The sequence below is a fragment of the Viridibacterium curvum genome (genome assembly GCF_039544165.1).
Taxonomy (GTDB): domain Bacteria; phylum Pseudomonadota; class Gammaproteobacteria; order Burkholderiales; family Rhodocyclaceae; genus Viridibacterium; species Viridibacterium curvum.
The window spans coordinates 1-57,671 of record NZ_BAABLD010000011.1; the positions used below are offsets into that span (position 1 = coordinate 1).

Annotated in this window: 49 protein-coding genes (1 of these 49 running past the window's edge); 27 read left to right on the forward strand and 22 right to left on the reverse strand. The window is 60.5% G+C overall.

Annotated elements, in window-relative coordinates; genetic code table 11:
- Nucleotides 1–524: 524 nt before the first annotated feature.
- Nucleotides 525–1,247, reverse strand: coding sequence for a hemerythrin domain-containing protein (locus ABEA02_RS14520; protein ID WP_345533813.1), 723 nt, complete (start codon nt 1,245–1,247; stop codon nt 525–527).
- 546 nt (nt 1,248–1,793) lie between these two features.
- On the opposite strand from ABEA02_RS14520, the gene ettA reads away from it, so the two are divergent.
- A complete protein-coding gene (gene ettA, locus ABEA02_RS14525) occupies nt 1,794–3,458 on the forward strand; it encodes an energy-dependent translational throttle protein EttA (RefSeq protein ID WP_345533814.1) in 1,665 nt (554 codons plus the stop codon).
- A 44-nt stretch (nt 3,459–3,502) separates the two neighbouring features.
- Entirely contained in the window at nt 3,503–5,572 is a 2,070-nt protein-coding gene (locus ABEA02_RS14530; protein ID WP_345533815.1) for a P-loop ATPase, Sll1717 family, read from the forward strand.
- A gap of 230 nt (nt 5,573–5,802) precedes the next feature.
- Here ABEA02_RS14530 and ABEA02_RS14535 read toward each other — a convergent pair whose 3' ends face one another.
- Nucleotides 5,803–6,423, reverse strand: coding sequence for a hypothetical protein (locus ABEA02_RS14535; protein WP_345533816.1), 621 nt, complete (start codon nt 6,421–6,423; stop codon nt 5,803–5,805).
- A gap of 378 nt (nt 6,424–6,801) precedes the next feature.
- Between ABEA02_RS14535 and ABEA02_RS14540 the strand changes: the two genes are divergently transcribed.
- Nucleotides 6,802–7,791: a hypothetical protein gene (locus ABEA02_RS14540; RefSeq protein ID WP_345533817.1), complete on the forward strand. Its 990-nt coding sequence runs from the start codon at nt 6,802–6,804 to the stop codon at nt 7,789–7,791.
- Between the two features lie 159 nt (nt 7,792–7,950).
- Here the strand turns inward: ABEA02_RS14540 and ABEA02_RS14545 are convergent, their stop codons facing one another.
- Nucleotides 7,951–8,691, reverse strand: coding sequence for a hypothetical protein (locus ABEA02_RS14545; RefSeq protein WP_345533818.1), 741 nt, complete (start codon nt 8,689–8,691; stop codon nt 7,951–7,953).
- 224 nt (nt 8,692–8,915) lie between these two features.
- On the opposite strand from ABEA02_RS14545, the gene ABEA02_RS14550 reads away from it, so the two are divergent.
- The 6 genes from ABEA02_RS14550 to ABEA02_RS14575 all read left to right on the forward strand — a co-directional run bounded on the left by ABEA02_RS14550 (nt 8,916) and on the right by ABEA02_RS14575 (nt 14,754).
- Complete coding sequence (locus ABEA02_RS14550; RefSeq protein WP_345533819.1) at nt 8,916–10,436, forward strand: hypothetical protein; 1,521 nt, start codon at nt 8,916–8,918, stop codon at nt 10,434–10,436.
- Between the two features lie 74 nt (nt 10,437–10,510).
- Nucleotides 10,511–11,164 (forward strand): hypothetical protein, encoded by a 654-nt coding sequence (locus tag ABEA02_RS14555; RefSeq protein ID WP_345533820.1) that lies wholly within the window; start codon nt 10,511–10,513, stop codon nt 11,162–11,164.
- Between the two features lie 51 nt (nt 11,165–11,215).
- Nucleotides 11,216–12,262, forward strand: a complete 1,047-nt coding sequence (locus ABEA02_RS14560; RefSeq protein ID WP_345533821.1) for a hypothetical protein — start codon at nt 11,216–11,218, stop codon at nt 12,260–12,262.
- A 147-nt stretch (nt 12,263–12,409) separates the two neighbouring features.
- Nucleotides 12,410–13,471 carry a hypothetical protein gene (locus tag ABEA02_RS14565; protein ID WP_345533822.1) on the forward strand — a complete coding sequence of 354 codons (1,062 nt, stop codon included), beginning with the start codon at nt 12,410–12,412 and terminating at the stop codon, nt 13,469–13,471.
- A 225-nt stretch (nt 13,472–13,696) separates the two neighbouring features.
- On the forward strand, nt 13,697–14,356 hold the full coding sequence (locus ABEA02_RS14570; protein WP_345533823.1) for an N-acetylmuramoyl-L-alanine amidase family protein: 660 nt from the start codon (nt 13,697–13,699) through the stop codon (nt 14,354–14,356).
- 20 nt (nt 14,357–14,376) lie between these two features.
- On the forward strand, nt 14,377–14,754 hold the full coding sequence (locus ABEA02_RS14575; protein ID WP_345533824.1) for a lysozyme inhibitor LprI family protein: 378 nt from the start codon (nt 14,377–14,379) through the stop codon (nt 14,752–14,754).
- Between the two features lie 57 nt (nt 14,755–14,811).
- Here ABEA02_RS14575 and infA read toward each other — a convergent pair whose 3' ends face one another.
- From infA to ABEA02_RS14590, 3 genes are all read right to left on the reverse strand, one after another.
- Complete coding sequence (infA, locus tag ABEA02_RS14580; protein ID WP_345533825.1) at nt 14,812–15,078, reverse strand: translation initiation factor IF-1; 267 nt, start codon at nt 15,076–15,078, stop codon at nt 14,812–14,814.
- Between the two features lie 85 nt (nt 15,079–15,163).
- Nucleotides 15,164–15,367, reverse strand: coding sequence for a cold-shock protein (locus ABEA02_RS14585; protein ID WP_345533826.1), 204 nt, complete (start codon nt 15,365–15,367; stop codon nt 15,164–15,166).
- 475 nt (nt 15,368–15,842) lie between these two features.
- Nucleotides 15,843–16,796 carry an MBL fold metallo-hydrolase gene (locus ABEA02_RS14590; protein ID WP_345533827.1) on the reverse strand — a complete coding sequence of 318 codons (954 nt, stop codon included), beginning with the start codon at nt 16,794–16,796 and terminating at the stop codon, nt 15,843–15,845.
- A gap of 395 nt (nt 16,797–17,191) precedes the next feature.
- Between ABEA02_RS14590 and ABEA02_RS14595 the strand changes: the two genes are divergently transcribed.
- The 5 genes from ABEA02_RS14595 (at nt 17,192) to ABEA02_RS14615 (ending at nt 23,991) form a co-directional block, all read left to right on the forward strand.
- Complete coding sequence (locus tag ABEA02_RS14595; protein ID WP_345533828.1) at nt 17,192–17,977, forward strand: NPP1 family protein; 786 nt, start codon at nt 17,192–17,194, stop codon at nt 17,975–17,977.
- A 346-nt stretch (nt 17,978–18,323) separates the two neighbouring features.
- On the forward strand, nt 18,324–19,844 hold the full coding sequence (locus ABEA02_RS14600) for a hypothetical protein (protein ID WP_345533829.1): 1,521 nt from the start codon (nt 18,324–18,326) through the stop codon (nt 19,842–19,844).
- A gap of 246 nt (nt 19,845–20,090) precedes the next feature.
- A complete protein-coding gene (locus ABEA02_RS14605; protein ID WP_345533830.1) occupies nt 20,091–20,555 on the forward strand; it encodes a hypothetical protein in 465 nt (154 codons plus the stop codon).
- A gap of 64 nt (nt 20,556–20,619) precedes the next feature.
- Nucleotides 20,620–21,528: a hypothetical protein gene (locus ABEA02_RS14610; RefSeq protein WP_345533831.1), complete on the forward strand. Its 909-nt coding sequence runs from the start codon at nt 20,620–20,622 to the stop codon at nt 21,526–21,528.
- Nucleotides 21,529–21,909: 381 nt separating this feature from the next.
- Nucleotides 21,910–23,991 carry a DUF6055 domain-containing protein gene (locus tag ABEA02_RS14615; RefSeq protein ID WP_345533832.1) on the forward strand — a complete coding sequence of 694 codons (2,082 nt, stop codon included), beginning with the start codon at nt 21,910–21,912 and terminating at the stop codon, nt 23,989–23,991.
- Between the two features lie 178 nt (nt 23,992–24,169).
- On the opposite strand, the gene ABEA02_RS14620 is transcribed toward ABEA02_RS14615, so the two are convergent.
- A complete protein-coding gene (locus ABEA02_RS14620) occupies nt 24,170–24,619 on the reverse strand; it encodes a hypothetical protein (protein WP_345533833.1) in 450 nt (149 codons plus the stop codon).
- A gap of 103 nt (nt 24,620–24,722) precedes the next feature.
- A complete protein-coding gene (locus ABEA02_RS14625) occupies nt 24,723–26,255 on the reverse strand; it encodes a glycoside hydrolase family 44 protein (protein WP_345533834.1) in 1,533 nt (510 codons plus the stop codon).
- Between the two features lie 28 nt (nt 26,256–26,283).
- On the opposite strand from ABEA02_RS14625, the gene ABEA02_RS14630 reads away from it, so the two are divergent.
- Genes ABEA02_RS14630 through ABEA02_RS14645 form a run of 4 tightly spaced genes read left to right on the forward strand, consistent with a single transcriptional unit; the run spans nt 26,284 to nt 28,564 of the window.
- Nucleotides 26,284–26,592, forward strand: a complete 309-nt coding sequence (locus ABEA02_RS14630) for a hypothetical protein (RefSeq protein ID WP_345533835.1) — start codon at nt 26,284–26,286, stop codon at nt 26,590–26,592.
- Between the two features lie 24 nt (nt 26,593–26,616).
- Nucleotides 26,617–27,642 (forward strand): hypothetical protein, encoded by a 1,026-nt coding sequence (locus ABEA02_RS14635; protein WP_345533969.1) that lies wholly within the window; start codon nt 26,617–26,619, stop codon nt 27,640–27,642.
- Nucleotides 27,642–28,160: a hypothetical protein gene (locus ABEA02_RS14640; protein ID WP_345533836.1), complete on the forward strand. Its 519-nt coding sequence runs from the start codon at nt 27,642–27,644 to the stop codon at nt 28,158–28,160. The genes ABEA02_RS14635 and ABEA02_RS14640 overlap by 1 nt, the downstream gene beginning before the upstream one ends.
- Nucleotides 28,157–28,564, forward strand: coding sequence for a hypothetical protein (locus ABEA02_RS14645; protein ID WP_345533837.1), 408 nt, complete (start codon nt 28,157–28,159; stop codon nt 28,562–28,564). The genes ABEA02_RS14640 and ABEA02_RS14645 overlap by 4 nt, the downstream gene beginning before the upstream one ends.
- 690 nt (nt 28,565–29,254) lie before the next feature.
- On the opposite strand, the gene ABEA02_RS14650 is transcribed toward ABEA02_RS14645, so the two are convergent.
- Entirely contained in the window at nt 29,255–29,659 is a 405-nt protein-coding gene (locus tag ABEA02_RS14650; protein ID WP_345533838.1) for a hypothetical protein, read from the reverse strand.
- A gap of 860 nt (nt 29,660–30,519) precedes the next feature.
- Between ABEA02_RS14650 and ABEA02_RS14655 the strand changes: the two genes are divergently transcribed.
- From ABEA02_RS14655 to ABEA02_RS14665, 3 genes are all read left to right on the forward strand, one after another.
- Entirely contained in the window at nt 30,520–31,179 is a 660-nt protein-coding gene (locus tag ABEA02_RS14655; RefSeq protein ID WP_345533839.1) for an Lcl C-terminal domain-containing protein, read from the forward strand.
- A 312-nt stretch (nt 31,180–31,491) separates the two neighbouring features.
- Entirely contained in the window at nt 31,492–32,445 is a 954-nt protein-coding gene (locus tag ABEA02_RS14660) for an alpha/beta hydrolase fold domain-containing protein (protein WP_345533840.1), read from the forward strand.
- A gap of 139 nt (nt 32,446–32,584) precedes the next feature.
- On the forward strand, nt 32,585–33,586 hold the full coding sequence (locus tag ABEA02_RS14665) for a patatin-like phospholipase family protein (protein ID WP_345533841.1): 1,002 nt from the start codon (nt 32,585–32,587) through the stop codon (nt 33,584–33,586).
- Between the two features lie 37 nt (nt 33,587–33,623).
- Here ABEA02_RS14665 and fghA read toward each other — a convergent pair whose 3' ends face one another.
- The 3 genes from fghA to ABEA02_RS14680 all read right to left on the reverse strand — a co-directional run bounded on the left by fghA (nt 33,624) and on the right by ABEA02_RS14680 (nt 36,178).
- The gene (gene fghA, locus ABEA02_RS14670; protein ID WP_345533842.1) at nt 33,624–34,466 is read right to left on the reverse strand and encodes an S-formylglutathione hydrolase; all 843 of its coding nucleotides are present in this window, start codon (nt 34,464–34,466) and stop codon (nt 33,624–33,626) included.
- Between the two features lie 276 nt (nt 34,467–34,742).
- Nucleotides 34,743–35,852: an S-(hydroxymethyl)glutathione dehydrogenase/class III alcohol dehydrogenase gene (locus ABEA02_RS14675; RefSeq protein WP_345533843.1), complete on the reverse strand. Its 1,110-nt coding sequence runs from the start codon at nt 35,850–35,852 to the stop codon at nt 34,743–34,745.
- A gap of 56 nt (nt 35,853–35,908) precedes the next feature.
- Nucleotides 35,909–36,178 carry a metal/formaldehyde-sensitive transcriptional repressor gene (locus tag ABEA02_RS14680; RefSeq protein ID WP_345533844.1) on the reverse strand — a complete coding sequence of 90 codons (270 nt, stop codon included), beginning with the start codon at nt 36,176–36,178 and terminating at the stop codon, nt 35,909–35,911.
- Nucleotides 36,179–36,382: 204 nt separating this feature from the next.
- On the opposite strand from ABEA02_RS14680, the gene ABEA02_RS14685 reads away from it, so the two are divergent.
- Both ABEA02_RS14685 and ABEA02_RS14690 read left to right on the forward strand, forming a co-directional pair.
- On the forward strand, nt 36,383–38,953 hold the full coding sequence (locus ABEA02_RS14685; RefSeq protein WP_345533845.1) for a site-2 protease family protein: 2,571 nt from the start codon (nt 36,383–36,385) through the stop codon (nt 38,951–38,953).
- Between the two features lie 246 nt (nt 38,954–39,199).
- Nucleotides 39,200–39,994 (forward strand): PEP-CTERM sorting domain-containing protein, encoded by a 795-nt coding sequence (locus ABEA02_RS14690; RefSeq protein ID WP_345533846.1) that lies wholly within the window; start codon nt 39,200–39,202, stop codon nt 39,992–39,994.
- 220 nt (nt 39,995–40,214) lie between these two features.
- Here ABEA02_RS14690 and ABEA02_RS14695 read toward each other — a convergent pair whose 3' ends face one another.
- The 4 genes from ABEA02_RS14695 to ABEA02_RS14710 all read right to left on the reverse strand — a co-directional run bounded on the left by ABEA02_RS14695 (nt 40,215) and on the right by ABEA02_RS14710 (nt 46,627).
- Nucleotides 40,215–41,144, reverse strand: coding sequence for a hypothetical protein (locus ABEA02_RS14695; protein WP_345533847.1), 930 nt, complete (start codon nt 41,142–41,144; stop codon nt 40,215–40,217).
- Nucleotides 41,145–41,284: 140 nt separating this feature from the next.
- Nucleotides 41,285–42,493: an RtcB family protein gene (locus tag ABEA02_RS14700; protein WP_345533848.1), complete on the reverse strand. Its 1,209-nt coding sequence runs from the start codon at nt 42,491–42,493 to the stop codon at nt 41,285–41,287.
- 417 nt (nt 42,494–42,910) lie between these two features.
- Nucleotides 42,911–44,977, reverse strand: a complete 2,067-nt coding sequence (locus ABEA02_RS14705; protein ID WP_345533849.1) for a WD40/YVTN/BNR-like repeat-containing protein — start codon at nt 44,975–44,977, stop codon at nt 42,911–42,913.
- 189 nt (nt 44,978–45,166) lie between these two features.
- The gene (locus tag ABEA02_RS14710) at nt 45,167–46,627 is read right to left on the reverse strand and encodes a DUF4139 domain-containing protein (protein ID WP_345533850.1); all 1,461 of its coding nucleotides are present in this window, start codon (nt 46,625–46,627) and stop codon (nt 45,167–45,169) included.
- A 27-nt stretch (nt 46,628–46,654) separates the two neighbouring features.
- Between ABEA02_RS14710 and ABEA02_RS14715 the strand changes: the two genes are divergently transcribed.
- Complete coding sequence (locus ABEA02_RS14715; RefSeq protein WP_345533851.1) at nt 46,655–48,157, forward strand: sensor domain-containing phosphodiesterase; 1,503 nt, start codon at nt 46,655–46,657, stop codon at nt 48,155–48,157.
- Nucleotides 48,158–48,219: 62 nt separating this feature from the next.
- On the opposite strand, the gene ABEA02_RS14720 is transcribed toward ABEA02_RS14715, so the two are convergent.
- On the reverse strand, nt 48,220–48,369 hold the full coding sequence (locus ABEA02_RS14720) for a hypothetical protein (RefSeq protein WP_345533852.1): 150 nt from the start codon (nt 48,367–48,369) through the stop codon (nt 48,220–48,222).
- Nucleotides 48,370–48,740: 371 nt separating this feature from the next.
- Between ABEA02_RS14720 and ABEA02_RS14725 the strand changes: the two genes are divergently transcribed.
- A complete protein-coding gene (locus tag ABEA02_RS14725; RefSeq protein WP_345533853.1) occupies nt 48,741–50,360 on the forward strand; it encodes a pectinesterase family protein in 1,620 nt (539 codons plus the stop codon).
- A 9-nt stretch (nt 50,361–50,369) separates the two neighbouring features.
- Here the strand turns inward: ABEA02_RS14725 and hflX are convergent, their stop codons facing one another.
- Complete coding sequence (gene hflX / locus ABEA02_RS14730) at nt 50,370–51,689, reverse strand: GTPase HflX (RefSeq protein ID WP_345533854.1); 1,320 nt, start codon at nt 51,687–51,689, stop codon at nt 50,370–50,372.
- Between the two features lie 184 nt (nt 51,690–51,873).
- Between hflX and ABEA02_RS14735 the strand changes: the two genes are divergently transcribed.
- Both ABEA02_RS14735 and ABEA02_RS14740 read left to right on the forward strand, forming a co-directional pair.
- On the forward strand, nt 51,874–52,758 hold the full coding sequence (locus ABEA02_RS14735) for a GGDEF domain-containing protein (protein ID WP_345533855.1): 885 nt from the start codon (nt 51,874–51,876) through the stop codon (nt 52,756–52,758).
- A gap of 213 nt (nt 52,759–52,971) precedes the next feature.
- Nucleotides 52,972–53,517, forward strand: a complete 546-nt coding sequence (locus ABEA02_RS14740; protein ID WP_345533856.1) for a DUF3568 family protein — start codon at nt 52,972–52,974, stop codon at nt 53,515–53,517.
- 64 nt (nt 53,518–53,581) lie between these two features.
- On the opposite strand, the gene ABEA02_RS14745 is transcribed toward ABEA02_RS14740, so the two are convergent.
- The 4 genes from ABEA02_RS14745 to ABEA02_RS14760 form a co-directional block, all read right to left on the reverse strand.
- Nucleotides 53,582–56,269, reverse strand: coding sequence for a hypothetical protein (locus ABEA02_RS14745; RefSeq protein ID WP_345533857.1), 2,688 nt, complete (start codon nt 56,267–56,269; stop codon nt 53,582–53,584).
- A 231-nt stretch (nt 56,270–56,500) separates the two neighbouring features.
- Nucleotides 56,501–56,926 (reverse strand): YqaA family protein, encoded by a 426-nt coding sequence (locus tag ABEA02_RS14750; protein ID WP_345533858.1) that lies wholly within the window; start codon nt 56,924–56,926, stop codon nt 56,501–56,503.
- Between the two features lie 37 nt (nt 56,927–56,963).
- Nucleotides 56,964–57,500, reverse strand: coding sequence for a DUF3592 domain-containing protein (locus ABEA02_RS14755; RefSeq protein ID WP_345533859.1), 537 nt, complete (start codon nt 57,498–57,500; stop codon nt 56,964–56,966).
- A 156-nt stretch (nt 57,501–57,656) separates the two neighbouring features.
- Nucleotides 57,657–57,671, reverse strand: partial view of a methyl-accepting chemotaxis protein gene (locus ABEA02_RS14760; RefSeq protein WP_345533860.1) — the final stretch only. 2,385 nt of this gene lie beyond the right edge of the window; the window shows 15 of its 2,400 coding nt (coding positions 2,386–2,400); its start codon lies off the right edge, out of view; it ends in the stop codon at nt 57,657–57,659.

The following is a 57,671-nucleotide window of genomic DNA, read 5'->3' on the forward strand; positions in this document are numbered from 1 at the left end:
CCGCACGTCCCAGATCAGGCCGCCAACGCCTCACCACAGAAGCCTGAAAAGCAACCCGTTCTCGATAACTCGTCATTCCCGCGAAGGCGGGAATCCAGCGACGGTCAAGACACTGGGTTCCCGCCTTCGCGGGAACGACGACATGGACGTCTGGCGCCTGAAGGGTCGGCATGAAGGGCCGGCAAGAGGTTTCCGCACGTCCCAGATCAGGCCGCCAACGCCTCACCACAGAAGCCTGAAAAGCAACCCGTTCTCGATAACTCGTCATTCCCGCGAAGGCGGGAATCCAGCGACGGTTCAAGACACTGGGTTCCCGCCTGCGCGGGAACGACGACATGGACGTCTGGCGCCTGAAGGGTCGGCAAGAGGTTTCCACTCCCCCGATCAGGCACCCCGCCGTTCCCTCCAGCTTTATGCACGGCGCAGCCGCATGAAGCTCCCCTCTCCCGCAAGCGGGAGAGGGGTTGGGGGAGAGGGCATGGCGTAGAGGCTGGCCCGTCAGGGCCGGGAGAGGGGTCACCCCCTCAAGCAGCCACCACCACCCCACCACGCAGCGCCGCCTCCAGCTTGGCCCAGGCGCGCGGCGACAGCAGCGCACGGCATTCCGACAGCAAACCATCAAAGGCCTCGGCCGGCATGCCCGGTCGCACGGCACACAGAAAACCCGCACGCTCGCCCGCATTGGCCGCCTGCACCATCCAGGGCAGCATCAACGCTGCCTTCTCTGGCGGAATCGCACTGACCAGACGACGCTCGATGTCGAGAATCTCGTCATCGGCATAGTTCGCCCACAGCACCGCATTGTGATCGCGCTCTTCCATCGCCATGTGCTCCAGGTTCTCGGCCACGAACAGCGACAGCCGCGTGTACAGGTGGTACCCCAAAGCATCACGCGCATCGTCTGCCGCCTGCTCCAGCGCAGTCACTTCGGCATGCAGCGCGGCGATGGCCTGCTCATGCGCTACGTGCTCGCCCGCACCATGACGGGTCGAGCCCGGCTGACGCGCCTCCATCGCCACGTGGATGAACGCATTCTCGTGATGCAGATGCCCCGTCATCACCTCCAGCAGGGTGCGCACGGCAGTCAGCGTCTCGGCTGTCTCGCTGGCGTCCTGCCAGTCGCAGCTGCCCACGCCGTGCAGGGTGTGCTGCATCAGCAGACGCAGCCCCTTGTGCGGAAAGTTGTAGATGTTGAAACGCCCCGTCGCCGATTGCGTGGCGGCTATCTGTTGCGCATTGGTTTGCATGTTTGAACTCCCTTTCAGAACTGAAAATGATCACTGACATCACGATGAAGCTGCCTTTCCGCAGGCCGCCAGATGCCGCCCGCTGCAGTGATGCCAATGTAGGGAGTCGCCGCGCCACACACTCCTAAATCTTCGTTAAGCAAACCTTAAAGCAACCTTAAAGCCCTGTATGCAAAGGCCTTTTGCCCTTTGGTACGTACGGCAACCCGCTGAGGACCAAGCCACTGCCCTGCCCTCCAGCTTCATGCGCGGCACAGCCGCTCGCTGCTCCCCTCGCCCGTGTAGCGGGAGAGGGGCTGGGGGAGAGGGCATTACGAAGAGGGTGGCCCGTCAGGGCCGGGAGAAGGCAAATCCCCGCCCCCCTCGCAAGACCCGCCACGCAGCCACAAGGTATCCTTACGCCTTTCTCATCAACCCACAGGGAAGTTCCAGAAACCCTTCCGGCTAGGCGCGCCGACGCAGTTACCAAAACGCGCAGTACGTCTTGGTACGGCAAGGAGGCGCAACAACGATGGAAGCGATTCTGGGAAGCCCGCACGAGAACCCATGGCTCAATACGTAATGTCAATGCTGAAGGTGAACAAGATCGTTCCCCCGAAGCGTCAGATCATCAAGGACATCTCCCTCTCCTTCTTCCCCGGCGCCAAGATCGGCCTGCTGGGCCTCAACGGCTCCGGCAAGTCCACGGTCCTCAAGATCATGGCCGGCGTCGATAAGGAATACGACGGCGAAGTCCAGTGGCAGCCCAACATGAGCATTGGCTACCTCGCGCAAGAGCCCCAGCTCGACCCAAACAAGACCGTGCGCGAAGAAGTCGAATCCGCGCTCGGCGAAGTCATGGAAGCCAAGCAGAAGCTCGAGGAAGTCTATGCAGCGTATGCCGAGCCCGATGCCGACTTCGACAAGCTCGCCGAGCTGCAGGCCAAGTACGAGAACATCATCGCCACCAGCGGTGCCGACATCGAGACCCAACTCGAAATCGCCGCCGACGCCCTGCGCATCCCGCCGTGGGACGCCAAGATCGGCCCGCTCTCCGGCGGTGAAAAGCGCCGCGTCGCCCTGTGCAAGCTGCTGCTCAGCAAGCCCGACATGCTGCTGCTCGACGAGCCCACCAACCACCTCGACGCCGAATCGGTCGAATGGCTGGAGCAGTTCCTGGTGCGCTTCCCCGGCACCGTCGTCGCCGTCACCCACGACCGCTACTTCCTCGACAACGCCGCCGAATGGATTCTCGAACTCGACCGCGGCGAAGGCATCCCCTGGAAGGGCAACTACTCCGAATGGCTGGAGCAGAAGGAAGCCCGCCTCGCGCAGGAAGAGAAGCAGGAAAACGCCCACCGCAAGGCCATGAAGCAGGAACTCGAATGGGTGCGCCAAGGCGCCAAGGCGCGCCAGAGCAAGAGCAAGGCGCGTCTCGCCCGCTACGAAGAAATGTCCAGCGTCGAATACCAGAAGCGCAACGAAACGCAGGAAATCTTCATCCCCCCCGGCGAGCGCCTCGGCAACCAGGTCATCGAATTCAACGGCGTCAGCAAGGGCTTCGGTGATCGCCTGCTCATCGACAACCTCAGCTTCCAGATTCCCCCCGGCGCCATCGTCGGCGTCATCGGCCCCAACGGCGCCGGCAAGTCCACGCTGTTCCGCATGATCCAGGGCATGGAAAAACCGGACAGTGGCGAAATCATCACCGGCCCCACCGTCAAGATCGCCGCCGTGAATCAGACGCGCGAAGGCCTTGACGACAAGAAGACCGTCTTCGAAGCCATCGCCGAAGGCGCCGACATCCTCACGGTCGGCAAATTCGAAATGCCCAGCCGCGCCTACATCGGCCGCTTCAACTTCAAGGGCGGCGACCAGGCCAAGATCGTCGGCAACCTCTCCGGCGGTGAACGCGGCCGCCTGCACCTCGCCAAGACCCTGGTCGAAGGCGGCAACGTGCTGCTGCTCGACGAACCGTCAAACGACCTCGACGTCGAAACCCTGCGAGCCCTCGAAGACGCCCTGCTCGAATTCTCCGGCTGCGTGATGGTCACCTCACACGACCGCTGGTTCCTCGACCGCATCGCCACCCACATCCTTGCGTGTGAAGGCGACTCGCAATGGACGTTCTTTGCGGGCAACTACGCGGAGTATGAAGAGGACAAGAAGAAGAGGTTGGGTGAAGAGGCGGCCAAGCCTAAGCGGATTAGGTATAAGCCGATTTCGCGTTAAATTCACGACATCCGGTTCTACCAATATCAATCAAGTGTACAAACATGGCCAAAGCAAACATCCTCGGTGACATACGCGCTGAACATGACGGTGCGATGCTTGAAACGGTGTTTGTTGAAACACCTGATTACCGAACGCTTGTTGAAACTGACGACAAAATTGTCGTCGTTGGCAGACGCGGAACGGGCAAAAGCGCCCTCACAAACAAGCTTCATAGGCACTGGGAAAATCTCAACCAACATTCGGTGATTTTGATAGCGCCGAATGAGGAAGACGTAATTGGCATTCGGCCATCTATCGCCCAGCTAGGAGAGCAAGTTTCCCACACCCGCGCAGCAGTCAAAACCCTCTGGCAGTATGCGTTACTGATGGAAATTGTTCACAAATTTCATCAGAACTACAAATCCAGAAACTCAATCGCCTCTAGTGAATTACTTCATCGACACAACAGCGCATGGACTGGTGATAGTCCAATTTTTTTCAAACTTCGTACCAAGCTTAAGCTGCTCGAAAAGCAAGTTCCTGTTGCCGAAGAGCGCATCGCAGAACTGGCTCACTTTTTGGAAATTAAGGCGATACAGAAAGAAGTTAGTCGCATTAACAGCGAGTACCCAAGGAAGTTTTGCATTCTGATTGATCGGCTTGATGAGGGATACGAGCCAGATAAAGTCGGCGTAGGAATTGTTGACGGAGTGGTCTACGGGACGATGGATTTGATCCAAGGTCTATCCCCTAACATTCGATCCGTAGTTTTTCTACGCGACAACATCTACCGGGCCATCGAACATTGGGACCAAGACTTCTCAAGAAACATCGAAGGACAAGTGCTCCGACTGCACTGGGACTACCACTTACTCCTCAACTTGGTGGCAAGTCGCCTTCGAACCGTTCGCAAGCTAGACATAGACAACAATATTCGCGTTTGGAACAAGTGCACAGCCAATGGATTGAAAGAAAAATCTGGCTTTAGTAAATGCCTTCGGCTAACACTCTATCGCCCCCGTGACATTCTTGCGCTTTTAAACGAAGCATTCTTAAGTGCCTCTCGTCAAAACCGAGAGGAGATCGTCGATGAGGACATAGATGCAGCTGCAAAAGCGATATCTCGCCTTCGCTTGAGCGATCTCCACAAGGAATACTCTGCGGTATTCCCGGGCCTAGAGGTGGTAACACAAGCCTTCTCCGGAGGGACGTCTAGGATGTATGTGGAAGACGCTCTTTCAAGAATCGAAAATGTTCTTCAGTCTGAGATTTCGTCCTCACCTGCAGCTCAGCATCTAGAAATTCTAAAATCACCAACCGAAGTACTGCGCTCTTTATACAGCGTCGGCTTCGTCGGCCTACACGAAGACACGACAGGGAGCTACGTGTTCTGCCACGACGGCAAGCATCCAGACAAAGAGTTTGTCGCAGAAAAGCGGCTACTTATTCATCCTTGCTATGCCCCGGCCTTGAATCTTGCCGACCCAGAGTTCGAGCAAAATGAAGCTGAAGAAATATTTGATGAGTATGAAATAACAGTTTCCTCTCTCACGCCAGAGATAAGAAAAGCAAAGTTAGGTCAACAAATTGAAAAGCTTAAAAACATAGAAAGTGGCGACGAACACGCCGGCGCATTTGAGGAATGGTGCCTCGAGACGATTAGAATCGCATTTGCCAATAAGCTTAAAAACATTCAGCTTCATCCGAACAAGAACGCAACTCTACGACGAGACATAGTGGCTACAAACTACAAGGGCTCTGAACTCTGGGAACGCATTTACGATGACTACAAAAGCCGAAGCATAATCTTTGAAATAAAGAACTATGAAGACATCGGCGTATCCGAGTATCGACAAGTATTCGGCTACCTTGGCAGAGAGTATGGAAAACTTGCCTTCATAATTTGCCGAGATAGCGACCACCTCCTAAAAAAAGGGAAGGAAATGAATGCGTTTCTTGAATTTTACAAACACGAAAACAGTTCAATAATTATAAAAATAACAGCCAAGTTTTTAACGGACATACTGTCAAAGCTAAGAAATCCGCAAAAACATGATGCGGCCGACCATATGCTCAAAGGCTTGCTTGATTTGTACGTCCGGCAATACGCATCCGCTCAGCCATCAAAATAACGCGTAAGGTGGGCTCTGGGGTACTCGGTGGGTTGTCGCTTTGCTCCGAACCCACCCTACATTGCCCTCGTAGGGTGGGTTCGCGAAGCAACCCACCGTCACGGGTGGCACATGGTCGATGCCCGTTTGGCTTGCGGGCAGGGTGCATCGGGCGGGGCTGGGCGACGGGGTCAGGTCTTGCATTAACGCATTTCCTAGACCACGTCACATTGCCTCAGCCGCCGACATCATCACGGCACTCGCATCACCAATTCAACGCCTTCCCGCTTCATCACCTGCACCAGCTTCTGCCCCGGCAGATAGACCACCAACTGACTGTCTGAGCTCTCAACCAGAAAACCTTTCAGCTCAGGCAAGCCGTCTCGTTTGAACACAATGCAGCGATGTTTGAGCACGCCCGTCTCGCAGCCTTCGCTGTACTGAGTGAGTTGCGCGTTTGCGACCTTGTCGCCGGCCTCTTTGCCTAGTTGTGAAGGGAGATACAGCACCGTTCCGAACAGCAAGGGCACGTGCAGAATGAACAGACCCACCGCTGCGAAGTAGGAAGACGAGAGCCCCAGAACCAGCATCCAGCGTGGAAACCGTTTCATCCAGGCGCTTAGGGTCCGCTTGAGCACCTGGTCCTTCTCATTGAGCACTAGCATCACCATGATAAAGCAGGCTGACGCCAGGCACAGCCCCCAGAGCGCCAGCTTCCACCAGTAGGTCTTGAGATAGAGATACGCGTCGGCGATGGCGCCGATCATGACGTAGTAACCCGTCATCAGTACCCACTCGACGGGCTTGGGAAAGAGGTCGGCATCCAGCCCCCAGGCGGCGATGCGTGCCTCGTGGTAGCGGGAGCCCGCCACATGCAGGGCGAGGCCGCCGATGGTGATGAGAAAGGCGCTCCACTTGCAAAAGCGCCGGGGTCAGGTCTTGCATTAACGCATTTCGTATAAACGTCGCCACTGACCTGCAAAGTCTGCACTACAAGGCTGAATCAACCAACGCGTAAGGCGTGTTCGTGGGGCACGCGGCGGGTAGTCGCTACGCTCCGAATTCACCCTACGAGCTGGATCAGCATCATGACCTCACTGCAGTCGATCTGCATCAGGCCCTGCATTTCATCTGAGCGACAACCCGCTATGGGCAAGGCCGAATCAGATAATCCAGGGAACATCAGAAGAATCGGGTGGATGGAGTAGATGGACAACAGTGTTTTAAAGTGCCCGGAATGCCGGGGGCAGATGCGCTATATCGCCGGCGGCGGTGAGCGTCTTGAATGCCCGTATTGCAAAACGAAATGTCTGGTTTCGCCTTCCGGAGCCCTGGTGCGGCAGGAGGCCTTGAAGGAACTGGATTTTGCCGCCAGCCTCGCACCACCCAAGCCCAGGAGCGTCGCCTGTGGTGGTTGCGGCGCGAATATCGTGCTGCCGCTACAAGCCAGCTCTCTGCCTTGCCCCTATTGCCAGAACGTACTGGTCGCGCAGTCGGCCATGGCGAACAACGGAAGCGCCCCGTCGGCATTGATACCGCTGCAGGTTGATGCCGCTGAAGCACAGCATATGTTTCTCGAATGGCTCAAGAGCACGCCTGCTGATGTAGCGCAACGTCAGAAGGCAAAGCGACTCGCCCCTGTGTACTTTCCGTACTGGACTTTCGATGCCAGGGTCAGCGGTACATACTGCGTGCGGATTGAAAGGGAAGGAGAGAACGGGCGGACGGAAACGTCGACATGCACCGACTCGATCTCCAAACATTTTGATGACGTACTTGTGCCCGCCTCGGAATCGGTTCCCCATGCGTTGTTATATGGTCTTGAGCCCTGGCATCTGGACAAGCTCGAGCCCTACCGTGTCGAATTTGTCACGGGCGTTCCCATCGAAAACGCATCCTTGGATCTGTCTCGAGGGCGCCAGCTTCTTGAAGAGCGCATCAGGCAGAAGACTGAAGACGCCATCCGCAAGATTCCCGGTGTTGATGATGCAAAGATCACGTCGATGGACATCCAGCTCGACGACGTCAAGTTCAGACACATCCTGCTACCACTATGGGTTGGGTCTGTCGAGCGCGGCGACAAGGAGTATCCATTCGTTATCAACGGGCGTTCGGCAGAGGTCCGGGGTGAAGTCCCGATTGCGGCCCGCGACATCGTCTCGCTGATCGTAACCCTGCTGAAATACGCGCTGCTGATCTACCTGGGATTCAAAGTGCTCGGCTTTCTGCTTTTTCGCTGACTTTGAACTAAGGCGACGCTGCACAGGAAAAGGGGCGCTTCGTGCGCCCTTTGTTTCTTGTATTTCTGGCTTCTGGCTTCGGGGTCATGTCTTCGGGGGCAGGTCTTGCATTAACGCATTTCTCTAGGCCACGTCACATTGCCTCAGCCGCCGACATCATCACGGCACTCGCATCACCAATTCAACGCCTTCCCTCTTCATCACCTGCACCAGCTTCTGCCCCTGCAGATAGACCACCAACTGACTGTCTGAGCTCTCAACCAGAAAACCTTTCAGCTCAGGCAAGCCGTCTCGTTTGAACACAATGCAGCGATGTTTTAGCACGCCCGTCTCGCAGCCTTCGCTGTACTGAGTGAGTTGCGCGTTTGCGACCTTGTCGCCGGCCTCTTTGCCTAGTTGTGAAGGGAGATACAGCACCGTTCCGAACAGCAAGGGCACGTACAGAATGAACAGACCCACCGCTGCGAAGTAAGAAGTCGAAAGGCCTAGAGCCATCATCCAGTGTGGGCAGCGCTTCATCCAGCCGCCTACGGCTCGCTTCAGTAACTGGTCCTTCTGCTGAAGCCGGAGCATCACCATGACAAAACAGGCTATCGCCAGACACAGTGCCCAGAACGCCAACCTCCACCAGTAGGTCTTGAGGTAGAGATACGCGTCAGCGATGGCGCCGACCATGACGTAGTAGCCCGTCATCAGCACCCACTCGACGGGCTTGGGAAAGAGGTCGGCATCCAGCCCCCAGGCTGCGATGCGTGCCTCGTGATAGCGGGAGCCCGCTACATGCAGGGCCAGGCCGCCGATGGAGATGAGGAAGGCGCTCCACTTGAGCAAGGCGTCCCACGGGAACGAAGTCGCGGCTTCACTCCCTTGCAGGCTCTGCGCATCCACGGCACTCCCCATCGCCTCTGCTCCCTTCGCTCCAGCTGCGGGCCGGATTATTTGAATGGGATTCTATGCCCCCAAGCCTGCGCATTTCGCGACATTGTGCGCACCCGGGCAAACCTGCCCTTTTGGGCGCACACATTCCTGCAGGAAACTCGGACTCACGGTATCGCGTCTGCGTTAGGCTTCGGAAAAATGGCCCCGAAGCGGGCCGATAGCTCAATCACGTCGGGGGAAACGCCATGGGTTTGCAGGACAAGGCTGGTCTGTTGCTGGCGGCTGTGGAATCGGGGGCTGATGTGCCGGGAGGCGTCTTCCTGGCCAAGGCGCTACAGCAGGCGAAGCTGGACTATTCAGAGGCGAGTCTGCAGCGCATTGATGCGTTGCTGAGCCAGGTGCGCGCGAAGTTGAAGCCAGTCAAGGAGGGGTTTCTTGACGATGCCGCCCGCGAAAATTTTACGCTGACGCTGGCGTTCTACCTGGGCAGCTACGTCGCGCGGGAGCTGCAAGATGCGCTGACCTGGCATAGCCTCGAGGAGGCAGCGCAGCAGCTGCCTGAGGGTAGCCTGCCGAATGACGAATTCGTGACGCATGTGCTGGGTCTCGTGCCGGGATCCTGGCTTTTGCCCCTGGTGGTTCTTGAGGATGGTTTGTTCTCCGGGACGGGTGAGTATTCAGCTGCAGGCTGGGTGAAGCGGACTGTTGAGCGGATGCTGACCGAGGCGCAGGCAGTGACGCTCGAATGGGATATCGGCAACCTGGACCGATTCCTGCGCGGCGAGAAGCTGCGCGGAGGCGTGGCATTTGAAGAGGAGCTGCGGGCGATCCGGCTAGACTTTTCAATAGAGAGCCTGATCCAGATCGACGAGCTGCTGCGAACGATCCGCGCCCGTGAGGCGCTGGTGTATCCGGAATACATCCGCGCGGCGCGCACGGCCAACCTGTCGCGTCTGCTGGCGGTCTACATGACACGCACGGCAGCCGTACGCGCGCAATGCAGTCTGAAATGGATTGAATACGCGCAGGCGAAAGAAATGGGCATGGACTTCGAGCTGCAGTTCGAGACGACGTTCCTGGCTGCGATGGGAGATCAGACTCTATTCCCCCTGCTGGCCGTGCATGAGTTGCTGTTCAGCGAGAAGCCGACGCTGTCTTGCACGCTCTTCGCCAAAAAGGTGCTGGAACTCAAGCTGCCGCAGTTCGTGACGCTCAGGCGCGGCATGCCTGTGCCGGATAAAAAAGGGACTGGACTGTTCGGCAAGCTCAAAGCCGCGCCGACGATGGAGTGGAAAAAGGAGGTAGAACAGGCGGCGTTCGTGATGGGCTATGGCGCGTACATGGCACTGGGGGGCTCGGAAGTTCCGCCTACGGTTCTCCTGCCTTCGGCCGAAGGCAAGGGAACCCTCCTTGACCTTTCTTTCATGGGAGACGGGGAAGCAATCAGCAGACGTGCTGAGGAATTGATGCAGCACAACCCTGAGAATGTGCCCTACCAGGTCCATCTGTATGAGGGGTACAGCAACCTGCCTCACGGTCGCATGGACACACTTCTGGTGCACCTGAAGTGCTACCAGCGCCCTACCCTATCGCTGCTGATTGGTGTGCCTTATACGCTCGCGAGTGCCGGCTTCAGCCTGCGTGCGCCCATCATCCTCCAGAGCACTGCAGATCCCAGCCTCAATGCGGAGATCGCCGCAGTGTTCTTCGAGGGGCTCGACAATCACAAATCGATCAACTGGCGCGAGCATGAGGTGGTGGCATGATGTCGCACCTGACAAACGACATGCCTCACTTCTCACATGAATGAAGCATTGATCTTCTGCCTGCAGCGCGGGCAATGCCTGCAACCCCAGAGCCCCAGGTCTTGTACGGCGTCAATGACCTCAGCATCCATCATCAAACACCAACCATCAAAATGAAAACACTTCACTCATTAAAAATCTGGCTGACTTTCATCGTCTGTTCGGCCTTGTTGGCAGGCTGCGCATCAAACTCGATCGTTGAAGAGTCATTCGCACCCAACCGCGAAAGAAGCGTTACATCGATCGGATTCCTTCCATTGAACTCCCCAAAGTACCCTGACGAGATCAATTTTTCTCAGAATTCAATACTGTGGGACTTTGAGAAGTCTGCAACAAAATTGAAGATTGACTGGAAGCGGGTTTCTGTTGCGGACACAGCCGACAAAGAGCTTGTTCAGAAAGCGCTGGAAAAAGAGTCGGTTTCGCATGTCCTTACCATTCGAATCACCAAGGCGACAATTCGAACTGAGAAAAAACCAGGCCTCGAAAAAGACTGGAGCTACATTCCAGACTATGTAGCGTCGGTAGTCTTGTTGGAAAAGAGTTCGATGACCGAAATCTGGCGGGCAACACTCAAAGCCAAGTTGGGATTCGCGACCGGCGAAGAAACCAGTGGCGAGAAGATACTGAACAAGCTCAGGGAGCATCGGCTTCTCGTTGAGCCCAAGTCAGGGCAAGGCACCATTTAGCAAGCAGGTAGGGGGCGCAATGCGCACCTACTCACTGGCAGGGAGAGAAACATGAGCGAGCCCTCAGCAGATCAGACCTTCTACGAAGCGATGGTGGCGCTATCGCTATGGCGAAACGCGCATCCCGACAAGAAAATCGACTCCGAGCCGCCCGACATCGTTGCCAAACGCCATATCGTGATGACCCGGCTGTCGTCAATGCAGGAAGGCGACATCGATCCCTGGATGGGTCAGAAGATTGAGTCCCTGATCCGCAAGAGCACCCGTTACATCGTGTATCTCGACAGCCACCTGGAGGTGCAGTGGTGGTGGACGCAACGCCTCTCCAGCGAAGAGGGAATGAGCGTGATTCAGGCCAACGTCATGCGTCTGAGCTGCGCGAGCCATTTTCTGCTCGACGAGCGTAGCGACCTTCTCAAGCCGCCCTTTCCCAAACTGCGTGCGATCTTCCGCTTCATTCCGTTGTGTCGCCGCGTCACCGACGAGCAGTTGAAGGCCAACACGGAGCGGGCCCGCGACAGTGCCAAACGCATCCGTCTGCTGATTGGCGAATCGATGGCGATGGTGCTGAACGGTGTGAAGCGCGAGGAATGCGAGAAGGTGCAGGCCATGGCCGAGGACCAGATCCTGGTCGCCAAGGACCAACTTTGCCGCCCGGTGTTTTTCTGGTGGTTCGTGACTCTGTTGTTGTGTCTGGCTGGCGTGGCGGGCGGGCTGCAGGTTGCGCAGACTTACTGCGCGTCGAGCCTGCTGCACACGCTGACGAGCTGGACGCAGGCCGGGCTGGCCGGCGCCTTCGGGGCGTTGTTGTCAGTCACGACGCGCACGCGATCGCTGCGGCTTGAGCCGGAGTCCGGCAAGCGCGGGCTGCGCATCGAAGCGACCAGCCGCATGCTGATCGGTATTGGCGCAGGCATCCTGGTGCATCTGGCTTTCGAGGCCGAGATCATCCTGAAAAGCGCGCTCAGCTCGGCAGGAGATGTACGAAACGCCGCGCATCTCTTTCTGTGCATCGCTTCAGGATGGAGCGAGAAGATTTTGCCCTCGCTGCTGAGTCGCGCCGAGTCCTTTGTGGCAACACCCCAGAAAGACAAGTAGTACGCAAGCTAAGCAAGGCGAGAGGCTGGCATCAGGTGTCGCATTCACACATTACCCTCGTCATGCCTTCGACATCGAGACAACTCTAGCTTGGCAGACAAGTGCCCCTTGCCGACAATGCCAGCGAGCCATTCCGGAATGCATCACATGAGCCACCGCCTGCCGCTGTCCTACACTTCCCGTGCCGCCCTGCTGGTAACCCTATTGACTGCGCTGCTGCTTTTTGCCCTGTCCGCCAACGCGCAGCAAGTCCAGCCCTACGTCATCAAGACCGACACAGGGCTTGACGAATGCCCTCGCGCTGGAAAGAGTAGTTGTCTGGAGCGCCTGTTCAAGGGCAGCTACTCCGGTAGCTACTACCTCGCCCACGACAACGGTCTGGAAGTCGTACTGGAACGTGACCGCATCCGCACCTACATCTTTTACGTTGACACCCCGGGCAAGGCCCCATTCAACGGTCGCAATGACAAAGGCATCGGCAAGGGCAGCAACATGGACGACGTGATCCGGGCCTATGGTGCACCAGAAGAGCGTAGCGCCCCTCCCGAGCCCCCCATCCCCGGCCGCGCGCGCATCATCGAAAGCTACTTCGACTATGGCAGCCTGGGCATCACATTCAGCTTCGCTGACGAGCGCCTCATCGACATCCGCGTCTATACGGTCATTCCGCCGGGCGCTGATCCCTTCGCCGACCCGTTCGCCGATCTCAGCCAGCGCGCCGGTGGCGCACTCACCGTCGCCCGTGAGCTAGTTCAACACACCGGTCACAGCCACATCTATGCCGCGAACATCCGCAGCAGCCAGAGCTCTCAGCTCAAGAAACTCGGCGTCTCGGCCAACGTCATCACCTGCTTCAATCAGCGCCTTACACTCCCCCTCATCGAGCGTCACCTGAGCCGCGCCTTCGCCGACGAATTCACCACCGACCAGTTGCGGGAAGGCCTTACCTTCTACAAGACCGTCAGCGGCAAGCGCTTCGCAGACACCTTCCGGATCAGTACTCTGGAGCTCCTGCTGATCCCGACCGAGGAACGCCTGCCCGAGCTCAGCAAGGAGGACAGGCAGAACATCGCGGCCTTCACCCGCACTCCCGTTGGCCAGCAATCCGTCGACCCCCAGGCCAACGTCATCCGGCGTGCCGCCCCCGACATGCAGCGCGCAGTGTCTGAGCTGCTCGAGCAATGCAACACACAGAAGGCGAAACACTGACATGACGGAGCAGCCAGGGTGTGCACCGCGCACGCGGGACCTCGCATCCGCACTACGGCCTTCAAGGAGCTATCGCGACGAATGAGTCCTGGGAGTGGTGCGCAATGCGCACCCTGCGCACAGCCCTTTTGGCGATTGTCTCGCTCAGTCCTTGTGCCGGACTGTATCCTCCGGCTTCCACATTCTTGTCGCTCGTCGATGCGCCGCCTTCTGGACTCCCTTGCCGTGACTGCCCTGAGCCTGGCAGGCAGCGCCTGTGCTGCCGCAGCAGAGATCGCAGTCGACACTGGCCACACTCCCCTGCGCTACGGCGCCGTGGCACCCGACGGACGCGTGGAGTATCAATTCAACCTGACGCTCTCGACCGCTGTTGCGCGAAAGCTTGAGGCCCGCGGGCATTCTGTGTTTCGCATCTCGGCCGATGGACAGGAAGTGGCGTTGACTCAACGCACACAGCTGGCGCCCGACGCAAAGCTCTTTGCTTCGATTCACCATGACTCGATCCAGCAGGCGTGGATCGATGCGGGGCGGCGTCGCGAGTTTGCGGGCTTTTCGCTCTTCGTCTCGGAGAAGAATCCGCAATATGCCGAGAGCCTGAAATGCGCCAAGGTGGTGGGGGAGCGTCTGCTGGCGATTGGCGAGGTGCCTTCGGCATATCATGCAACGCCGATACCCGGCGAGAATCGCCCCTTCATCGACAAGCGATTGGGCATCCATCGCTTCGATGATCTGGTGGTGTTGAAAACGGCGACCATGCCTGCGCTGCTGATCGAGGCAGGCGTGATTGCCAACCCCGACGAAGCCCGGCGACTTGCCGAGGCCGAGACGGTAGAGCGACTGGCTGGCGCCATTGCAGAAGGCCTGCACGCCTGCCTCAACCATTGAAGTCACAACGGAGCAATGCAATGCAAAAATTCGCACTCGGTTTCGCAATGATCGTCGTCGCAACCAGCAGCCACGCCGCAGGTTGCGGTAAGCCGCGCAACGCTTTCGACCAGGTGTATTGCGCCGGCAATCTGTTCTCGCAGAAAGACAGCGATCTGAACAAAACCTACACGGCCTTGCGCCAACAACTGGATGCCAAACAGAAAGACGTGCTGAAGCAAGGACAGCTGGACTGGATCAAGGCCCGCGATGCAGCCTGCAGCAAGGAAGACAGCACGGGGTACTTTGTGAATCTCGATTGCGCCATCGAGAAGACCGATGCCCGCCTTGAATTCCTCAAGGAACGCGAGCGCGAATGCAAAAGCACGGGCTGCAGCACCGATAAGCTGGCGAAATAAGCTTGCTCAGGGCAAGGGGCGCAACTGCGCCCTTTGTTGCGTTGAGCCAGGCACAGATCAACGACGCCGAAAGGCCTGAGGGCGTGCGGCGGGTGTGCTGCGCTGTTCGAGGTGGCGGAAGGTGATGCGCCCTTTGCTCAGGTCGTAGGGCGACATTTCGAGCGACACCTTGTCGCCCGCGAGAATGCGGATGTGATGCTTGCGCATTTTGCCGGAGGTGTAGGCGATCAGCGGGTGTCCGTTTTCAAGCGTGACGCGAAAGCGCGAGTCGGGCAGCACTTCGGAGACGACGCCTTCCATTTCGATGAGTTCTTCTTTGGCCATGTCGGAGTGTGAAGCCTGAGTGAATGTGAGAAGCAGAAAAGCAAAGCCCGGCGGAGCCGGGCTTTGTTGCCGGCAAGACGTGGTGTCAGGCCGGGTTGATGTTCACCGCCTGCTCGCCCTTGGGGCCCTGGGTGACATCGAAGCTCACGCGCTGGCCTTCAGCGAGCGACTTGAAGCCTGAGCCCTGGATGGCCGAGAAATGCACGAAGAGGTCCTGGCCGCCGCCTTCAGGCGTGACAAAACCGAAACCCTTCGCATCGTTGAACCACTTGACTGTACCTGTTGCCATTTTTGAATCTCCAGAAAATAAGGGGACGTTCGCCCCGAAAAGGGCGATATCAAGACAACAGGGAAATCGAGGAAATACCGGGAACTGCGAGAGGTACTGCTGGACTGGACTGAATGGACTTGATGTCGCTGGGGACACTCTGCGCCTGTTCTGCCAATTCACCAAGCTTTATTTCTTTTATTTTCACAAGACCACCGCCCGATCAGCGAACCCGAAGGCAGGCCTGAGCCGAAATCCGGGGCTGGCCTTCCATGGTTTGCCTCCCGGATTCCATCAGCAGGCAGGGGGCGCAATGCGACTGCTCGGCACCTGGCTTGTCGCCGGGGTCTGGCAAGGTGCAAAGATGTTCGAGGGGCAGGCGTGCAGTTGGCGAACTCTGCAGCCCCCTGGCCCGGTTCTGCGAATGTAGACAGGTCAGACGGCCCAGAAAAAAGCCCGCCAGATGGCGGGCCTGTTTGCACGCTGCAGGCAGAGGTCACTTGAGGGGGGTGAAGTCGTAGCCCTTGCCGCGCACGCTGAGCGTGCCGATGCCGGGATTGCTGAGGTGGAAGCCCGCCACGAGCGCATTCTCGGCAATGGCGAGCCTGGCGATGCGGTGGCGGGTTTCGCGTGCTTCGTCGGCGTTCATGTCGAACATGACGGCCCAGTCGGGGTTGCGCACGAAGAGGTCGACATTGGTGGAGTCGGCCCAGTAGAGCAGCTTGCGCTTGCCACCTTCAATCATGAAAGCCGTGTGGCCCGGTGTGTGGCCGTATGCGGGAATCGAGCGCACGCCGGGCAGCACTTCCTTGCCCGGTTCGAAGCGGATCACGCTGGCCGCCATGGGCGAGAAAACGCGACGGGCGTTGGTGAAGTTGCCGCGCCCTGCTTCGGGGGTGGCGTTCATGCGGGCGTCGTCCATCCACCAGTTCCACTCCGGGGCGGGCACATAGACCTTGGCATTCGGGAAGACGAGCTGTCCGGCCTTGTTGCGCAAGCCGTTGATGTGGTCGCCGTGGAAGTGCGAGATCACGACGGCGGTGATCGACTTGGGGTCGATACCGGCCTTGCCCATATTCTCCAGCAACTTGCCGGCAGTGGCGGCGCCGAATTCGCCATTGCCGGTATCGAGCAACACACGCTGGCCACCCACATCGACGACCAGGGTATTGAAGACCACGGTCAGCTTGTCGGTGGCGAGCCCCATCTCCTTGAGCGAGGCCTGTACGTCTGCCAGCGGTGCGTTGCGCACATAGTTTGCGTCGAGCGGGCGCACGGCCGAGCCATCGCTCAGCATGGTCACGGCGACCTTGCCCAGATCAACCCGCGCGACGCCCTCAGAGACCGGCGTGGCACGCGGCAAACTGCTGGCACAGCCTGCCAGCAAAGCGCCGAACAACAAGGTTGCCAGCGCAGTACGGCTTGCAGAAAACGCTCTGCGAATCATCATGTCATGCACTCCTGAAAGGAAAGATTGAGAAACCTGAAGGGGTGAGGCCGGGTGCAGAGCACGCTCAACCCGGGCTTGGATCAACGCTCCGCGCCACGCGTTCAACAACCGGCTGGTTCGCTGGTGCCCGGCCCGAGTGCACTTTAGGCGAGGAGGCATTCCAACTTCTTCAATCCAGGTGATAGGCAAAGGCGATTGAACCAATCGCTGACTCGCACGGTCGGCGGCGCGGGCAACCATTCGCCGCCAGGCACGCAGCGGGCAGGCACAACCCGGCGGGGTCACCGTGGCACGCCTGAAACATGGGCGCGCCAGAGTCCTGCTGCCGGGTCGCCGGCGGGTTTTCCCCCGCCCCCGACCCGGCAAGCCCTTTCATCACTCAGGAGCCTCTGCCCATGTTGTGCCGTACCTCATTGCTGTTTGTGTTCAGCGCCCTCTTCTGTGCCAGCGCACAGGCCGACGACTTTGCACGTCTGGATGAAGCCCTGCCTGCGGGCATCAACATCAGTAACAACTACCCGGTGTTCGACTTTGACACGGACGGTTGCCTGCCCAGCGCAGGCATCAGCCGCACGGGCGTGCAGAACGGCGGGCTCAACCCGAGTGGTTCCATCACCGGCGGCTGCCGCGCGGGCATCTTCCTGCAGCTGTCCAACACGCTGCATCGCCATGCCTGCGTGACAAGCGGCACCGATGTGTATTGCGGCCACTTCTACGCGCTGTATTTTCTGAAGGATCAGGCCACGGTGTTCGGTGGTGGCCATCGGCATGACTGGGAGCACGCGGCGATCTGGACCCGCAACGGCGTCGTGACGCACGGCGGTTACAGCGCACACGGCAAGCTCTACAACAGCGAGATCGGCAGCCTGCCGACGCAGAACGGCCACATGAAGATCGTCTATCACAAGGATGGTGTGACCACGCATGCGCTGCGCTTTGCCAAAAGCGGCGAGGTTGCCGAGAACGCCTATGGCAGCTTTGTCACGCCGGTGATTACGAGCTGGACGACGATGAAGGGCGACGGCGTGAGCAACGCGCAGATGCGCGCCAGGCTCAACAGCTTTGACTACGGCTCGGCCACGATCCCGATGAAGGACAGCAACTTCGTCAGCAACCTCAACACCTACAAGCCCGCTGGCTACCCCAGCTTCACCGCAGCGAGTCTCGACGCGCTGCGCTGAGCGCTCGCACGTGCCAGCCTCGCTTGCGTGGCTGGCACGTCGCGGGCGGGACCGGGACTCCCGCCCCTCCGCTACAGAGCCCCTCCGCTACAGAGCCCCTCCGTTACAGAGCCCCTTCGTGTTGCAAGGCCAGCGACCGGGCGGGGCTGACCGTTCATCTTCGGTCGGCGCCTGTGCCTGGCGACGATATGCCTTCCGGGCGAGCTTCTGGCGCGATCAGCGCCCCGCGCTGTGGCGCCCGCCCGTGGTCCGCCTAGCATCTGGGCCGGTGATTCGCCCTGCAGTTTGATTGGCCAGTCACCGCAATTCGCGCCACAAGTCCAATACACACTGCACTGCTCAAGACATGACTCGCCACGCCCTCGCTCGACTGACCCACCTGCTGATCCCTGCTGCGCTTGCTTCGCTTGGCCTCATCAGTTGCGGTGGCGGCGGAGCATCGAGCGGCACGGCGGCTTCGTCGGCAGGGTCGTCAGTGGCGTCCTCGGTTTCGTCCGCCGCTTCGTCCTCGGTGAGCAGCGCCAAAAGCTCTTCGATGGCTTCGTCCAGCGCGGCAGCTTCGGCCAGCAGCGCCGCCAGCAGTTCGCAATCGACATCGTCCAGTCAGGCTTCATCTGCTTCATCGGCTTCATCGGCCACCTCGAGCAGCGCCACATCCAGCGCGCCGTCTGCTGCATGCGATGCCCTCGAAAACCGCCTGCGTGCGACCACGCTCACGGTCAGCGGCAAGGCCGCTGTCAATGACGAATACACCCCCGCCATCATCACACCGCGCGCCAATGGCAGCAGCCTGCTGGCCTGGACCGACAGCACGGCCAAGACGATTCGCCTTGCCAATCTCGCCAGCAACGACACGCTGGGCAGCAACCTGCCCAACCTCACAGGGCTTGAGGTGCATGCAGGCCTTGCCATCGGCGACGCAGTGGCACTGGCGGTTGTCGACAACGACCCCGACATCTACTCATCCAAGTACTGCCAGGGCGCCAGCACGCCGAGCAACAACGTGTGCGGCAAGATGGATCTGGTCAGGCTCGATGGCAGTGGCAACACGCTCACGCGCACAACGTTGACGAAGAAGAACAACGTCGACAGCGTCGGGGCGATCTTCACCTGGTGGTACGCCCACACCGCGCGCCTGGCCACCGACGGCAGCCGCATCGGCGTCTACTTCCGCTCGGCCGGTTCGTACGAGCGACCCGGCGTGGCGGGTGAAGTCGACATCCACGCGGGCGACACGCTGCGCTTCGTCGATGCCAGCACCGGCGCCCTGCAAAGCGGTGGCTGGGAATGGGGTTGCAGCCACAGCTGGTCGGTGCGCCTTGGCTACAACGGCAGCCGCTGGGGCGCGGCCTGTCACGGCGATGCGTATCCCAACGCGTTGCAGGTGGCTCGCCTGAGCTCGCCAACGGCGGCTTCGTCAAACCTGCAATGGCAGGGCAGCACGGATGCGACGCAGCGCGCGCTGGGCGGTCTGGTGCCTGCGAGCGATGGTTTCTGGATCAACTACGTGCAGCCCGGCAACAGCCTGCAGCTGGCCAAGGTGCCAAACAGCGGCACCGCGCTGACGCAGCAGGTAAGCATCAGCGCAGCCACAGGCATGGATGCGACCTACCCCTTCCGCCCCTACATGGCGGCCTATGGCAGCGACAAACTCCTGCTGGGCTGGAAGGCGAGCGGCAAGCTGGTGCTCGCTGTGGCCAGCGCCACCACGGGCGCGGTGCTTGAGGGCCCTGTCACGACCAACCTGAACATCGACAGGTTCCAGGACATGGTCACCGCCCCGAATGGCGACGTGGTGTGGGCCTACAGCCGTGGTGACACCCGCATCGACGTCAATCGCGTCGCAAGCTGCAAGCTCGCCAACTGAGTCGACGGCGAGTCTTGCGTTCGAGCATTCGCCTGCATGTCGCGCTTCTGCTTGCAGCCCCGGTGATGCCTGCGATGCGTCAACCGGGTTCGGGGGCAGACAGGGTTGTCGCTTCGCTGTGAAGCAGCGCGACACGCCGCTGGACAGGCATGGGGCGCAGGCGTCAGGATTCGCGGCGATGGCACGCCACCGCTATGCCATGCCTGACCCATCCCACTTCATCGCACATGCAGAGAGGACATGCCCATGAAACAACCCATCATCCTGGTTGCCCTGGCTTGGGGCTTGATCGCGCCGACAGGCGCTGGCGCCGCGGATACCTGCCCTTACACGGCGGAGTATCTCTCGGAGCAACTGGGCGTGAAGCTCAAGGTGGTGACACAGATGCGCGGCATGCTGGGCCCGGCTTGCGAGTATGCGGATGACAAACGCACGCTGAAGATTGCGGTCGACGCCGGCCCCAACCCGGCCCCGTCGGCAGAGGCCTGGCGCAAGATGTCGAGCCCGCCGAAAACCGTGTGGAAGGCGGTGCCGGGCGATGCAGACAAGGCGGTGGTGCTGGAGTCGTATCCGAATGGCGACCCGTACCCGGCCGTGAGTTATGAGCGCAAGAACTGGCTGGTGGACATCAATGTGTTGGGCGTGCGAGGTGCGGCCGCCGTGGCGCAATGGAATGGCAAGCTGCTCAAGCTCAAACGTCTGCCACAGTGAGCGCGGGGGTGCATCGGGTGATGCACCCGCAGGCCACGGCCCAAAAGCGCGCAGCCCGGTCAGCGTGTTGCGCGGCGCGTCGGTACGTTCGCCCGGTCGTTCTTGGACCAGGCTGCGGACAGGACAATCAGGAACGGAGCAGAACTTGGCAACAAGCCCGAAGGAAATCAAACAGCTTCTGGATCAGTTGATCGAGCGTAAGAGTCTGCCGTTTGACGAAGTGCTCGCTATTTTCGCGGGCAAGGGCGGCAAGCTGCGACAGGATGCGGTGCGGGAGCGCCTGAATTTTCTGTGTAACGAAAATCTGTTCGTGCTGCTCGATCAGGCCGGCTCGGCGGTGTCGTGGAACGAGGATGCGCCTTTCCAGTCGCCAGCAGCCTTCACGCTGCGCTTCGTGGGCATTGCGGGGCGTGAAGAGGTCTACGCGCGCAACTTCGCCGACATCCTTGACGCGCGGGATGTTCAGGCGGTTGTGCCGGGCTATGTCTGGGCAGGTCTTAAGCGGCGCAGTGAATTGCGCATTGTGGGTGAGCAGGCGACGGCGACGCTGCTCGCCGAGCGCTTGCGCGCGTTCACGCATCAGTTCGCCTTTCACCTCGTCACGCGGCAGCACGAGCGGATCGCTCCGCTGTTCTCGCCCAAAGCGGTGAAAGGCCAGACGCTGGAGACGCTGCTGACGCGCATCAGCAAACTGGAGACCGAGTACGGCCCCTTCGACTACTTCGATCACGTGCAGGTGATCCAGGTGCTCAATGGCGACACGTCGATGGTGAAGGATTCGGATGGCAACGTCAGGATGGATCTTCCGAAAAGCATCCCGCGCGAGGCGATCCGTGGCTGGTCGGAATTCCAGATCATCAGTGTGCGCACACCGCATGGCATGTCTGTGCATGAGATGACGGTCGCACTGAAGATCGTGGAAGAAGGGGGATTCTTCCGCATTGCCGATGCCACAGCCGGCAGCGGGTACTGAGCAAACAGTGGATGCAGGGGGCTGTACCGGTGGGCTGTGTCGGTGGGCTGTCGCAGCGCACGGAAACCGCCCTACTCCGCCGCTTGCGGGTTAATGCAGGCAACGTCATGCCTTGCGGCCAGGGCCCGCATCACCCAAACGCCCGCCAGATTGGCGGGCTTTTTTTGGCCGCTCGTCCAGAAAATCGAGAAAAGCAGCACCCGCTATCGCTCGCAGCGCCACGCGACCGCCGCATTCTCCCTTCGATCCACCGGGTCGATGGCCGCATCGGAGCCGATGCAAAAATTCTGCCTTGAAGGAGCAAGTCCCTCGGCGATAGCCGTCATGGACTCGCTGCGCAGACTATCGACATCCCCCCACGCTTCAGCCAGGAACCCCGGAATGAATTCGAACACCCGCTACGGGCCATCCGCCCTCATGTGCCTGATTTTCGCCACCACGCTTGCCGCCTGCGGCGGTGGGGGTGGCAGTGGCGGCACGAACGACAGCACGAGCAGCGTAGAAAGTGCCGACGCTGCTGCCACCGCCCTGGCCAGGAGCAGGAGCAAGAGCAGCGTGGCCAGCAGCGCAAGCAGCAGCCTCGCAGCGAGTGCCAGCAGTAGCAGTGCAGGTAGCAGTGCCAGCAGTACGGCCAGCAGCGTTGCCAGTAGTGTTACGAGTAGCGTGGGGAGCAGCAGCCTGAGCAGTGCCTCCAGCAGCACGGCGACGGCAGTAGTTGACCAGGGCACGACGACGACGGTGTGGGCGAGCACGACGCCGACCAAGCCCGCTGTCACTGCCGGTACCTGGCGCGCCGCTGGGCCAGACCCTTCGAACTCGGGCTTCAAGCTGGTGAAGGAGTCGGCGCACTTCGCTTTCTATTCGGACGAGACCGTATCCGACGCGGATCTGACGCTGGCCGCAGACACGCTGGAGAACACGGTGTGGCAGAACCTGTTCAACGCGAACCTGTTCATGCCCGAGCCCTATTACAACAAGACCGACAAGATCAAGGCGGCAGTGCACATCCATTCGGGCTGGGGCCTCACGGGCGGCGCATGGGTCGATACGGCGGGTTTGCTGCACCTGGGGATGTGGATCGGGCCGGGCGCACTGCAGGACCACTGGGGGCTCACGCACGAGTTCACGCACGGCTGGCAGTCGTGGGCTGCCAATGTCGGCGGCATGGCCTGCAACACGGCCAACACCTGCGGCTGGATCTTCGAGAGCCACGCCAACTTCACGCCGCATCAGCTGCCCGAGTACCAGAGCAACGTGCATTGCTCGGAGATGCTGGCCAACATGCCGCACCTGTATCTGGGCTCGACGCGCGACCGCTACTGCAACTGGCAGTTCATGGAGTTCCTCAAGGACAAGTACGGACCAGAGGCCGTCACCCAGATCTGGACCACGGCGGGCTCGGACCCTTTCACCAACATCCAGAAGTCACGCGGCTGGAGCATTGCGCAGCTCAACGACTTCATGGGTGACTGGGCCATGCACAACGTGGTGTGGGACTACAAGGCGACGCCGACTGCCTTCCGCAACACCTACGGCAACATCACGCTGACGGATCGGGCCGAGCGCATGCGGCGCCTGATGCCGCTGGAGGCGCTCGACAGCAACTGGACCAGCAACCGCCGCTTTGTCTCGCCGTTCTACGGCGCGCCGCAACGCTTTGGCTACAACGTCGTACGCCTGTATCCGGAGAGCGGTGCGAGCACCGTCACGGTGAAGTTCAGGGGCGACAATCCGTCAGGCTCGGATGCGGACTTCCGCTGGGGGCTGGTGGCCACCAACACAGGCTTCACCTCGGCACGCTACAGCGCGCTGCAGAAGGGGCTGGATGGCGATCTGACCTTCAAGGTGAATGCGGGCGAGCCCTTGTTCCTGGTGGTGACGGCGACGCCCTCGGTGTTCAAGACCATTGTCTGGGATCAGGACTACGCAACGATCCGGCGCTATCGCTACATGATCGAGGTGGCGAATGCATGGCCGCAGGGCTTCCAGAACGGGCAGCGCGATGCCTGCCCCTCGGGTACGGCGCGTCACAGCAACGGCGGTGGTTGCGCACCCGGCAGCACGCCTGCCACGGTGTATGTGGGCCCCTATGCCACCATTCTGCCGGGCGGCAGTGCCTCAGGCACGGCACGCATCGAAGACCAGGCGATCATCGCCAATGGCTCGGTGAGCGGTGGCACCGTGGGCGGCCTGAGCATCATCGGCATGACGGGCAGCCCCTGGGGCAACAACAGCTTCACAGTGTCGGGCGCAGCACAGGTCCGCACCACCTTCTACCCGCTGGGCTTCTTCGAGGCCAACCAGGGCGCCTCTGGCAACCTGAACCTCTACGGCGATGTGGAATACCGTGGCACCGGCCTGAACCTCGGCACCGGCAACCGCAGCGGCTTCGTCGACAGCACTTCCACAGTAGGCTCAGGCACCGACATCAACAGCAAGACGACGCTGGTCTGGCGGCCATGAGGGCAGCAACGCTTCGCTCGCTGGTCGGCAGTTACCGATAACTGCAGCCCGCAGCGAAGCAGCCCTCACCCGGCGCTTCGCGCCACCCACTCCCGCAGGGAGATGGTGGTCATGGCCCCTCTCCCGGCGGGAGAGGGGTTGGGGTGAGGGCTGGTTTGTGGCGCGCAGCGGCTGACGATCAGGGGTCAAGTGCCGCAGTGGGGGCCATCAGGCTCTCCCGCTGCCGATAGAACCAGGCGATGTCCAAGGCAGAGAGGATGCGGTACTTCTCGGAGCCGGCGTAGCGCAGCACTTCTTCATGCAACGGGCGCTGCAAGCCTTTGGCCCAGTCGTCGAATTGGCGGATGCTGTCGACGAGCCCACCGGCCGAGGCGCCGAGGATCAGGCCTTTCGAGCGTTGCGCATGATTGGCGATGAAGAACGAACCGCCCTGCCCCAGCTTCCACCATCCGGTTCTGCCATTGATGAGCACGCCAGAGGTCTGCGCCATCACGTAGTCGACGTCCACCACCCACTCGGTGCGGGAATACGCTTTAAGCAGGCGCACCCTCCAGCCGCTCGGTCCGCTGTAAGAGCACCAGACGTTCCGGTTGCTGTAATTCACGATCTTGTTGGCGATGGTGTACATGTGCTCCTCCGGTGGCTTGTCGGTCTGCTCTTATGGTTGCGGCGCGGTACGGTGACGAAGACTTGCCTACTCTCGCGCAGCCCTGTGAGCTGCGCGGTGTCGCTCAGGGTTCCAGCACGAGGGTGCTCACGCTGTAGGCCGGCATGGCGTACTGGAAGGCGTTGATCTGTGTGAGGGTGATCGTGCCGGCGGCCTGCGGCACCGATGAGGCGGCGGTAAGCTGGAACACCTTCGCACGCGCGAAGCGCCGCGTATGCCATATGCGCAGTGCGGCGGTCTGGCTGCTGGCGGTCTTGTTGATGACAACGAGCACCATGCGGTCTGCGCTGCCGGCGTCAACGCTGGCGTAGACGCTACTGTCGGCCACATTGGTGGTGCTGGCTGCGATGCTGGTATCGCCAAAGCTGCCGTTGACGCCATCGTAGTTGCGGAACATTTCGAAGGCGCCCCAGGCGAAGGAGTCGTTGCTGCCGGTGAGACTCCAGAAGGAGGCGGCGAAGACACCTTCGCGGCCGAAAATGCCCAGTGTGTCGGCCTGTGCGATGCCGCCGGAGATGTGTTGCGAGCCGCCATGGTTGTACTCCGAGATCGACAGGCGCGTGCCGGGGTAGCTGGCAGCGATCTTCTCGCGCAACCTCGGGATGAGGCGGATGGCGCCATTCCATTGCCCGATCCAGCTCTGTTCGGTGTAGCCGGCGTCCCACAGGGAGCGTGGCGCCTGCATGCGGGCGGCGTTGAGGCTGGCGTCGCTGCCGGTGGCATCGTTGGTGATGCGTGTGCCGGCAGCGTTGGTGGCTTCGGAATACCAGTGCACATCCAGCACATCAAGCAAGCGTTTGCCGGCGCTGGTATGCGCAGCAGACATCTGCTGCAGGTAGTAGGTGATGAAGTCTCGGCCTGCGGCGTCGGGGGCGTCCTGCAAGGTCACCATGCCTTGCCAACCGTAGTTGACGGGACCAAACACGATGGCCTGCGGTACCACGCTCTTGATGGCGTCCGCATACAGGGAGCTCCGCTGCACCATCTCGGCGTAGGTCGCCTTGTTGCCTGCGCTGCCGCTGGCGTCGCCACGAATGCGCGGGTGAGTGCTGGCCCACAGGTCGGGCTCGTTATCGAGCGAGTAGAAGATGGTGCGTGTGGCGTCGCTGCGCGCACCGGGAAAGCTCTTGTCGATGAAGTTCACGAACTCGTCCTGGTAGACGTAGGCGTCCGTGGTCGAAGGCGTCAGCGACAGGGCCGAGCCCTTCTTGGGCAGGCTTTGCTTGAAGCGGGTGGCGAGGTAGTTGCTGCCGGACTGGTTGACGTCACCGCCGCCACTCTTGTCAGCCGCCACGTAGCCGGCAATCGGCACGGTGATGAGCATGGCGGCGTTGTTGGCGTGGGCCGTGGTGATTGACGGCGTGACGGCTGCGCCCGGCGTGTTGCTATTCGAGAGGTAGCCGTCGTTCTGGTTGTACCAGTCGGTGCCGGCGTTGCTGGCATTGGTCTCCCAGTTGTAGGCGGTCCAGCGGTTGCCGCCAAGGCGGCTGAGGGTAAGGTTCTTCGGGTGGGCGGCAGCAAAGTCGTGGAAATTGTTGCCGTAGATGAATCGCGAGATGGGCGCGACGTTCTGGTCGCTGCGGATGGTGAAACTCACGGCGCCAGCAACGGGTGTATCGGGGGTGATGATGGCGCCCGTCACAGAACTGTTCGCGGCACTGCTGCTCGATGTGGCGGCCGCGCTGCTCACTGCGGAGGAGGATGACGAGGAGGACGTCAGGGCACTCGATGCGAAACTGGAGGCTGCAGCGCTACTGATGGCACTGCTCGCGGCGCTGGCAGCCTGGCTGCTTGCGCTCGCGCTGGCGGCCGAGCTGGTACTGGAAAACTGGTTGGGTTGCGTGCCCGTGGAGGAGCCTCCCGAGCCCCCTCCACCGCCGCAGGCCGCAAGCGAAGCACAGAGCGCCAGCAACAGGGCCGCGATGGGACGGTGAACGAGACAACGAACGTGGTGGGGCATGGCAGGACTCTCCGGGAGCGGCCGATCTTCGCCGGCGCAATACAGTGCAGCGTTCGCCTGCATTTTGCGCAATGTGCAACGGCAGTTCGTGAAGCATCGGGCGAACGGCCCATCCGGGTTTCCGGGCGCCGAGGTAGCGGGAACCATGCGCCGCCTGTCGCGGCTGAGGGGCCGCTCGTTTGGAAATCCTCTGGAATGGGTGTCCTGGTACGGCCGCCACAGAGTGCTCGAACCCACCGGAAACATCCCGCCTGCAGAAGCTGAGGCAAACTACTACAGACAGCTTGGCACTCAGCCCGTCTCGACGGACTGCCCTCTCCCCCCGCCACCGAAGCCGAGGCGATTCAAACTGCGCGACGACGGAACCTTGACAAATCATGGCCTACAAAATCCACCGGTTCAGGCCCGAACCATTAATGAGGTCGACGTGTTAGCCGTACGCATGACAAGAATGAAATTTCTTGTGGTTGTCACATTACAAGCGCTGCTGGTTTCCTGCAGCCCTTACAAATACTACGTAAAGAGCGATTTTTCTTTTTACGCGGAAGGTTTTTTGCTCGAAAGCGCGGTGCTGCGAACCGACGGGGTGTACGTTCTCGACAAGGTCTATACCCAGCGTAACGGTTATGTCACAGATCACAGCTTCAAGGGGTACGTGCACTTTTACAAATTCTTCAAGACCGGCCAGCAAATATCATATCTGGTCCCGGAAAAGGAATTCGGGGGCGACTATCTGCGGGTCGTGAAAGAGCACGCAGCGCGTGCAGAGCGAGGAAGAACCCTGTTCGAGGGCTACTACAAGCTGAAAGATGATCGGATAATTCTCGAAGGCGTCAACGCGGCGCTTGGCAACTTTCATTACTCGCACGGCAAAATCGGCGACGACCGCCTTGAGATAATTTCGACCGCCAGCGAAGGCATCAAGGACTTCGACGAAAGAAATCTCAACTACCGGGTGGTGCACATGTACGTCTTCAAGCCTTTTAACGAGCCAAGCTATCAAGAAGTGAAGGTTGACTGGTAATGTCAAAGCTGAAAATTGCTGTTCTATTTATTTTCTTATCGCTCACATCCTGCTCGGGAAAACTAGAGTTCGTTGATTTGCCCTTGCACAGCCATCAAGGCATCTACGACCGGGACGATGAAAGACGAGGGTACGGATATTACTTTCAGAGTGTACTGGTTGATAACCCGCCAGAAGACATCGACCAGCTAAAGAGAGATCTGCTTGCGTTTCATAAGCGACACCTTCACCCTGCTTTCGAAGGAAAAAAACTGAGCACTTACAGCACCACATTCTACAAACACAACAGAACAACAAAGTACTTCATTGATCATGAAGACGACCCCGGTGGCTTTTCAAGCGAGATACTTTCTGACTACTTCAACACTCACGGCATTGCGATCGTAATAACCACCAGGGTCGGGAAAGGAGACGCCTTGAAAACCGAGATCTCTTTCCCTGACAAAGAAGGCTCCGAGATCCTGGAGTCACCTCCAGCACAAACCCGAAAGACAGCCGGGACCCCGGCATCATCATGAAAAAGCTCGCGATTTTCATTTCTCTACTGTCAGTTGGCTGCGCAAATGCGGCCAATTTGAACTGGTTCTGCTTCGTCTCAAAAGATGAGGCAAAGCCGATCTACCTGGCGTTTGCATTTGCCAATAACAAAAGTACCGATGCCTTCGTGCGATACAGGAATGGAAGCGGTGTTATTTCCCTGAAGCAGAAAAGTCTGGAAAGCATCGAAATGGCCGAAGGGCGTCCATTTGAAAACACCTATGAATACATTGAAAAAACCGGTCGCGCTGATGCGGGAAGGTACACCGTCGTTGTTCAAGGTGCTGTTTTTTACGGTTTTAGCTACACGTCAACGAAAAGGGCCAAACCCTACGAGTTCGTGATGGATACAGCATCTGAGGGAGGCTCAGGTTGTAAGTGGTAACGGGCGAAGTCGTTTGGCAAAAATCAAAACAACACGGGAGCCTACGCACAATGAAAATATGCACGACTCTGCTTTTGCTGGCACTGACTCCCGCACTCACCCCTGGAATTGCTTCAGGACAGACGCCTGTGTCGTCCATCACAGATGCTACATGGGCACAGTACAAAGGCGAGTATCCGCAAAGCCCGCTTTGCAGTGCAGACGAAATCACGTTGTGGAGCTGCAAAAGCGGAAAGCACGTTTACTCGCTGTGTTCGTCGCGCACTATGACCCGTACGACGGGCTATCTGCAGTACCGCGCTTCCCTGCGCGGCAGAGTAGTACTGACCTATCCGCCCGACAAAAGACCGCCCGCGGGCGCTTTCACCTACAACTCCTTTGCTAACGGCGATGCGTCCATCGACTTCTCGAACAATGGGTACCGATACACCTTGTTTGATCCGCTGAGAGGAGGTTCGTCAATAAGCGTCTTGGCGCCAGAGCCTTCCAGAAAAAATACCGAAATAACTTGCCAGGCCGTTCAGACACTTCAGATCAACTACACAATGCGACTGATGTACGACTCTGGAACATGGAAAGTAAATTAGGCGGCAAAATCTCTATCCATACGAATCAAACGCTTACAGCCCCATCAGCACAACCGCCCCGAGGCATGAGGACTCGACACCTCCAGCCGTCTTCCCGCGTGAGTCAGCAATTATTGATCAGAACGCCGGGGGAATAGAAATCCCCAAATGCATCGTTGTAATACCTGATTATTGCCTTATTTTTGTTTTGGCTGTTTTCACACTTTACGAACCCAAAAACCGCAATCCCATCCACATCCTGATACCTGCTGAACTCCTCGCTTGAAAAACCACCAGGATCCTCCTTGCTGTCCAGGAAATAGGCGGTTCTGGAAGTATACTTGTAGACGTAAATTGTCGAATCTTTATTGTGTGAAAAATTATCAACGAGATATTTTTCAATCAGTTCTTTTGAATTCTGAATGTTTTCTGGCAGACCTTTTATTAGAACAAGATTCGATACGCTACTGGATCGAAAAAATTCCGGATTTTCACTGCATGACATCACAAACAAAGAAAATAAAGCCATCAAATAACGCACAATTTATCACACTCTATCAAAATTTGATTTTACACAAGGCTCTAAAAATCAAACAGCCAACTTAAAAAGCTTTACCACCATATATTCAAATATCATCTACCACCTGAATTTCAGACTGGATAGATAGTACATAACCCCCATAGCTCCCCCTGCTGCAACCACGGGGACCAGAGACAGAGATAGCCCTATAGCCCAGATATTGGTATATGTGCTCCACGAGGCTTCTCTCTCGTCAAAAATCAAAGTGTTGATGTATATCCAGCTAACGGTCAACACCGCCACAAAACAAACTGTTCTGGTACGCAGCCCAGGTTTTTTCCAGAGGAAAATCAGCTGCATCAGACCCCACCCGAGAACTGGCAACAGACTTGACCACAGCAGGTCAGAAAATATGTCGCAGTCAATACAGGATGACGACGGCGATTTTTTGTACTCCCACAAAGCCCAATACCCTTGAATGACTGTAAAAACCGGGATTAGAAGCACAAAATAAACAACTGGAATAAAACGTAGAGGTTTTCTCATTTCAGTACAATAAACGCAATTCCGGATCGGAGCATCGGTTCTTCGACATTCTGACTTTATTTATAATTTGAAAAAATATTTCAAAGAATTTGAGTTTAACGGAATTCTTCTGAAGTGGCCTGGATCTGCCGGCTTACTCATCTCAATCGCGCTCGTAACGGCTGGATGTTAAGGGCGCGACAAACAAGGGGGTTCAGCACTGCACCAAGAGCGACTTTTGTCGCTCCAAACTAGTCAAACCATGGGGCTTGTATCCTCCAAAGAGCGTGCCACACTGAGTCTCGTTCGGTTCAATTTTCTTCTCGTTTTCACCGCCATATCACATGACCTTCGCCCGAAAACCTTCGTTCAAAGCCATACTCATTGCCTTCTGCGCCACCGCTGCAATGGCCACGCATGCTCAGCCGTATTGGCTGCACAAAAGCGGCACCATGGTTTACGACTCATCGACCGGTTTGGTGTGGGCTCGGTGCAGCGTCGGGCAACAATGGAATGGCGACAGCTGCGCGGGGGAAGCAAAGGACTATCAGTTTGAGCAGGCTTTTGACGTTGTCAGCCGCATCAATTCAACGGGCAATTTGGGTGGCATCACAAACTGGGCCCTGCCCAATGTGCGGCAACTACAGAGCCTCCGGCAATGCACGGCTGGCTTCAGACCCAACACGAACATCGATCTGAATGACCAGCTCCCGCCTGTGCCACAGGAATGCAAACGCACAAAGGACGACCGCTACCACATTCATCCCGTCGCGTTTCCCCAGTCCGAAGCCTTGTATTGGACATCGACGCCCTTGGCTGGCAGCAAGCACCTGGCCTGGAGTGTTGGCTTCAGCAATGGCTTGCTGGAGACCATGGGGCGAAAGCTACCGTTTTATTTGCGACTGGTCCGCTCCATGCCACTGACGGGAAACCCAGCGGACGCCGGCTTCACGCAAAAACTCAATATTTTCCCCGCCAGCCCGCTCACACTCGACGGGCGCTGATCCGCAGCAACAAGACCGAGGCCCAGGTGCCTCGCGAGCGCGATGTGAGCCTGTTGCTTGGCGCGGCGGAGGCGATGCACCTTGTCACAGAGGCACTCCCGGCCAAGGGCATCCTGCCTCAGCGGGCGCGCTGAGGCCCGCGCTTGCACGCGTAATGACGCAACCCTTGACGCGAGAACGGGCAGGAACCATCTCGCCGCCCGATACTCCTACCCACCCGACGTTCCATAAAGACAGCTCATGTATCGCATACCACTCCTCCTCAGTCTTTACGCCGTTCTCAACACAGCGTGGGCCCAATCGACACCGCCCGTGAGTCTGCCGGGGTATACCGAGGGGGCCCAGGTCATCCGCGTCGCACGCGAGACCGAGCAGGTCGACAGCATCAACGGGGTGATTTACGCACAGTGGAAAGGCACGCGCTCGGTGCGCCAGATGCAGATGTCCCTGCTCGTTCCGCGCACCAACGATCTGAAGCCCGCCATCGTGTACTTCCCCGGCGGCGGCTTCACGACGGCCGAGCACGACAAGTACATTGAAATGCGCATGGCATTGGCGCAGGCAGGCTTCGTCGTGGCAGCGGTGGAGTACCGCACGGTGCCGAGCAAGTTCCCGGCACCGCTGGAAGACGCCAAGGCCGCCGTGCGCTACCTGCGCGAGCACGCCGGCGAGTACGGCATCGACGCGTCGCGCATCGGCGCACTGGGAGACTCGGCCGGCGGCTATGTCGCACAGCTGCTGGGCACCACCAACGGCGAGAAGCGCTTTGACAAAGGCGTCTTCCTCGACAAATCGTCCGATGTACAGGCCGTCGTCACGCTCTATGGCCTGTCAGATCTGAGCAATATCGGCGCGGGCTTTCCGCCGAACATCCAGGCCGTGCACGAGTCGCCCGCCGTCACCGAAGCCCTGCTCGTGAACGGGCCAGCCTTTGCAGGCTTTGCCGGAGCGTCGATCCAGAGCGTGCCCGAGCGGGCCAGGGATGCCAGTCCCATGGGGCACCTGGGTGGCAAGAAGCCACCCTTTCTGATCTTCCATGGCAGCGCTGACAACCACGTCTCTCCCGTACAGAGCGCGCAGCTCTACCGGGGCCTGATCAGCGGCGGCAACAAGGCCGAATACATCCTCGTCGAAGGCGCGGGCCACGGTGAGCTGGTGTGGTTCCAGAAGCCCATCATCGACAGGGTGGTGAATTGGTACCGGCAGACGCTGGGCGCGCCAGTCCGTGGCAAAGGCCAGGGGGCCGATTCAAACGCCAATCTCTGAGGACCGACCGTCGCCCTGCAGCCCACCGGCTTTGCCCTCACCCCCTCGGGCTTGCCCCTGCGGGTAGTGACGAGCCCAAGGATGTCGTGCCATTCTGATTCGCGATACGCCCACCGGGCGGCGCTGAGAGGAGAACGACATGGCACGCAGGGCATTGGTGATCAGTGGCGGCGCGCCCAACGCGACGCTGGTGGGCGGCGCGCTGGAGGCATTTGCCGAGCTGGGGCTGGAGTTTGATGTCGTCACCATGTCAGGCGCCGGCGCACTGCTGGGCCTGATGTATCTGGCGCCGCGCAACGGCAACCCGGTGACGACGCTGCGCGGGCTGACCGAGCTGGGGATCGCGGACGCGATCTACGAGGGCTTTCCGGTCAATTACAAGGTCTTCAACAAACCCGGTGCGCTGGCAGACGTCTATCGCCAGATGCTGGCCGGCAATCCCTTGCTGCAGCAGGTGATGGCGCAACCGGCGCGCGATCCGCTCACGCAGATGGCCAAAGATGGCTTGTCCCTCTGGCTGGCAACCGTCTGCCCATCAAGCCTGACGCCTGCCTCGACCGGGCTGTGCGCACACGTGCCGTTTGCCGACCAGATCATCGACTTTGCGCAGATCGCGAGCGTCAAGCCGGCGCTCTACCTCAATGCCTACAACCTCAGCCAGCGGCAGATGGAGAACTTCGACAAGACCGCGCTGAACCCACTGCACCTGCAGGCAGCCCTGTCCTTCCCCTTCCTCTACCCGCCGACACAGATCGGCAGCGACCTCTACATCGAGGGCGCGGCGCTGGACTGTCTGAACTTCAAGGGCCTGATGGAGAACCACCCCGAGCTCGAAGAGATCGTGGTATTCGACCTGCTGGGCGCCGAGCGCCTGCTGCGCGCGCCGCGTGACCTGTATGACGCATGGGTCATGTCCATCATCACGCCGCTGGTGGAGATTGCACGCGACGACGTGAAACTCTTCGAGCAGGTACACATGCCCAGGTACCCCAAGCTCAAACCGCTGTTCAAGGTGCCACTCGTCGACGACGTGCCGGAGAAATTCCTGCCCGACGTCTTCGATTGGTCACGCAGCAACCTCGAGCGCCTGTACCGGATGGGCTACGACACCGCGCATCGCTACGCGCAGGCAAATCTTTGAAACGCATCGCCCGCGCTCCGCGCAGGCGATGGGGCTTTCAGGCCCTCAGCGCCGCTGCGTGGTGCGCAATGTGCTCGCCGATGAAGCTGGCGATGAAGTAATAGCTGTGGTCGTAGCCGGGTTGTCGCCGCAGCGTAAACGGGTGGCCAGCAGCGTCGGCGGCGGCCTGCAGTCGCTCGGGCTGCAACTGCTTGTCGAGGAATTCGTCGGCACCTCCTTGATCGATCAACAGCGGCAGGCGTTCGCTGGCCGTCGCGATGAGCTCACAGGCATCCCAGGCTTTCCAGGTTTCGCGATCAGCACCGAGGTAAGCGCTGAAGGCTTTCTCGCCCCACGGCACCTGCGAGGGTGCGACGATGGGTGAAAACGCCGACACGCTGCGATAGCGCCCGGGATTGCGCAAGGCGAGCACCAGCGCGCCATGCCCACCCATCGAGTGGCCGAAGATGCTGCGTGCGTCACTTGCCGGGAAGTGGGCTTCGATGAGCGCGGGCAGCTCGTGCACCACGTAGTCGTGCATGCGGTAGTGCGATGCCCAGGGCGCCTCGGTGGCGTTGAGGTAGAAGCCGGCGCCCTTGCCGATGTCGTAGCCCTCCGCATCGGCCACATCGTCACCGCGCGGGCTGGTGTCGGGCGCGACGATGATCACGCCGTGCTCGGCGGCGTAGCGCTGCGCGCCGGCCTTGGTGATGAAGTTCTGCTCGGTGCAGGTGAGGCCGGAGAGCCAGTAGAGCACGGGCAGTTTTTGTACGCTGTTGCCAGCACTCGCCTGCGGCGGCAGGTAGATGCCGAAGTTCATCGTGCAGCCCAGCGTGGTGGATTCGTGCCGCCAGACGTCTTGCCAGCCACCGAAGCAGGCGCGGTGTTCGATGCGTTCCATGATTCAAATGCTCCGAATATCAAGATTCATGTTGCGCCCCCGGACGTGCCGTCATTCCCGCGAAGGCGGGAATCCAGCAACTTCAGGGAGTCAGGTAACGACACTGGATTCCCGCCTTCGCGGGAATGACGTTGAAGTGCTGTCTCATCAGAGGGCGATGCCAGATGTGCTGGCTTCATGCACAAACCGTCAAAACAGGCGCGTCACCCCGGCGAAGGCTGGCGTGAGGACGATTTTCCAGATGTCATAACAACTCCCGCACTCAGTCCTCAGAATTTAAAAGTGAATCACCGAGCGGATCGACTTGCCTTCATGCATCAGGTCAAAGGCTTCGTTGATCTTGTCGAGACCCATGGTGTGGGTGACGAAGGGGGCGAGCTCGATCTTGCCGGCCATGGCGTCTTCGACCATGCCGGGCAACTGCGTGCGGCCTTTCACGCCACCAAAGGCGGTGCCCATCCACTTGCGGCCGGTGACGAGCTGGAAGGGGCGCGTCGAAATCTCCTGCCCCGCGCCAGCGACACCGATGATCACGCTCTGGCCCCAGCCACGGTGCGCGCATTCCAGCGCCGCACGCATGACATTCACATTGCCGATGCACTCGAAGCTGTGATCGACGCCCCATCCGGTCATCTCGACGATGACTTGCTGGATGGGCTTCTCGTGATCTTTCGGATTCACGCAGTCGGTGGCGCCCATAGCCTTCGCCAGCTCGAACTTGCCGGGGTTGGTGTCGATGGCGATGATGCGGCCGGCCTTGGCCTGGCGTGCGCCCTGGATGACGGCGAGGCCGATGCCGCCGAGGCCGAAAACGGCCACCGAGTCGCCCTCTTGCACCTTGGCGGTGTTGTGCACGGCGCCGATGCCGGTGGTGACGCCGCAGCCGAGCAGGCAGACGTGCTCGGGGTTGGCGTCGGGATTGATCTTCGCGAGGGAGACTTCGGCCACCACGGTGTACTCGCTGAAGGTCGAACAGCCCATGTAGTGGTAGAGCGGCTGGCCGTTGTACGAGAAGCGCGTCGTGCCATCGGGCATCACGCCCTTGCCCTGCGTGGCGCGCACCGACACACAGAGGTTGGTCTTGCCGCTTTTACAGAACAGGCACTCGCCGCACTCGGCGGTGTAGAGCGGAATGACGTGATCGCCGGGCTTCACACTCGTGACGCCCTCGCCCACCTCCACCACCACGCCCGCGCCTTCGTGACCCAGCACGACAGGGAACAGGCCTTCGGGGTCATCGCCTGACAACGTGAAGGCGTCGGTGTGACAGACGCCGGTGTGGGTGATCTTGACGAGCACTTCGCCCTTCCTGGGCGGGGCGACGTCGATCTCGACAATCTGCAGCGGTTCTCCAGCAGCAAAGGCGACGGCAGCGCGGGATTTCATGGGGGCTCTCCTTGCGGGAATGGTTTTCAGGGCAAATGGATTTCAGGGCAATCGGCTTACTTCAGATAGGTGCGCACGAGCGTCAGCAGCTCCTGCACGGCAGCGTCGTCCGGCGTGTGGCCGGGCTGGGCGAAGCCTTCGCGGATGTGGGCTTCGAGCACTTGCGACATCAGCCCGTTCACCGCGCCACGGATCGCGGCGATCTGCTGCAGCACGGGTGCGCAATCGGCGCCCTCTTCCAGCGCGCGCTCCAGCGCCGAGCACTGGCCGGCGATGCGACGCACACGCTTGAGAACGCGCGTTTTCTCTTCGGGGGAATGGGGCATGGGCGGGCTCCGCTGATACTCCCGGGGAGTATAGCCCGAAGCGCGGCGCTTCGTCGGGCTGTTGGAGGGATACCCCCCGGAGTATCCGGCTGGCCCGCGTTCAGGCGACGCCGGCAACGTGGCCGTCTGCTGTGGCTACGTGCTCGCCCTGAAAGATGACGAGCGGAAGCGGCGGATCGCTCGTCCCGATGACATCATGGCGACATGACTGACCTGCTCCTCTTTCTCGCTGTCATTCCCCTGCTGATGATCCTGCTGCCGGTGCTGCAGTTCATCGGCATGTTCATCGGGGTGCTGCGCGTGCCATTGTGGCAACCGGTTTTCACACAACGCGATCCCTCTGCCGCCCTGCCGCCGCATCAGGCCGCGACCCTGGCGGAGATCGAAGCGCTGGGCTTTGCGTGCATCGCGGCTTACGACCAGCACAATGGTCCTTACAGCTATCCGCAATACGTGTTCCGCCACGAGTCGGGGCGCGCGTTCGCGTGGCTGAACCTGACGCCCATGCACACGGCCGCATACCCGGTGGCCTTCAGCAGCCTGCTGCAGGATGGCACGGTGCGCTCGACGCTCAACCGCGTGCTGTGGGCCTGCGAGCATGACCGGCGACCGGGCCACGACATTGAAGACGCGATGACCGACAGCCTGGCGCAACACTGGGCGGCACATCAGGAGCGGATTCGTGAGGCTGGGCTCGCCGAGCTGGACGACGCAGAAGTCATCGCCAGGCTGCTGGCGAACAGCACGGCAACCCTCGACATCATGCGCAAGCAGGGGTTGATCGTGGCAACCGGCGACCGCTTTGCCCTCGCCGCCGGCGCGGCACTGCAAACGACGATCAACTGGTTCCGTGTGCGCAAAACGCTGGCGAGGCCATTCGCCGCGGCAGTGTTCTCGGACGCGTACCGCGCCGATTTCCATGCCGAGCTGCATGCCTACCAGAAGCGGCAGCAAGCCTCGCAACCCGAGCGCCCGGCCTTGCGGCGCTGGCTGTTCGGTGTGTCCCTGCTCGCCTTTCTCGTGCTGTGGGGCCTGGTGTTCGAGTGGCAACAGGCGCTGATGCTGGTGGGGGTGATCGGGGTACACGAGGGCGGCCATGCGCTGGCCATGTGGGCCTTCGGCCATCGTGACCTGAAGATCTTCTTCGTCCCGTTTCTTGGCGCAGCGGTGACCGCGCCCGAGATGCCGCTGGCGGTGTGGAAGCGGGCCATCATCTATCTCGCCGGCCCCCTGCCCGGTTTGCTCGCCGGTCTGGCCGCGCTGCACTGGCTGGCACTCACACCTGAGCTGCCCTGGGCAGCGGTGCTGAGCGAGCTGGCCTGGATGTCGATCTGGGTGAATCTGTTCAATCTCCTGCCCGTCACACCACTCGATGGCGGTCGCCTGCTTGAGATCGCCTTGTTCGAGCGTCATCCGCGCATACGCTTCGCCTTTGCGGGCATCAGCCTGCTCGGCTTCGTCGCGCTGGCGGTGTGGAGCAAGAGTCCGCTGATGTGGGGCGTGGTGGGCTTCATCCTGCTCGGCGTCGGCGGCCAGTGGCGCGCCATGAAACTGCGTCGCAGCGTGACACAGCATCGCAGTGGCGAGCCCGATGTTGTGCAGCTGTACCGCGAGGCCGAAACGCTGGCATCCAACAAGAACTTCATGACCCTGTGGCCCATGGTGAAGGCGGCAGAGACGCAACGCCAGTCCGTCGTGGCACGCGCGTGGGAGATGGTGGCTGCGCCCTTGCTGTTGCTCGCCATCTGGGCGCTGTCGCTGACGCTCATGCTGCCGGCCTACAGCACGCTGCGCAGCACATCTGTCACCCATGCCGCGCCGCCTACGGCCGAAGAAGCTTTTGATCAGGCTTTCGACAGCTACGACGAGGGCGAGAGCGCCGCCCAGCATCGTGAAAAACTCATGCGCCTCGCGGAAAGGCTTCCCCCACAGGACGGCCGCCACATCGACATGTTCTGGATGCAGGCGGAGGCGGGACATGGACCGGCGCAACTCAACAGGATGCAGGAGATCATCGCCCTGAAGCGTGACGGGCACTTCACCTCGCGCAAGCTGATGGTCTCCCTGTACCTGCAGACCGCACACGCCACCTGGGCAAGCCAGCCGGCAACGGACCGCGTGCGCCTCTTGCAGAACGCCGTGGACGTGATGCAGCAGATCGCGCCGGATCTCCATGCCCAGACAATCGCGGGGCAGCTGCGTGTCGCCGAAGCCATGGATGCGGCTGGCGACGAAGCCGGCGCCGAAGCGCGGCTGGCGCAGATTCGCGAAGACGTCGAGGCGCGGCAGGACTGCGACTGTGAGGCCCCCACCGTCGTGCGCGCGCAGACCTGGTTCCACCTGTCACACAATCGCGCGGCGCGTGCGCTCGAAGTGCTGGAGAGCTCGCCCTACACCGACCGCTTCAAGAAGCCGCTGAACCCGCTCGGCGAAGCCCGCGCCTGGGCCCTGATGCGCAACGACCGCAACGAAGAAGCGCTGGCCCAGATGCAGATCTCGGCCTACTCACCGCCCTACGAGCCCAGCGCAAACGACAAGGCGCGCGGCGAACAAGCCAGCCCGCCATACCTCGGCAGGCCTGCGGAGCTCGCCTACGCCCTGCAACGCGCTGGCCGGGCGAACGAGGCGCGCGACCTGTTGGCGCAACGCCAGCATGGCTGGGTGTGCTGGCGTGCGGGCAAAGCGCAGGGCAACGACGCCGTCGACCCGTGGGAGCAGCAGCGCGAAGACGACGTTAACAATGCCCTGCCCCGCTTGTGCCCTGCGCAACGCTGAATCACGCCCAGGTGCCAGCTCCCACGCCTGGCCACGTGCGCACATGCCGGGCGACATCAGCCTGTGAGGCGAATGACCGCACCGACCTCAAAAATCCGTGATGCATGCCACACAGCGCGGTGCCGTGCGCGCTGAAACGATGACATATCGCACAATCACTTTAATCGTTTTTGCTGTTTTTGTTATTTCTTGACATATCCTCTGCCGCAACGTTGCACCCACAACCCCTACGACAGAGAGGCAAGCATGGCCAACAAGACCAGCAAGGTCGCATCCCTGATTTCCGGCATCTGCCTGACTGGCCTGATGGCCAGTGCGCAGGCAACCGTCATCACTGATTTCTCGGGCAGCACGCTCGACGCAAACGTGCACCTGGATGTGCCAAACAGCAGCCTGGCGTCGGTGACGCAGAGCGGCGGCAGCCTGAACTTCCATGCCAATGGCAATGTGGACATGTGGTGGTCGCGCAACAACGCCCCCTTTGCGTGGTCAGAACGTCCTGATGTGAGTCTGGGCGACAAGTGGTGGGTCGAGACCCGGGTCACGATGCCCGGCTACTCCTACGGTCGTCTGGCAGGCATCACTTTCTACGGTGACACCGACGGCAGCGGCGGCTATGTGGATGGCATGGACTTCCACTTCGCCATCGACCAGTGGGGTTCGCAACCCGTGGTGCGCCTGCAGGGCCTGGGCGACAACATGCCAGGCGACCTCGGCGGCAACCTGACGGGAACGGCGCTGAACTACAGCAGCCCCTCCGTTTTCCTGCGCACCGAGATCATCGAGAACGGTCTGGCCGACAACTACTCGTTCTTCTACAAGCTCAACGAATCCGATGCCTGGACGCTGCTGGGCGCGATGAGCTCGACGGTCGACAACTCGCGCGCTGCAATCTTCCTGAAGAGCTACCAGGCCGCTGACGCGAGCTTCGACTACTTCACCGTCGGCACGGACGCCGAGGTACCCGAACCCACCGGCCTCGCGCTGGCGGCACTGGGCATGTTCGGCATCGCCGGCATGCGTCGACGCAAAGCTGCCTGATTCACCCTTTGCACGCAGGCCTCTCATCGACAACGCCACGAACATCGTGGCGTTGTCGTTTCCGCGTACAGCGCTGCCACGCAGCGTGAGATCACGCGTGGTGGTCGATCAAAGGTCGAGCGACGCAGTGGCTTCTTGAGGCCGCCCCAAGTCCGAGCAGGGCTAAAATCCGCGCACGGCATTCCGCATCGTGACGAAGCAGGTTGCGACAGACATCCACTCACACAGTCAGCCGATTCAATCTCAAACCGGGTTGGTGCCGACGCAGGCATCTGATCCGGTTGTTGTCTCTGAGCATCTTCGGTAGATCTTCCGTCTCACGGAAGCAGAACTTGCGCGGCAGTTCGGTGTAGAGCGAACGTGGCGGTGCATTCCACTTGATGTTCTTGAATGCCACTCCGGTTTCCGGCGAGTGGTAGTAGATGCGCGAGATACCCAGCTCCTCACGCAGGAAGAAGAGCGCCGCGGACAGCATGGCTTCGTCCCAGATCTCGGCGTACGGCGCGAGTACTTCGCAGTAGTACTTCATGAACGCTGCGGGCTGCACGTCAGATCCACACCGTCTCTGCAGATAGCCAGTATGGCCTGCACTGACCGAGCTGAATGCATAACGCGCGACGCGGACCCAATCAGACTGGACTTCTTCGATGAGCGCTTCATCGGCATCGAGATCGATATCCAGCCGCGCCCAGGCGAGTGTGTAGCGCCGGTCGATAGCGTCACTCCTGAGACTGGGATGCGAGCTGTAGTTGAACGGGTCGCGACCGGAAGGCAGCTTGAGCAGGCTGCGCAGTGCGCGGTCGTGCTCGCTGGCAAAGTTGAGTTGCAGCACAAGACTGCTACCGCCGCGACTCGTCTGTGAGCCATTCCAGCTGGAGAGGGTGAGCACATGACAGCGTGGGCTGCTGTCGCCATCAGCGCTCAGCAAATGCAGGGGCGAGAGCGTTCCGTCGCAGGCTGCGAGCAGATCGCGCAGGCGCGGCTTCTGCAACAGACTGGCCACAGGGGCGCTGCGCAAAGTGTGTACGGCCGTGGGTTGGCGTACGGCATAGCGCAGGAGTTGCAGACCGTAGCGGTCTTTATAGTAGGGATAGACAGTGCGGCCTTGCGGCAGGCTGGCGCACAGGAATTCGATGTCGCGAGTGTGCATGGTGAGCCTCGGTACGTATCAGGTATCGCCGTTGGCGATGCGAATGCAGCTGTTGCAGTTCGGGTGGGATGAATGCACGCATGAGCGCGTCTCCTGGAAAATGCGTCCGCCGGATTGGCGGACGCGGGTTGATGAAAAAACTAGCCTTTGACGCAGACGACCTGGCGCACGGTGTGCAGTACTTCGACGAGATCGGTCTGCTGCGCCATCACTTCGTCAATATCCTTGTAGGCTGCAGGAATCTCGTCGACCACCCCGCCATCCTTGCGACACTCGATCCCTTCGGTTTGCGCCGCGAGGTCAAAGCGGTTGAATCGCCGCTTCGCTTCGCTGCGACTCATGCGTCGCCCCGCACCGTGAGAACACGAGCAGAAGGACTCAGCATTGCCGAGACCGCGCACGATGTAGGACTTCGCCCCCATGCTGCCGGGGATGATGCCCAAATCCCCATCACCCGCCCGGATCGCACCTTTGCGGGTGATGAAGAGCCTCTCGCCGAAGTGCTGCTCTTGTGACACGTAGTTGTGGTGGCAGTTGATCGCTTCGTTCTCCAGCTTGAAGGGCGGAAGGAACGGGCGGATCGCTTCGAGCACGAGGTTCAGCATCAGGCGACGGTTCTCCATCGCGTAGTCCTGCGCCCAGTCGACCGCGAACACGTAGTCATCGAACAGCTCTGATCCTTCGCTGAAATACGCAAGGTCACGATCCGGCAGATTGATGGCATGGCGGCGCATGTCCTTCTGGGCTGCGGCGATGAAGTAACGACCGATCACATTGCCGATGCCACGACTGCCCGAGTGCAGCATCACCCACACCTGCTGTGCTTCGTCGATGCACAGTTCGATGAAGTGATTGCCGCCCCCCAGCGTGCCGAGCTGGCACATCCAGGAGTCCCGGAACTTGCGTTGCATCTTCATGATGCCGGGATGGCGTCCGACAATCTGATCCAGTCGGTCAGAGAGACGACGTGCCTGCCGCTGCAGCGCGCTACCCTTCATCTTGCTCGCCTCGTGCTGCTCGAAGCCCACAGGTACAGCGGCTTCAATGCTGCTGCGGATGCGTGCAAGATTGTCGGGCAGCTCGCTCGCCTTGAGCGACAGCCGCACCGCGTTCATCCCGCAGCCGATGTCGACACCCACGGCCGCCGGAATGATGGCGGACGCGGTGGGAATGACGGAGCCGACAGTTGCGCCGATACCGGCATGGACGTCCGGCATGGCGGCCACGTGATGACGCACGATGGGCAGTTGCGCCACGTTGAGCAGCTGCGCAAGCGCCTCGTGCTCCAGATCGGGCGTCCATACCTTCACCGGTACGCGCCCCTTGTTCAAAGTCATGCTGATGGGCATGGCATTTCTCCCGAGAAAACAAAAAAGCCCGGGCTGTGAAGCCAGGGCTTTTGTTCCTTCAGGAACTGCTCACCTTTTACTCCTGGCCCGGGGCTGACGCCGCCGGGGGAGACACACGTGCCACCGCCAGACGCGCTCAGCGCTGAATGAAATCCTTGGCAGTCGGTACGGGCATGGGGTTCTCCTTGGAGAAGGGAGTTGAACAACGAGTGCGCAGATTAAGCGGCTTGCAGATGGAATGTCAACGTTTGGAATCCGATCGTCACGACCTGAACCACACTGACCTGGAGATCACCCCCAAACCCAGACGCTGCGTCGTTCACCGTCAGCCGTTACTCACTGACTTTGAACAGAGCAACCTTGCACAAAGGAGCGCCACAGAGCCCCTTTCCAGTTATCTATCCGAGCGCGCCGACGTTACGGCCCGATAAGTAGCAAGCGATCACCGTAGGCCAGCACGCCCGCGTCATCCGGCAACTCGAGCAGGCCTTTCAGATGCCCTGTCGTGCGCGTGGGCATTTGTTGCCAGGTCGCGCCGGCATCCACGGAGCGCAGCACGGTGCCTGTGCGGCCGGGAATCATGATGCCTTGCTTTCGCGTCACCACGGGCTTGCGCAGGGCTTGCTCTGTCCCGCTCCGGATCTGCTGCCAGCTGGCGCCTCCATCCGCAGAACGCAGCAACGTTCCTCTATCTCCGGTGGCAATCAGCACCTTGCTGGATGCGTCATAGGCAACGTAGCGGAGTACCGCATTGCTGCCTGAGTCGAGTGACTGCCAGGTCGCGCCCGAGTCGACGGAACGCAGAATCACGCCATTGGCGCCGAGGACGAAGAATGCCCCCAGCTCGCGCACGAAGCCGACACCATAAAGATGCGTAGCGACTCCACTCTTGATCGCGTCCCAGTGCTGACCGCCGTTGCGGCTGACCTGTATGACGCCATCACGCCCTGCCGCGATGAAGCTGCCGTCTGCGCTGCTGACATCGGCATCGAAGAGATGCGGATCGGTGCGAGCGTCGGTCGCCTCCCAGGTGCGCCCGCCGTCAATGGAGCGCATGACGACACCCGGACTTGCCAACGCGAGCAGCACGCCGTTCTTTGCATCGGCGAGCATCTTCTGGAAATAACCGCGCGACGCGCTGTTGACCTCCAGCGAGCGTTGCCAGGCTGTGGCATCGCCCTCCGCGCGGATAATGGTGCCGGGTGGTCCGCCAGCAACCACGGCGCCGGACACCGGATCTTTCGTTGCGCTGAGCAGGTAGACGTCCTGCCCCAAGCCAAGCGGGAGCGGCTCCCAGCTTCGGCCAAGATCCGTCGAACGCGCAACCGAACCTTGTGGTCCGACGCTGACAAGCGTCTTGCCGTCCGCTGCAAACTGTACGTCATGTACGTAAAGGCTGATCGCTTGTTGCTGCACCTGCCAGGTCGCGCCCGCATCCGTCGAGCGCATCACGGCACCAAACTGCCCCAGGCCGGTCAACGCGCCATCAGCCACAACAAGACGACTGATGCGGTCATTGGTCGGCACACTTGCCTGCATCCAGGACTTGCCACCATCGAACGAGCGGCGCACTGCACCCGGTTCGCCACTGGCAACCAGTGCGCCCTGCTTCGGCAAATAGACAAGATGTTGCAAGTAATAGCTCGTGCCGCTCGGCACGATCTGCCAGCTGCGGCCGGCATCCGTCGAGCGAACGACAGCCCCCTTGGCCGTAGCCGCAAGCAAGGCCTTGTGCTGCACATCGTAGGCCAGCGCGCTGAGGTAATCGTCCACACCTGTCGCGACACGCGTCCATCGTCGTCCGCCGTCCGCGCTGAGCAGCACGCGGCCGTCAGCACAGGCGCCGATCAGACGCCTGAGCTCCGGCACGTACTGCAAAGCCGTCACCGTGGCGGTGGTGCCTGTACGCGATGCCTGCCAGTGCAGGCCATCGTCTGTAGAGCGCAGGATGACGCCCTCCTCGCCGGCCGCGACCCAGGTACCGTCCGGCAAGGCCAATATGCCACCCAGGTTCTTTGTCGCGGGGTTGGGAATCATGTCCCAGGTTTCGTCGCCTTTTGCAGCGCGGATCAGAACGCCCTGCTCGCCCACGGCCACCCAGCTCCGGGACCTGGCGGACCAGGCCACAGCGCGCATGCGCACGGCCGATCCAAAGGGCTGCAAGGTCCAGGTCCTGCCATCGTCGGTGGAGCGCAACATCGCTGCCATAGGGCCCGCAGCCATCAATACATCGGCGGAATCGCTGGCGGCAATTTGCGTGATGGCCTGGCTGACATCCATCGTCGATGCGGCGACCCAATGCTGGCCGGCATCGGTACTGCGCAGGATGCTGCCGTCCGTGCCGCCCACCAGCAGCGTGCCCGTGCGATGCACTTGCAGGCCAGTGAACAGCGAGGCGTTGATGACCGAGCGCCCACGGAACACCGGTGTGGGCGGCACACCTTCGGCGAAGCATGCGGCAGAGAGCACTAGCGCCCATGCCATCAGGACAAATCGAGTGAGCATCGTTGCGGAACCCTTGCCGGCTCGAACCGGCGCAATGCGCGTACTGGACGCGCATGAAACAAACCCCCGTCTCCGATGATAAGGGGGTTTTGCTTGCAACCGGGGGGGGCGGGAGAACACTTTCCGCGCAGCTTCCGGCGCCGCAAGGCTGCGGCGACGCACCCCGGATCAGATACGCATCAGCACCCGGTACTTCAGCGTGGTACTGCCGTTGGCGGGCACACTGATCTTCCATTGCGCAGTGCCTGCCGCAACCTTCTCGTGCTTGTGCGACTGCTCAAGCATGCTCCAGTCACCCGGCACGGGTTCGCGCACGGTAACCGTGACAGCCTCGCTCTTTGCGTTACGCAAGACGATTTCGTAGGCGCTTTCATATACGGCGCGGCTGTTCGGCTCATGACGGCGGAAGTCAGTCTGCTTGCGGTCAGCCGTGACATCGAATGCGTCCCCCAGCTTGAGGCGCACAGTCTCATTCTTCGGTGTGTGGCCGACTCGATCTTCGCCAACAAACTGCGCGTTGCCACTGCTGTCGCGTTTATAGACGCGCACCACGCCCTTGGGCAGCGGCATGCCCAGTCCGCTGCTCTCCTTGTTGGCGAATTCGACGAAGACGCCGACCTTGAGCTTGCTACCAATCTCTCCCGCCGCACTGCTGTAGTAGTACGGCGCGCCCGTGAGCAGAAATTCCTTCTTCACCGGCACAACCGTCGCATCGAGCAGGGACACCTGCTTGCTTTGATTATTCGCGAGCGTTGTGGGGCGCTGAAGGGTGTAGAGGTGATATTCGAACAGGCTCTCCTGTGCCATCGCCGGTTTGGCTGCAGCGGGAGCCGCCACGGCACGCCGCAGCTCGTACAGGTTGGCCACCTCTTCGCGCACGCGATTCACGTCACCCGCAACCAGTTGCAGTCGGGCATTGCCGAAGCTCGTTCCGCTCCGGTTATCCAGCGTCACCCAGCCGTTCAGGTCCAGCGTGCTGTCATCCTGGCTCAGCTCGGCGACATAGTCTGCCTTCCACGACAGGCCACCGGTCAGGTAAGACAGCTCCAAGTCCTGCGCACCGGCCTGTTTGCTGCTGAGCTGCGAGACCAGCGTCGGCCGGTCGCGCAGGTTGCTGGGCACGTTGTCGAAGACGATGCGGCCAGGCACGCCCGTCTCGATGCGGTCGCCAATCTTCAGCACCACGCCTTCCGCAGCGGCAAGCACTTCTGCCGTCTCGGTCGTCTCGGCACCCGTCATCGGGTGCGTCCTGACAATGCGCACCGTGCGCCCCACTGATTTTTCCAGCAAGCGGGCCGGCGTCAGCAGGTCATAGTCGAAATTCTGCTCCAGCAAGCTCAGACCGCCGGGATTGGTGAGACTGCGCAACAAAGCCGTCTCGGGGCGAATTTGCGCACTGACATCTCGCAGCGCCAGGCGGTTGAAGCCGGAGTCCAGCGACACGCGCCGCACCTCCTTCACCAGTGCAAGGTCCTGGTTGTAGACCGTGACGGCTACTGAACGCTGATCCTCAAGCGTACTACGCCGCTCTGGCGCTTCCGCTGCAAGGCTTGCCATGCTGAAGGCCAGCAGGCTTGCAGCAAGAGGAAGAATCCGGGGCAGTGAAACAGACTGGAGCGTTTTGCGCATGATGACCTCGTTTAACTGAATGAGTGGATGGTGCCATTTCAACGATCACGCAATGAAAACGGGGTTGAACGACACTCTGGCAGCACAAGACCTGCGTACGCTGCGGCGCAGCACAGCCCGGAACACAATGTCGCCTGTTCAGCGCAGTTCGGAAAAGTTACTGCGGGCACGTTCAGAAATTCGTCGTTTGAAACAGGGAATATCGCTCATGTCTCTTGCCCGAATGGGCAGACGGCTATCTATATGGCATTCCGTCGGCCATATTGTGATGATCTCAAACGGGGAGGCGTCATCGTGGGCCAAGCTCTCAATTCCCGCTCACTTCCAGGCCTTTTGCCCGCGTTCGGACTCCCCTCCCTGGAAGTCTCCGGCTCGATCGATCACATCCTGCGTGCAGTACGCCAGCATCTTGGAATGGATGTCGCATTTGTCTCGGAGTTCATCGGCAACGAACGGATTTTCCGCCATGTCGATGCCGCCGGATGGACGCCGATCTACATGGGTGACTCGATCCCCATGGATGTGGGCTACTGCAAGCGCGTGGTCGATGGTCGCCTGCCGCGCCTGATTCCCGACACAACGCAAGAGCGCGAGGCGATGGCCTTGCCCGAAACAACGAATATTCCCATCGGCTCGCACCTGAGCGTACCGATCCGCCTCTCGGATGGCCGCATTTACGGCACTTTCTGCTGCTTCGGCTTCCACCCCGATCACTCTCTTAACCAGCGCGATCTGGGCATGATGGAAGCCTTCGCCAGTCTTGTGGCCTACCAGATCGACCTTGATCTGCTCTCAACAAGCGAACGCAACGCAAAGTTTTCACGCATTGAAGCGGCACTGGCGCAAGGTGGCCCCGAGATCGTCTTTCAGCCCATCTGTCGGCTCAGCGACGAACGTTTCGTGGGCATGGAGTGCCTGTCTCGCTTCCCGAACAGTCAGGGCAAATCTCCGGACAAGTGGTTCGCGGAAGCGGCAGAGGTGGGCCTGGGTCCTGCGCTTGAAGTCAGCGCGATCCGCAACGCATTGCGGGCTTTGCCGCGGATGCCGGAGAACACGTACCTGTCCATCAATGCCTCACCGGAAACCGTGATGAGCCGGAATTTCGATGCGGCATTTGCCGATGTCGACACCGCACGTATCGTCCTGGAGCTCACCGAACACGCTCATGTCGACGACTACGACGCGCTGCGACGCAGTTTGAGCAGTTTGCGATCCCGCGGGTTGAAGATATCCATCGACGATGCTGGCGCGGGCTACGCCAGCATGCGCCACATCCTGAATCTGCAGCCTGAAATCATCAAACTGGATATCAGCCTCACGCGCGCCATCGATCGCGATCGCTCGCGCTGTGCGCTTGCATCGGCTCTCGTGGAATTCGGCAAGCAGACCGGCAGCAGCATTCTCGCGGAAGGCGTTGAAACGGCGAATGAGCTGGAACTGTTACGCAAGCTGGGCGCGGACAATGCCCAAGGCTACTTTCTGAGCCGCCCACTGTCGCTGGAAGACGCCCTGCGCTTCATGACGCACTGACCAGCGTCACGAAAGAAGGCTGCAGGGCGGGCCGAAATGCCCCGCCAGGCAAAGACGTGCGCTCAATCCGCGTTCGCGAAACTATCCCAACGTCCGACGCCAAACTGTGTGCTCTCGACATGCGCTTCATCGAGGTAGGCCTGACGTTCGCTATCGATATCCGACGGCAGCTCGACGGGCTCTGCGGGGGCGACAACTTGACCGATATTCATGACGATCTCCTTGCAAAGGATGCTGGCGTGGAAAGCAGCTCGCTTTCAACACCACTGTAACAGAGGCTCACCCGGATTGTCGCGACGCAACACGCTTGGTCGTGATGCATTCGCGCAATTGGAGTGACACTTTTTTCTTTTCCTTATATTGCCTTAGCCGCACTCCGCGTCAATCGGGGAGATCCCCGAACCCTCTACAATTCCGCACCGCAACACGGTCGCAAACACAGGCCGGATCCAGATTCCGCACGTCTTCGCCCCGGCAAGGCTTCAGGAAGTTACCTCTGCTGCCGAAATTGTTACCGGAAACAACGCAAGCTGACACCAACCCCTCCAAATCGAAGCCACACCGCTACGGAACCCCGCACACCATGCTGTTATCCCTGCACCGCTCCTTTCTCATCGCCCTGCTCTGCCTCCCGGTCTCCGCCGCATTGGCGACTACCCAACTCGCCGGTCGCGTTGAGCCGGCATTGGCTGAACAGGCTGCCCAGGTTGATGTACGTCTCAAACTGCGCTTCGACGCAACGCCCGCAATCGGCACAGCCGGCTTCATCAAGGTATTCAGGGCTCGCGACAACAAACTGGTCGACAGCATCGATATGGCCGGCAGTGCTGCCAGTGGCGACACCCAGACCGCAATGGCACGCGCCAACACCGAAGTCGATGCACTGGCAGCAGGTGTGAACTGGGGTGGCGGCGCTCGCTACGTCTATTTCAGGCCGGTCGTGGTGCGTGGCGAGACGGCCACCATCACCTTGCACAACAACCGGCTCGAGCCCGACACCGAGTACTACGTGACGCTGGACGCTGGTGTGCTGTCGGGCAAGATTGCGGGGGGTGACTTTGCCGGTGTGACGCGCGAAGACGGCTGGCGTTTCAAGACCCGCGCAGCGCACAAACGCAGCAGCGTCACGGTAGACGACGACGGCGAAGCCGACTTCCGTTCAATACAGGGTGCGCTGAATCACATCATGAGCCTGTCGGAATCGGACGACGCCAAGGTGCCGAAGCACATCAACGTGCGCAACGGCGTGTATGAAGAACTGCTGTTCCTGCGCGGCACGCGCAACCTCACCGTGCAAGGTGAAAGCCGCGACGGCGTCGTCGTTCACTACGACAACTACGAATCCTTCAACCCGGGTACTGGCACCAGCGATGGCAGTGCAGGTAGCGGCTTTCTGCCTGGCTGCACACCTGCCAGCAAGGCCAAGTGCGGGCGTGTCTATCTCAAGGGTGGCAGGGCGGTGTGGTTGATCGAGGGCAGCGACCTGCTGACCCTGCGCAGTTTCACGCTGAAAAATTCGCACGTGAAAGTAAGCAAGGTCGGTGAAGCGACCATCGACAACCAGGCCGAAGCCATCTACTTCAACAGCGAGGGCCGTCTGCTGGCGCGCGAGATGAACTTCATCTCGGCGCAGGACACCATCCTTGTCAAAGGCTGGAGCTGGTTCCACCGCAGCCTCGTCGCCGGCGACGTCGACTTCATCTGGGGTTACCCGCGCGCTTCGCTGTTCGAGGATTGCGAGATCCGCTCGGTGAAGAACGTCACCAACAACACCGGTTATGTACTGCAGGCACGCGCCGTCGGCAACACGCCGGGCTTCGTGTTCCTGAACAGCCGGATGACGGCCGAAGAAGGCGTGCCAGAGGGCTCGGTCTATCTCGCACGCAGCGGGGGGCAATCCTGCGGCTCGCAGAACTGCGACAACATCGCCTTCGTGAACACACAGATTGGCGTGCACATCGCAGCTGCGGGCTGGCTCGACAAGCCCCTGCCCTCGCCACGCCCGGCAACTTGCAGCGACACACTCTGTGCAGGTTGGGTCGAGTTCGGCAGCAAGAAGCTGGATGGCTCACCGCTCGACATCACACAACGCTTCGATCAGGCGATCCAGATGCCGGCGGAAACACAGGCAAAGCGTTACGCAACGCGCGCCCAGGTGTTCCGCGATTTCGGTGGTGGTGAAGGCTGGAACCCGCAGCCTTGAGGCTCACCCTCAGAGCGCGTCGATCTGCGCGCGCAGGCGCGCGATGAGTCCCTCTTCGCCGCGCACCTTGAAGAGGGCGCCCGCTTCGTCGGCGTCCTCGTGCAGCACCTGACACTGCGTGAAGATGTCATGGCGCAGCTGCTGTGCCGACCACGGAAGATGCAGCTCGGCCTCAACCAGATCGCGCTGGAAAAACGCGAGAATGCGCTGGCGCAGCTGTGCCACGTCTTCGGGCCGCCGCGCGCTCATCACCACGCAGTCGGGGTACTGCGCGCGCAGGGCCGCTTCGTGCGCAGCCTGCGCCTCGGCGTCACCCACCGAATCGATCTTGTTGAACACGGTCAGACGGGGCACGTCGTGCGCATCGATTTCGGCGAGCACCTGGTTGGTCACTTCACGCTGTCGCTCGAAGCCGGGGTCACCCGCGTCGATGACGTGCAGCAACAGTTCGGCGTCCAGCGCCTCGTCGAGCGTGGACTTGAACGAAGTCACGAGTCCGTGCGGCAGGTTCTTGATGAAGCCCACCGTGTCGCTGACCAGCACGCGCGGCACGCCCTCGGGATGCAGCACGCGCACGGTGGTATCGAGCGTCGCGAACAGCTTGTTCTCGACCAGCACTTCGCTGCCGGTGAGCGCGCGCATCAGCGTCGACTTGCCCGCGTTGGTGTAACCCACAAGTGCAACGCTCGCCAGCCCCTGGCGTTGCTGACGGCGCGAACGCTGCGTGTCGCGCGTGGCGTTCATCGCCGCGATTTCGAGTTGCAGCTCGGCAATGCGGTCGCGGATCTTGCGCCGGTCAAGCTCTGTCGCCGACTCCCCCGCGCCACGACCACCCACGCCGCTGCGCTGGCGCCCCTGCGGACCGGCCGCCTTGGCCGCTTCGCGCAGACGAGGTGCCATGTAGCCCAGGCGTGCAATCTCGACCTGAGCGCGCGCCGCAGGCGTGCGTGCATTGCGGTGGAAAATCTCGAGGATGATCATCGTGCGGTCCATCACCTCGCACTCCGTCTCCAGTTCCAGCTTGCGCAGCTGCGTGGGCGAGATTTCGTGATCGACCAGCACCAGCTCGATCCCTTCCGAGCCGGATTCTTCGGAGAGCATGGCCTCATGCTCGATGTATTCGCGGATCTCCTGCCGCTTGCCCACGCCAAGGTAACCCGTCGCATCGAAGCTCGCGCGCTTCTGCACGATGGTATTGACCACCTTGAAACCCAATGTGCGCGCCAGTTCGCGCAATTCCATCAGCGAGGCTTCGAATTCAGCGTCACTCACGCTGGGCAACTGGACCGCCGCCACCAGGGCGCGGACCGGAACATCCTCTTTTTGCATCTGACCGTCTTTTCGTGCGTAAAGCCGGATGGTACCTGCAGGCAGGATTCCGGTCAGGCTGATGAGAGCCCTCGCCGGACAATCAGAGTCGCTCGCGTTCGCCCCGGCAATTGGCTTCAGCCCTTCGGGGAACTGCCGTAAGTGAATGTGATGCAACGCCCCGGAGACTCAATTGGCGTCCCTGTTGAGCCGTTTTCAAAGCTGGCTGACCAGCAACCGCATACGGGCGCGCGAGCTGGGCCTGCTGCTGTTCGCTTGCACAGGTGCGGCCGTCTGGCTCTTCATCCTGGACGCACCGGGCGCCACATACATCCTGCCTGCCGCAACCCATGTCAGCCAGCGCCCCGCGTTGATGTGGGGGTTCACGTCGCTCGCCCTCGCCCTGTTCGCATGGCGCCGTTGGCGCGAGATTGACGCCCTGCTGGAGGAGGCCGAAACCGACGTCCTGACCGGCTTGCACAACCGCCGCATGATCGAAAGCCTGCTGGAACGCGAGTTCGACCGGGCGATGCGCTACGGGCGTCCGCTGTCACTGATCCTGATCGACGTGGACCACTTCAAACGCGTGAACGACACCCACGGACACGCCGTTGGCGACAATGTGCTCGCCACCCTCGCCCGACGCGTGCAACGCCGCATGCGCATCTCCGACCACTTCGGCCGCTGGGGCGGCGAAGAATTCCTGCTGATCTGCCCGGAAACCGACACCACCGACGCGATGCTGGTCGCCGACCGATTGCGCAAGTCAATCCGCCACAAACCCATGCGACTGGTTGGCACCGTCACCGCCAGCTTCGGCGTCAGCACTTATACCGGACAAGGCGACTACACCGCCCTCATCGACGAGGCCGACCACTACCTCTACGCTGCCAAGCTGCAGGGCCGTGATCGGGTCATCAGCAAATTCACGCTCATGGCGCAGGACGCGTTGCGCCGTGAAGGACGCGCGGACGAGGCCGAACAGCCCATCCAGAGCCAGACACCATCAGACCCCGATCGCCTGAGCAGCGTGCTCTCGACCATCATGGCGCCCCTGCAACGCAAGCGCGAACGCCGCTTCGGACGCTGACGCTTCGCGCCACCACCTGACAAAATCCGTCAGAGGCCGCCGCCGCCCGTCGCACCCGACAACTGGCCGCACTGCCACACGCCGACCGCCCCCCCACCGCGACTTCACCGTTCGCACCAGGCTGCTGCACACCGGTCAGGCTATCCCAGCGGCGTACCCACGGGGGCATACGCAATGCTTGTCAACGCCACGACCCCGCCTGGCGCACACCTCATGTCCGACACGCCCCTGCACCCCGTATTCCGAACCAGCGCACGCACCTTGCGTCTGCTGCTGCTCTGCCTGCTCCCCGGCCTGCTCAACGGCTGTGCTGCACTGGCCGTCAGTCTCGCCGGTGCTGGCGCCGGTGCCGGCCTCTCGCACCAGGTCAATGGCACCGCCAGCCGTACCTTCAGCGAACCCATCGAAAAGGTCGACGACGCCGTGCGACTCGCTGCGAAGTCCATGCTGCTGAACATCGAGGACGTCAGCAGCCTCGACAACGGCATCCTTACCAAAGCCAAGGTGGCTGAGCTGGCCATCACGGTGAAGATGGAAACCCTGTCGCCCCGGCTCACCCGGGTCAGCGTGACAGCACGCAAGGACATCCTGCGCGTCGACGGCGCCACAGCACAGGAAGTGGTTGCCCAGATTGAACGCGCCATTGGCGAACTCAATGTCGCCTCGGCACGGGCTTCCCCGGGCAACGGAATCAGCGGCGCACGCTATATGCCGCCCGATACGTCACGCAAACAGGCCAAGCGCAAGAACGACATCTGAGTCAGTCCTGAAAGAAATTGGCCCGCAAATTGCGGGCCAATTTCAAACAAAAACCAATTTGCTCTCAGCGTACGCCGGGAGCCAATCCCGGAGCGAGCTTACGCACACGCTGTTTGGGCGCTACTGGCTTGGTTTGCGTCGTAGCAGTCGTGCCGGCCGGCAAGGCTGTGCTTGCCACGATGAGATTCACATCGCCCACAAAGAAAACCGTGTCTCCATCGGGGGATATAGCTGCTTGCGGACGCAGATTACAACCATATGCATCACTGCGACAGGTGGGATAGGCCGTCATGGTGCGGTAGCCCAGCACAGGCAGGTACTCCTGAAGCCCAGGCGATACGCTCGCATCCAGCACATACAGACGAGGCATATTTGTTCCGTAGACCCAATCCTGCGGATAAGCCAGCACATACACCTTGCTTCCGTCAGGCGCCACAACCCCCGACACAGCCATGTAGGTGGAGTCCGGCAAGCGCACTTTGCCAACCAATCCGAATGACTGATCTCGCACCTCATTCTGGTCGAACATCACACGACTACCATCGTCCGACATGAAGACTTGGTAGCCAAAGGTGAGATTCGCCGGATTGACCTTCAATAGAGAAGTGGTTGCGTCGAGATAGAGCAAGGGCTGGGCAGGTGAGATGCTCCCCGACTGCGTGACGATCATGCGTTCACCGTTACGCGAAGCAGACATCCACGGCCCACTGTAGAACATCGTCGACAGTTCGGGCTGCGAGGGACGTGGCTTCATTGTGAGACTACGATGATCAAAGTACCCCAAGTCATTCCAATCCCCCGTTCCCGTGGCCAACCACGACCAACCGTTGTTGGTCGTGAATATGCCCGTCGTATAGCCGCCCGCAAAATTCTGCGCCAGGGAAAATTTCGTGGACAGCGTTGTCGGATCAAGCAGGCGCAACGCGCCGGATGAGGTCACCATGATCCGCTGCCCGTCCGGCGCCATACCCACGTCGACCACTGAAGGAACGGCCACCGCATCGGTATTCCAGTTAGTTCCGTCAAAACGATGACGCGTCAACGCGTCAGTGCCTGAATTGGTAACGTACAACGCCTGGCGCAACGGATCGAGGACGACGGTACGCTTCTTACCAGCACTTGGCACCACCGCATCACCATAGACCACCGGGGCGACAGCATTCAGCGTTGCAGAGCTCGTTGCGAGCCCCAGCCCGTTTGCCACAGCCACCGGGTGCGTCGCCACACTGGAAGGCGTCGTCTTGAACGTCAGATGACCATCATCGACAAGCGTCAGATCCGCAACCGGAAGACTGCCTGCAGTGAACTGCGCGGCGAGATCAGACACCGAGTTGAAGCCCTTGCCACGCACATGCACCAGCATGGGTCTGCCCGTCACCAACGCATAGGGCCCAACGAAGTGCACCTCCGCCAACGACTTGCTCAACTGCACGGTGAAGCTCACCGGCGTCACGTTGGACAAGGCTGGGGTAATCGTCACCTTGGCCGAAGTCGATCCGAAATTGGTCATCGCCCCCAAGGCTGCGGCATCCACGGTGTAGCTCAGGCTTCCACCCGTGGTACCGCTTGCCGCCGGCAATTTGAGCCAGGGCTGATCGGCCGTGGCCGTCCAACCCATCGCGACGCCGTTACTGGTAACCGGCACGGCGCCCGACAGTGCAGCCGAAACGGTGCTATTGGTCACGGCAATGGAGATCGGCGCTGGCGTCGCCAGACCATCTCCGACCGTGAAGCTCACCGGCACGGTGACAGCAGTACCCGGTACGGACGGCGTGAATACCAGATATGCGCTATAGGTTCCCTTGCTCAGGGCTGCGGCGGAAACCGTGACATTGGCGCCTGTTTGAGTACGCACCACATTCAGCCAACCGGAACCGCTGTAGTAGCCCGTACCGATGCTGACGTCGCTAGGGCTGCCCCAGCTCGGCAGCGTAATGGCCAGAGTCTTTGTCGCTGGCGTCTGCCCCTCAACGGCACTGAAGGTCAAGCCGCCCGGCGCTACCAGCAAATCGTTCTCACCACCTGGAGGGGCACTTACGACATAACTGACAGGCAGGTTCACGACGCGCGAGCCCGCAGTCAGTTGAACTGTGGCGCCATAAGTCCCGGAGCGCCAAGGCTTTGTCTCCAGAGTGAGCGTGTTGGAGGTTTGTCCGCTGATGAAAATCTGGGGAGAGCCGCCGTACTGGGTTGCCGTAAAGCCCGAGTATCCATTTGGCAAGGTCACGTTGACTGTCGCCTTACCCGCCACGCCACTGACCGAATTGATCGTCACTGAGGTCGGCGACACCTTGAGAGTCGGCGTCACGGTCAACGTGTATTTGACCTTGAGAGGTGTACCGGGAGCATTTTTGGTGCAATAAATATCCAGGCAGACATAGATGAGGATGTCGCCCGTATAGGTACCTTCAGTCAACCCCGTTTTCGCAGACACCTGGAAGCTTGCCTGCGAATCCGAGACGACCGAAAAGTTGATGTCGTCCGCACTGGAAATTGCCGTGCCTGTCGCCTCGCCTCCGATATAAACCCCTGTGGACGGGATGTTCTTGACCGTGAGCAGGATGGACGCCGTGCTCCCCACGGTCGTACCTTCTTCGTAGGCAAGCGTAATGGCGGTCTTGTCGACCGACGCTTCTACCGGAGGTGCAGATGCAGGTGCTGCACCGCCCCCACCTCCACCCCCGCCACCACCACAAGCCGTCAAAAAGACGAGCAGACACAGGCTGACCAGCCAACTGAAACAAGCGCGCATGCGACGATCCCTCTCGATTTTTCCCGAGGAGCTTCGATGCACGTTGCAACGGCTCCTGCTCATTTTTACCGCTGCCGATTTTACGTATCTTTGCCTATTCGATTGGTATTTTTACCCACCTTTCGTTGACGCAATCTACTTGACAAGTTCGACCCCCACCCTTTTGTACGTAGCGCCATGGCGTGCATCAGAACAGCGTCGTCGCTTCGAGCCTTGACCGAATCAGATTCGTTACGCAGCGACGGCGAGAACCATGCCGTAGCGCGCGGTCTTGCCAATCCCCACCAGCAGCAGGAACAGCCAGAAGCGCACGCGCAACACACCCGCCACGAGTGTCAGCGGGTCGCCAACTACGGGCACCCATGCGAAGAGCAGGCTCAACAATCCATAGCGCTGGAATGCCTGTTCAGCGCGTGCAAGCTGCTGCGCCGATAACGGAAACCAGCGCCGCTCGCGAAAATGCAGCAGGTAGCGCCCGAGGCACCAGTTGATGACGGCGCCGAGCGTGTTGCCTGCGCTTGCCACGATCAGCAGCCCCACGGCATCGAAGCGACCGCTGACAAGCATTGCCCCCAGAAGCACTTCGGACGACACGGGGAGAACAGTAGCCGCCAGCGTGGCTGCGATGAACAGCGCGGGATAGGACAGGGATTCCATGCAGGCAATCAACGCAGAGAGAATGCCGCCGGAGCTGTCACGCGCTGGCGTCCGGTCCGCCGGCAACCGCAGACCGAGCCCGTGCGGTGCGCCGCGCAAATATCAGGATGCCTGCACCCACGCCACCGAACAGCACCACGAACAGGCTGAAGTAAGCCATCAGGCTGCCACGCAGGCTGCGGTCGATGACCGCCTCGGCAGGGTTCTGCGGATTGACCCAGATCTGCACACTCTGTCCGGCCCGCATCGCGCCTCTCAGGCGAAAGCCCAGAGTCTGCTGGAAGTCGCCTATGTTGTCGGCCGACTCGTTGATCGCAACGCGCTGTCCGATGTAGGTCTTGCCGCCGAACTGGTAGCGATAACGTGCCGTCGCCAGCCAGGTGCGGGTCCGGCTGCCACGCTGCTCAAGCCCGGCCGAGAGCAACTGCGCCTCGAGAGGATGCCAGTCCTGCATGCGGGACCAGTCCACCACACTGGCGACTATCCCCATGACGAAAAAGGCCAGGCCCACCAGCAAGAATGGGATGGCGAGCAGACTCAGGGTTCGGGGTGAGATAGAGCGCTTGGTCGGCATGAGGTCATGATGTCGGGAATGGCCTTGCCATGCTGACACGAAATACCGCCCAGACTCCGTCGCATCACTCGGGCAGCAGGGACAGCAAAAGTCTGTCCAACACACAGATAGACCTGTCCGGCTGGCCAAACAGCCGGGCGACCGGCTCACTGCTGATCAGATACGCGACGC

Bases quoted from the DNA above. Each gene is read 5' to 3' on its own strand.
- ABEA02_RS14725 (WP_345533853.1), top strand. From the start codon at position 48,741: ATGCTGTTATCCCTGCACCGCTCCTTTCTCATCGCCCTGCTCTGCCTC.
- ABEA02_RS14575 (WP_345533824.1), top strand. From the start codon at position 14,377: ATGCAAAAATTCGCACTCGGTTTCGCAATGATCGTCGTCGCAACCAGC.
- ABEA02_RS14695 (WP_345533847.1), bottom strand. From the start codon at position 41,144: ATGCACACTCGCGACATCGAATTCCTGTGCGCCAGCCTGCCGCAAGGC.
- ABEA02_RS14635 (WP_345533969.1), top strand. From the start codon at position 26,617: ATGGCAGGACTCTCCGGGAGCGGCCGATCTTCGCCGGCGCAATACAGT.
- ABEA02_RS14555 (WP_345533820.1), top strand. From the start codon at position 10,511: ATGCCTGCAACCCCAGAGCCCCAGGTCTTGTACGGCGTCAATGACCTC.
- ABEA02_RS14705 (WP_345533849.1), bottom strand. From the start codon at position 44,977: ATGGCATGGGCGCTAGTGCTCTCTGCCGCATGCTTCGCCGAAGGTGTG.
- ABEA02_RS14590 (WP_345533827.1), bottom strand. From the start codon at position 16,796: ATGATGATTCGCAGAGCGTTTTCTGCAAGCCGTACTGCGCTGGCAACC.
- ABEA02_RS14595 (WP_345533828.1), top strand. From the start codon at position 17,192: ATGTTGTGCCGTACCTCATTGCTGTTTGTGTTCAGCGCCCTCTTCTGT.
- ABEA02_RS14680 (WP_345533844.1), bottom strand. From the start codon at position 36,178: ATGCCCCATTCCCCCGAAGAGAAAACGCGCGTTCTCAAGCGTGTGCGT.
- ABEA02_RS14740 (WP_345533856.1), top strand. From the start codon at position 52,972: ATGTCCGACACGCCCCTGCACCCCGTATTCCGAACCAGCGCACGCACC.
- infA (WP_345533825.1), bottom strand. From the start codon at position 15,078: ATGGCCAAAGAAGAACTCATCGAAATGGAAGGCGTCGTCTCCGAAGTG.
- fghA (WP_345533842.1), bottom strand. From the start codon at position 34,466: ATGGAACGCATCGAACACCGCGCCTGCTTCGGTGGCTGGCAAGACGTC.
- ABEA02_RS14755 (WP_345533859.1), bottom strand. From the start codon at position 57,500: ATGCCGACCAAGCGCTCTATCTCACCCCGAACCCTGAGTCTGCTCGCC.
- ABEA02_RS14700 (WP_345533848.1), bottom strand. From the start codon at position 42,493: ATGCCCATCAGCATGACTTTGAACAAGGGGCGCGTACCGGTGAAGGTA.
- ABEA02_RS14605 (WP_345533830.1), top strand. From the start codon at position 20,091: ATGAAACAACCCATCATCCTGGTTGCCCTGGCTTGGGGCTTGATCGCG.
- ABEA02_RS14520 (WP_345533813.1), bottom strand. From the start codon at position 1,247: ATGCAAACCAATGCGCAACAGATAGCCGCCACGCAATCGGCGACGGGG.
- ABEA02_RS14645 (WP_345533837.1), top strand. From the start codon at position 28,157: ATGAAAAAGCTCGCGATTTTCATTTCTCTACTGTCAGTTGGCTGCGCA.
- ABEA02_RS14650 (WP_345533838.1), bottom strand. From the start codon at position 29,659: ATGGCTTTATTTTCTTTGTTTGTGATGTCATGCAGTGAAAATCCGGAA.
- ABEA02_RS14620 (WP_345533833.1), bottom strand. From the start codon at position 24,619: ATGTACACCATCGCCAACAAGATCGTGAATTACAGCAACCGGAACGTC.
- ABEA02_RS14550 (WP_345533819.1), top strand. From the start codon at position 8,916: ATGGGTTTGCAGGACAAGGCTGGTCTGTTGCTGGCGGCTGTGGAATCG.
- ABEA02_RS14745 (WP_345533857.1), bottom strand. From the start codon at position 56,269: ATGCGCGCTTGTTTCAGTTGGCTGGTCAGCCTGTGTCTGCTCGTCTTT.
- ABEA02_RS14720 (WP_345533852.1), bottom strand. From the start codon at position 48,369: ATGAATATCGGTCAAGTTGTCGCCCCCGCAGAGCCCGTCGAGCTGCCG.
- ABEA02_RS14685 (WP_345533845.1), top strand. From the start codon at position 36,383: ATGACTGACCTGCTCCTCTTTCTCGCTGTCATTCCCCTGCTGATGATC.
- ABEA02_RS14715 (WP_345533851.1), top strand. From the start codon at position 46,655: ATGGTGCCATTTCAACGATCACGCAATGAAAACGGGGTTGAACGACAC.
- ABEA02_RS14665 (WP_345533841.1), top strand. From the start codon at position 32,585: ATGGCACGCAGGGCATTGGTGATCAGTGGCGGCGCGCCCAACGCGACG.
- ABEA02_RS14630 (WP_345533835.1), top strand. From the start codon at position 26,284: ATGATGGCGCCCGTCACAGAACTGTTCGCGGCACTGCTGCTCGATGTG.
- ABEA02_RS14710 (WP_345533850.1), bottom strand. From the start codon at position 46,627: ATGCGCAAAACGCTCCAGTCTGTTTCACTGCCCCGGATTCTTCCTCTT.
- ABEA02_RS14545 (WP_345533818.1), bottom strand. From the start codon at position 8,691: ATGGGGAGTGCCGTGGATGCGCAGAGCCTGCAAGGGAGTGAAGCCGCG.
- ABEA02_RS14750 (WP_345533858.1), bottom strand. From the start codon at position 56,926: ATGGAATCCCTGTCCTATCCCGCGCTGTTCATCGCAGCCACGCTGGCG.
- ABEA02_RS14560 (WP_345533821.1), top strand. From the start codon at position 11,216: ATGAGCGAGCCCTCAGCAGATCAGACCTTCTACGAAGCGATGGTGGCG.
- ABEA02_RS14585 (WP_345533826.1), bottom strand. From the start codon at position 15,367: ATGGCAACAGGTACAGTCAAGTGGTTCAACGATGCGAAGGGTTTCGGT.
- ABEA02_RS14600 (WP_345533829.1), top strand. From the start codon at position 18,324: ATGACTCGCCACGCCCTCGCTCGACTGACCCACCTGCTGATCCCTGCT.
- ABEA02_RS14690 (WP_345533846.1), top strand. From the start codon at position 39,200: ATGGCCAACAAGACCAGCAAGGTCGCATCCCTGATTTCCGGCATCTGC.
- ABEA02_RS14615 (WP_345533832.1), top strand. From the start codon at position 21,910: ATGAATTCGAACACCCGCTACGGGCCATCCGCCCTCATGTGCCTGATT.
- ABEA02_RS14540 (WP_345533817.1), top strand. From the start codon at position 6,802: ATGCGCTATATCGCCGGCGGCGGTGAGCGTCTTGAATGCCCGTATTGC.
- ettA (WP_345533814.1), top strand. From the start codon at position 1,794: ATGGCTCAATACGTAATGTCAATGCTGAAGGTGAACAAGATCGTTCCC.
- hflX (WP_345533854.1), bottom strand. From the start codon at position 51,689: ATGCAAAAAGAGGATGTTCCGGTCCGCGCCCTGGTGGCGGCGGTCCAG.
- ABEA02_RS14675 (WP_345533843.1), bottom strand. From the start codon at position 35,852: ATGAAATCCCGCGCTGCCGTCGCCTTTGCTGCTGGAGAACCGCTGCAG.
- ABEA02_RS14530 (WP_345533815.1), top strand. From the start codon at position 3,503: ATGGCCAAAGCAAACATCCTCGGTGACATACGCGCTGAACATGACGGT.
- ABEA02_RS14565 (WP_345533822.1), top strand. From the start codon at position 12,410: ATGAGCCACCGCCTGCCGCTGTCCTACACTTCCCGTGCCGCCCTGCTG.
- ABEA02_RS14640 (WP_345533836.1), top strand. From the start codon at position 27,642: ATGTCAAAGCTGAAAATTGCTGTTCTATTTATTTTCTTATCGCTCACA.
- ABEA02_RS14655 (WP_345533839.1), top strand. From the start codon at position 30,520: ATGACCTTCGCCCGAAAACCTTCGTTCAAAGCCATACTCATTGCCTTC.